The sequence below is a fragment of the Rhodococcus sp. 14-2483-1-2 genome (genome assembly GCF_002259405.1).
Classification (GTDB): Bacteria; Actinomycetota; Actinomycetes; order Mycobacteriales; family Mycobacteriaceae; genus Rhodococcoides.
Genome location: NZ_NPFW01000017.1, coordinates 285,135 through 325,850 on the forward strand (window position 1 = coordinate 285,135; position 40,716 = coordinate 325,850).

Here is a 40,716-nt window from a genome sequence, read left to right on the forward strand (position 1 = left end):
TTGGCTTGCAGCAGTGGCGTTCGCCCGGCCGGGTGAACGTGAAACGGTAGGTCCGATCGTGAGCGAGAGTTCGATGAAGTCTCGGATGGCCGAGTACCCACGTCCCCATCACTGCTTGCTGCATGTGAGCGACACGCATCTCGTCGACGGCGGAGGTCGGTTGTATGGCGGCGTGGACAGCCAATTGCGGCTCGAGCAGGTGATGACCGACGTACGCAACTCCGGTGTGCGGCCCGACGCATTGGTGTTCACGGGGGATCTGACCGACAAGGGTGAGCCGGGCGCGTACGAGAAGCTGCGGGCGTTGGTCGAGCCGGTGGCCGAGGAACTCGGCGCACAGATCGTCTGGGCGATAGGCAATCATGACGACCGGGCGACGTTCCGTCAGAAGCTTCTCGACGCAGAGCCGAGTGGCCAGTCCATCGATCGCGTGCACGACGTCGATGGCCTCCGTGTCGTCACGCTCGACACGACGGTCCCGGGAAGGCACCACGGCGAGCTCGGCGACGAGCAATTGGCCTGGCTGGCCGACACACTCGCGACGCCCGCCGAGTTCGGTACGATCCTGGCGATGCATCATCCGCCGGTGCCGACGGTGCTCGATCTCGCAGTGCTGGTGGAGCTGATCGATCAGCCGCGGCTGGCGGACGTGCTACGCGGAACCGATGTGCGGTCCATTCTTGCTGGGCACCTGCACTATTCGACGACGGCAACCTTCGCGGGTATACCCGTCTCGGTGGCGTCGGCCACGTGCTACACCCAGGATCTCAATGTGCCCGCGGGCGGATTACGCGGACGCGACGGTGCCCAGGGATACAATCTCGTCCACGTCTACGAAAACACCGTAGTCCATTCGGTGGTGCCCACAGGGTCGTACGACACTGTGGGAGAACCGGTCTCGGCGGAGGAGACCGCACGCAGGCTGAGTGCAGCGGGAGTCACCATCGCAGACAGTGCTCGCCGGAAGACGTTCAGCGACGCCTAGCGCTGTTCGCGTTCCCACGGCGCGACGATGGGGAAGTACTTGTCCAGGAACTGAGTCACGGTCCTGGTGCGCAGATCCAGGTCGACTTCCGGGAAGCTGCCGTCGTTGAGGCAGAAGAAGTCGACCGATCGCTTGGGGAGCAGCTTCTCCATCAAGTCGAGACCTGCCACGGACGTGGTGTCGATGTACCGAACCTTCGCGTCCTTCTGCACCACCGCGCGCCCGCTCATCAACGCGTAGTAGTGGTACAGCGAGTTCGTCACCGAGATGTTGGTACTCGCTCGGAATGCGCTCGCCGCAGTCGAGGCGAACTCGTCCGGAAACTCGTTTTCCATCTGCTGCATCACGCTGCGGCGCAACGGAGTTGCTGCATGTTCGAGATGCCGGGTTGTGGTCATCCCGAATCGGTCCTGCAGGATCCGACGGTTCACCCGCGCCGCGTTCTCGAAGCCGCTGCGGTCGGCGTCGCTGTAGCCCAACCCGATTCGCGTTGTCGCTTCGATGAACATACTGATTCCGCCGGGGGAGAAGAACATCGACGGGCTGACCGGTCGGCCGAAGAACATGTCGTCGTTCGAGTACAGGAAGTGCTCGGACAATCCGGGGATGTGGTGCAGCTGGCTTTCGACGGCCTGCGAATTGTGGGTCGGCAGAACGGAGGTGTCGACGAAGAAGGCCTCGCTCGGCACAAAGGTCACCTTGGGATGGTCGGCCAGCCACGCCGGCCTCGCCGAGTCGGTGGCCACGAAGATGCGCCTGATCCACGGTGCGTACATGTGAATCGACCGCAGCGCGTACTTCAGTTCGTCGATCTGCCGGTATCGGGCAGCCGAATCGTCGCCCTCACCGACGACGTAGTTCGCCATCCGCCGCGCACGCTGAGCCTGGAACTCTGCCGACGAGCCGTCGACCCAGGAGAACACGATGTCGATGTCGAAATTGATGTCCGACGCGTGGTCGGCGAACATGTTCTCGATGGTCGGCCAGGTTCGTCCGAAGCGTTCGACCGTGCCGCGGACGGCCTCGTCGGGCCGGATGTTGCGTCGGGTCAGCGAGTTCTCGATCGGCAGCACGATCTCGGCCGGGGAGAACGACCACAGCTCGATCTGCACCGCCGTCGACGCGCCGTAGTACAAGCCGCTGAACGGCTCGACGCGCGGTCGGTACAGGCGCACGATCCGTGCGTTCGCGGACGGCGAGAGTGTGCCGTCGGCGACCAGTACTGCTTTCCCGCGGGCGTCGACGGTCTTGGAGTAGAACGGCTCGGCGCGGCAGGCGTGTACCAGTGCGGTGGTGAGCGCGTCTCGGGCAGCCAACTCGATGGCAATGACCGGGCGTTCGTCGTTGCCGCGAACGAGTAGGTACTTGATTCGCGCGGAGTCGAGCACGGCGCGGACGAACAGTAGATCCTCGACCATCGCCTGGTGTGGGGTGGTGGAGGTGATCGTCAGGGCGTAGCGGCCGTCGTGGCTGACCACGTCGGATCGTTCGCTCAGGCGTGCTGCGGATGCTGCTGATTCTCTGGTGACGGCATCGTTGGTCTCGTGCTCCGGTGGAACGAGGTAGATATCGTGCGGGGCAGAAGACGAGGTGATGGCGTTCCTTCCGGAGTGAACTCGCTGGCCGAGGAAACCCGGTGCAGAATCAGTCTAGTGCAGGTCCGCGGCTTTCCTGACGCGCTGCGGTAGAACCCGGCTCGCCGCGGCCAAGCCCACTGCGACGCCGAGTGCGTCGGCCAGAGCGTCGGCGACCGATCCGGAGCGTCCCAGAGGCAGGATCGCCTGCAGGACCTCCGAGATCGCCGCGAATGCCAGTACCCACAGCGCGGTCCTGACCCAGTCGATTCCGGCCAGTCGCGACGTATACGCGAGGGCCGCGAACAGTACGAAGTGGATGATCTTGTCGCTGTGCTGAAATCCCGAGGGCACCCCGGACGCGGGGGTGAACAGTACGATCAGCGCCACTACGAACGTGACGGCCAGTGGAATTCGATACGTCGACGGTGAGAACACCGCCCGAGTTTACCGGCGCTGCAGCACCACGACCGTGTCGATTCGCTCGTCGCCGTCGGGCGTGATGCGGGTGCGGTGTTCGGCGTGGATCACCTCGAACCCATCGCCGGCCGCAGCGACGACCGGTTCCGGTGCGAACAGTCGGTGCTTGGCCGGATGCTGTGAGGCGTGGCTGTCGCTGGGGCTGTGGCCGACGATCAACAGGCGTCCCTCCGGTGCGACCGCCGCTGCGAACCTGCGGGTGGTCAACTCGAGTTCGTCCGGTGGCACCTGGAGGAAGTGCACCGACACCAGATCGAACGCTGCGGCCGGGGGAGTCCAGTCCAGAACGTCTTCCTGACGCCAATCCACCGCGAGTGTCTGCGGCTCGAGGGCCTGGTGTGCCGCGCGAGCGCGGCCGAGGGCGATGTCGGAGATGTCGACGCCGGTCACATGCCAGCCTTTACCGGCCAGCCACAGTGAGTCGGCACCTTCCCCGCAACCGATGTCCAGGGCGCGGCCCGGAGTCAGTGCGGACGCCTCCTGTACCAACACGGCGTTGGGATTTCCGCTCCAGATGGTGGTGCGCTGGTTGTAGAGGTCGTCCCAGAATGCTTCGTCGAAGGCACCGTTCTCGAAATCCGGCTCTGCGTGGGTCCGGTCGGTGGGATGAGTGTGAGCATGTGTGTGGTCGGCCATGGTTCGAGACTGCCCGTTTGCGATTACTAACGCAAACAAATTTGCTGACCCGGCAAAATCGCTTTGGGTAGAGTGACGACTCATGACCGAACCGGAACGTGAAGTGCTGACGTGGGCGACGTTCGGGGACGCGTCGCGCGACCTGACAAAGAAGATCGTCGACGACGGATTCGTTCCGGACATCGTCATCGCGATCGCTCGCGGTGGGCTCATTCCCGCGGGTGCGATCTCCTACGCGATGGGCGTCAAGGCTGCCGGCACCCTCAATGTCGAGTTCTACTCCGACATCGAGGAGACCCTGCCCGATCCTGTTGTCCTCGAACCGCTTTTGGACACCGACGCAATCGTCGGCAAGAAGCTGCTCGTCGTCGACGACGTGGCCGACTCCGGCCGCACGCTGGCTCTGGTCATCGACCTACTGAAGGCGCATACCGCCGACGTGCGGTCGGCAGTCATCTACACCAAGCCGAGAACTATTGTGCAGCCGGACTATTCGTGGCGCGAGACCGACAAGTGGATCAATTTTCCATGGTCCACGTTGCCGGTCATCACCTGAGCTGCCGGTCTGGACGACTGCGCCGTCGGGCCGGGGTGGTCGACGTGATCGATCGTGTCGGCCGGAGTTCGAAAGATCATCGGCGCACCGTGTTCGACTGCTACGTGTAGCCCCAGGTGTGGAATCTGGTGGCCGAGCAGTCTGGGCAATACTGCTCGTCGTCACCCATGGTCCAGCCAGGTTCGGGCGCGATCATCGCAGCAACTCGGCGGCCGTCGTAGACGACCAGACCGCACCCGCTGCAGCCTTCGGTGCTGTGCTGGACGCCTTCTGTGCGGCCGGCGCGAGCTACGACCGTTCTGGCCAGAACGGTCACCGTGGCCGGAACGAGAAGGAAGGTCGCTGCGCAGCCTGCCGCTCTCAGCAACTGAGCACGCCTGCTGTGGGAATGATCGGCCTCGACGCTGCCGAATTCAGGGGTCGTGTCACCGTTGAAGCTGCCTCTCGAACTCGCACAGTGCATGCCCGCGGGCATCGCGGTACGACAGATAGTACATACGGTGCGTGGAGGGTGCCGCCTCGGATCCGCGGCAAACAGCAGTTCTGTGAAGCGCCCGTCGAGTGGCTCGAAACCGACTCGCTGGGGAAGCGCGGCTTCGGACATTGCAGAGCGTGCCCTCTACTGCGCCAGAGTTGCTGGAAATTTCCATTCTCTATGGGTCGTCACCATTCTGTGACTGTGAGGTGCGTCACTGGTGTGATGCGGTGAACCGCCTGGTCGTGCGTGTCCTGGGGTGTTTCTGTCACGTCCGGGTGGGGGTGTCGCCGGCGTGGTTCGGGTGTCGAGGGTCTGTCGTGGATGTGTGGGGTGTTGTACCGTCCCGGGCAGATCCTCAGTTATCTTTCAGCAATTATTGTGGTCGATGGAATCACCGAATCGTGTACGGAGACTCGCTCATGGAAACGATGGCACGCGCTAGTACTGGTTCGACGGTGCGGGGGCATGGCGTATCGAGGGCTATGGCTGGTTGTGTGGTGGTGTCGGCGGCAGTGATGGTGGGTTCGCTTGCGTTCGCGGGCAGTGCGTCGGCGACGCCGACGCCGTTGGCCGACAAGTTCGCGAGCACGGTCACCGATGACGGCTGGACGTTGGATCTCACTGCCAGCAACTTGTCGGTGAACCCGGTTCCGAACGTGGCGACGACGGCGTTCACGCGGGAGGGGTTCGTCTCGGCGAAGGTCACCGGCACCATCACCGGTGCCGGTGGCACGGCGGTGAAAACCGGATACATCGAACAGGGCCTGCAGATCGGGTGTCAGATCGATGTCTCCTCCGGACTCGGTGTGGGGCTCGGGTTCTCGTTCGGTCCATCGGTCGGTGTGTCCATCTCGGGGGTTCCCTCGGCGAATATCGGTGTCAACGCGTCGGTGAACCCGAGTATTCAGGCCACCATCGCGCCGGGAACGATCACCACGATTCCGCTCGGCATCAAGGATCTCGAATCATCGAAGGCCTCGATCACGGCGGAGAACGTGCATGTGAAGGTCGATGCGTGCATGGGTCCGGTCACGGTCCGCTCCTATGCGCAGTTCGCGGTGTCGACGGCGACCTCGGACAACAGTGTGTTCGTGTACTCCGACCCGACTTGGCTCTGACACAGCCCTGCGGCCCGGTCGGCTATCTGACTCCGGCCACGGACAGTGATCGTTCGATTGACACCCACCGTGTTCGTCGACCGAGAAGTTCGACCCCACCGTGTTCGGTCCGGAAGCTCCATCTGCTCCGCCGCCCACCCCGGTAGACAAGCACCTCGTGTCCCGCATGCCGGTTGGCGGGGAAAGGAATTGAGGAATACTCCGATGACCACCACACCGCACGACCCGATGACCCCACCGACCCGCCACCACGGTGCAGCAGGCAACGAAACCTCGACGGCGGTGATCGCGACAGTGTTCGGGCTCGGGTTGCTGATTGTGGCGTTCGCGGTGATCGGACGCCTCGCCGGATGGGCCGGCGATCACGGGACGATCCTGGTGTATCTGGCGTTCTTTCTGTGGATGTCGATCGCAGGGCGGGTGTTCTGGTGGGGCACGGACACACTCGTCGCCGAAGTCCGGAAGAAGTAGCGAGAATGATGCTGCGTAGGTCGGTGGCGGGAGTCCTCGCTGCCGGGGCATTGTTGGCCGGGACTGCTGCAGTGATCGGTGCCGCGATCGTGCTCACAGCAGGACCCGCCTCGGCGGGACCGGCGGAGGATTGTGCGGCGGTGCGGGCGCGGGATCATCAGATCTACCTGAACTTGATCGCCTCTCTACCGCCGGGCTCTCCGATCCCGCCCGAGTACATCAACCCGTGCCTGACCGCACCGTCGACGACCACGACTGCTCCGCCGACGAGCACCGCGGGACTGTCGGGCGCGCAAGCATCCGGCGGTGGCCCGAACGTCGGAGCGAACGCTCCGACGAACTTCCCCACCTACAACGGCACCCCCATCGTCCGCGCCCCCGGCCCTGCCCCTGTGCCGGGGGTGGTGCAGACCGCGACACCCGGCGCACCAGCGGCCGCGGGTGGTGAGAGTCCTGCAGGAGTCCCGGCTGCGACGGCGACCAGTGGTGGTGCTCCGACATCGCCGCAGCCTGGGGGATCGACTGCACCCACTGCGGTTCCCGATCGGGGGCCGGGACCGATACCCACCGATACCGATTCGAATACCGCAGCAGCGCAACCGGTTCCGGACGCTGGATCCCCGACTGCGGGGGTCGGCCAGGGCGACGGGCGTGAGCGCTATCTCGAACTGGTGTTGGTCGGTGCCGCCGCGTTCACTGCCGGCGGGATCGGTGTGCGTGGGCGTCGTTCCCCGTTCGGTGCCCGGACTCCGGAATCGGTACTGTCCCAAGCGGTCGGCACTGTTGCTTCGCCGTTGATGCAGTACGACAAGGGTGGGCAGTCGAAGATCACCGTCTCCGATCCGGGTGGGGGTCGTCGTACGTTGTTCTTGATCCACGACCGGTCGTCGTCGCACGAATCGGTGATTCCTGTCGACGTGCCGCCCGGGGGGCGCATGTCGGTGGATCCGGATGGTTCGGTGACCGTTGTCGACGCCGATGGAAACCCGGTGTCGACGGTCGCCGCGCCGTGGGCGTACGACGCCGACGGCACACCGATTCCCACGCACTTCGAGATCCGTGACGGATATCTGGTCCAGGTCGTCGACACCGTGGGCATCGAGAACATTCTGTATCCGATCCTGGCCGACCCGCCGTCCGGCGGTGAGAACATCGCTACCGGCAGAGAGATGACGGCGATACCGTTGTACAACGGGCAGGATGCGATCAGTGGTCAACCCGGCGGTATCGCCGTCGTCGGTGATCCCGACCCCGGATACAGCCCCTATCAACCGACCACCGACACCGTCAAGGACGGTACCGACCTCACCGTCGACCAAGGTAACGGGACCACCAACCGCTACACCGGCACCGATTCCGGTCTGCCATACACCACCGAACCCACCACCGACACCTATCAGCAGATGGCCGAAGACCAGGCCGCCGCTGAGCAGGCCGCTGACGATGCTGCGGCGCAGGCCGAGGTCGAACAACAGCTCCCCGCGGCCCCGACGACAAGCGACTCCCTCTCCCGCGCCGCCGGTGCTGTCGCAATCGGCGCAGTGGGGGCCGGCGAGACCGGTATCGGAGTCCCTGCCGCCATCGGACTAGCAGTCCTCGCCGGAGGCTTGTTCATCGCGGGAATGGCACTCGACCGCGGAGACGGACGAGACCTCGGCGGACATTACGCCGACGGCAACGACGGCCGAAGCGGCAAGGAAGCCGAACAAGCCGCACTCGACGAACGTGAAGAGCTAACCGGCGAAACGATCGAACGGCGACAGGTCCGTTCAACTGTCGATGGAGCCAGTAACGGCAGGTACTACGATGGGCTCGCCGAAAACCCAGACGGGACGTACACCGCATATGAAGTCAAAAGCGGAACCGCTCGTAAAACGGCCGGCCAGCGCGCGTTCGACGACCTCGTCACCCCGGAGAACCCCGCAACCGCCACACTGAACGGCAAGACGATCAAAATAGTCGAAGTCCAAGACCTAGCGGGATGATCACTCACTTTTCAGACGGCACTCAACATCCAAGGAGCTCAATGTTTCTGTTCGTGTCCAACGGCGGCAAACAGCAATCCATTGCACATCGAATCGATTTTCCCTGGCAGTTCGGGCAGCTGCTCTCGCGGTTCGATGGAATGCAGCGGTCTGCGTTGACGGTCTCGAAGGTTCCGGAGGGTCGGTACTACGAGGATCTCAGCGACGACGAGAAAACCGCGATGAGCGAAAGCTACATCCAAGCCGCTGGGTCGGCGCAGGCGATGTCGGTCGAACTGAGGTTTCCCATTGACGGCGTTCATCGCCTGTTCGTCGTCGGCCGATCCGGCCCTCGTCAGGGCGAACCCACTGTCGAGATCCCGTTTTTCGGCGGCAAACGCTCCCTCACCGTGTACCCCGAAGAGGTGTTCACCGCCGATGACGCGACGCAGTTGTTCTTCGAGTGGGCCACCACAGGAGAGATCGACCGCACGAAGCATCATCTCCGCGAATTCGACCTCGACGCCTTCTACCGAACCTGAGGCCAGCCTGGTGTGCTTCGATCCGACCGGGCGTGCACCCGACTTGTGGTTGCCCGCATCGACGATTGTGCCGGTCGCGATCTCGAGCGCGATCACCCCGAAGTCGTGGCTTCCGATGTTGCGGTGTCCGTCAGTGCCTTCGTCACCGCGCATTCGGAGAAAGAGAATGCGGCACCGGCCTACAAACGCGGCTTCGGATTTCATCCCCTGCTCGCGTTCGTCGACCACGGCACCGACGGGACCGGTGAACCCGTCGCGGCCGTGCTGCGACCGGGCAACGCCGGATCCAACACAGCGGACGATCACATCGAGGTGACACGGAAAGCACTGGCACAGTTGCCGAACGGAAAGATTTTTGGATGACGCGACAAACAACGACCTCGGACCGAGCGGTATCGATTTCGCCTGCCGCGGCCTGAAAGGTTGGCAACCATGTTCTGGAAATACGTGGTGTGGATCGTCAAATGCGTCGGCTATTGGATCGGCGCATTCATCGCCGGTTGTGCGTCCGGTGTGGGTGACCTAGGTCCCGCGCCCAAGCGGCCCCGGAGACAACGCACCTACCCCTACGACAAGACCTCCGACCCCAGGAAGGGACAGCACAAATGACGACCGCACGTCCGTCTAGCCCACGCTGGCCCGCCATGCTGCTGTTAGTTATGTGGATAGGGTTCGTCCTGCTGGTCGGTATCGGCTGGGCGCTCAGCATGCCGGCTGGTATCCGAATCGTGCTCGGTGCCACAGCGATCGTGATCGGCACACCATTGCTCATCGCTACCGCCGAGTCGGCTCGGATTGCATTTCAGCAGCGTGACTCGAAACGCTGTGAGCAGTGTGGCAACCGGTCCGTTTAGGGTACGGATCGACACCCCGACCGTGCCACCATCGAGGCCGCGACCGGCCCATGGTCTGGCAACGTGCGGAAACCGGACTCGATTACCGGTCGGACCGGCATCTCCATCCCCACCGGCGGCAGGGGCCGGCCCGGTGTGGTGAGGCATTCGTTGAATCCGCCGTACGACAAAGATTTTCGCTATTTTCTCGACGAGGAGCCGAGTGCATGGCTCGAAGGCGGCAGGGTGGTTGCGACGTTGTCGCATGGTTTGGGTATGTCGGTTGCGGCGTTCATTGCGGTGATCGTCGCGCATCCGAAGGTGACTGCCAAGGATGCGACGGCATGGCCGAAGCCGTTGCGTTCCTGACCTTCTCGACCCGTATCGATGGCGGCGCGCCCGCGGTTCGACATCCGATGTCAGGAGTGAACTCGAGCAGGAACCCTCTCCGCGAGGCGGAAGAGATTAGCTTCGAGGACGACCTCGAGCAGATCGACGTACTGTCAGTTGCCGACTGGCTCGAAAGGATCCGACGATGATCGATCTGCACGCTCCGACGGTGATCGGTTTCTGGCGTGATCGCTCGCAGAGCGTCGACGAGCTTGCCGCCACCACCCGGGCGTTCCTCGATACCCTAGCCGCGATCGATCCCGCTCTCGTGCCGGAGCTGTTGCTGCTCGGGGAACACCAGAGCGGTCACCCGGCGGATCTGAGTGTCGAGGGACTCCGCCGGATCTATCAACGCAGAAAACGAGACGATTCACCCTCGGGGTCCTACGTCTCCGGCTACTCGGTCGACCTCGTGCACCCCGACCACCGGCAGAGACAGTCACTGCACCTGATCGTCGGAAAGACTGGACGGACCCCGAACGTCGTCAACGTGACCCTTCCCCGACCGGAGCACGCCGTCGGGGACGCATCCGAACTGCTCACCGCCCGCGTCGGGGACGCGGTACTCAAAGCGATCCTCGATCACTGGAACGCCGAGCGTGGACGCTGGAGCGTCAGCAAATATGCCCGACCACAGGAAGAACTGGTCCTCGGTAAAGCATCGAGCACATCATGGACAGAGCGACGCGAGGCGAGGAAACGATGGGCGAAGGAACTTCAGATCGGGTGGGAAACTCTCATCCCACCGCAGGTGCGTCTCGACCGCACTCTGTTGCCTGCTGTCGCCGATATCGAGACCGTGCCGGCCGGTACTTTGGTTCGGCTCGGTGACGCGCCACTCGATGTCGACTTCGAGGACATTCTCGATCTCCGCCGCGCCCTGGGCTACCCGACCTGACCCGCGTTGGCTCCCGGATCCTCGCTCGGCTCGCTCGGCCGGTCACCCCTGCCCGACTGTCTGGGCGCAGTGTCTCGACGCCCGTCGTTCGCCCCGTCTGGCGGGTACACCTCAGGTGTGGACGTCGCCGTACCGGCGATGAGTCGACACCACCGCCTCAGAAGGGAGCCTGATGTTTCTGTTCGTATCCAACGGCGGCAAGCAAAAAATGATCGAGCATCGGATCGACGCTCCCTGGCAGTTCGGTCAGCTGCTCTCGCGGTTCGATGGAATACAGCGATCCGCGTTGACGGTCTCGGAGGTTCCGGAGGGTCGGTACTACGAGGATCTCAGCGACGACGAAAAAACCGCGATGAGCGAAAGCTACATCCAAGCAGCTGGGTCAGCGCAGGCGATGTCGGTCGAGATGCGGTTTCCCATCGACGGTGTTCATCGCCTGTTCGTCGTCGGCCGACCCGGCCCTCGTCATGGCGAACCCACCGTCGGAATCCCCTTCTTCAGCGGCAAACGCTCCCTCACCGTGTACCCCGAAGAGGTGTTCACCGCTGACGATGCGACGCAGTTGTTCTTCGATTGGGCCACCACCGGAGAGATCGACCGCACGAAACATCATCTCCGCGAATTCGACCTCGACGCTTTCTACCGAACCTGAGACCAGCCTGGTGTGCTTCGATCCGACCGGGCGTGCACCCGACTTGTGGTTGCCTGCATCGACGATTGTGCCGGTCGCGATCACCCCGAAGTCGCAGCCTCCGATGTTGGGGCGTTTGTCAGCGCCTGCCGATCTCAGAATCGTTGAGCAGCAGTACTACTGGCAGCGTATGGCCGGCAGGTGGATCGTTTTCCCGTGGTCCACGTTGCCGGTCATCACCTGACTTATTCGCTGGAGACGTCGATCAGCACCTTGCCGACGGTTCCGTTCTCGACGGCGTCGTGCGCTGCGGCGGTCTCGCTCAGCGAGAAGCGGTGCAGCGGTAGACCGGTGGCCTCGCCCACCTCCAGCACACCTGCCGCTGCCGCAGCACTGACGTCCGCCTCGGCGTTGCGAAGAGCCTCGTCGCCCACGGTGTACAGGAGGACGAACTGGTAGCGAGTGTTGAGCACCATGTTGGGTCGAACGTCGAGGGTCACGGTGTCGCCACCGTTGTTGGCGTACACCGCTATCGAGGCGCGGTTCGCTCCCACGGCCGCGTTGAGTGCGGCGTTCTGTGCGGGAGCAACCTCGACGATGAGATCGATTCCGGCAGGGACCAATTCACGAATTTCGACGGCGGCGTCGCCGGCCTTGTAGTTCACCACGTGGTGCGCGCCCGCCGCGGTCGCCAGCGCGCCCTTCTCCGGTCCGCTGACCGTCGTCACCACGGTCGCGCCCGCCCAGCGGGCCAATTGGATCGCGGCATGGCCGACGGCACCGGCACCACCGGCGACGAGTACCGACTTACCCTCGAGTGCGCCCGGGTGCAGCCGGGTGGGTCCGTCCTCGGAGACGGTCAGCGCGCGGTGCGCCGTCATCGCGGGCACTCCGAGGCTTGCGCCCACGTCGAATCCGACGCCGTCGGGCAGAGGTACCACCCGGGAGGCGGGCAGGATTGCGAAAGACTGTGCTGTTCCGGTCGGACGCTGATGCTGGGCCAGGTATACCCAGACCCGATCTCCAACGGAGACGCCGTCGACGTCGGGGCCCACGGCGTCGATCACTCCGGCACCGTCCTGGTTCGGAACCACCTCGTCGAATGCCAGCTTCTCACCCGGTCCGGAACCGGTTCTGTTCTTCCAGTCCGTCGGATTCACTCCCGAGACCACGATGCGCACGCGGACTTCGCCTGCGGCCGGCTCGGTCACCTCGCGATCCTTCAGTTCGAGGACGGACGAGTCGCCGGTGCGGGTGTACACAATTGCTGGAGCAGTCATATCCGGTCTAACGCGCTCGGGCCGCCCCGATGTTCCCTGCGAGGCAATCGGGGTATGCATGACTAGTTATCAGTGCTCGACGAAAGAGGCGTAATCAATGAACCACAACGACCTGCTCACCGACGCGTTCGGCCGCATCAAGGAACTCGTCCACTCGGTACTGGACGACATCCCTGCGGCCGCGCTGACGTATCGACCCGATTCCGACGCCAACAGCATCGCGTGGTTGCTGTGGCACCTGACGCGGGTGCAGGACGATCACATCGCGGGCGTGGCCGGGAGTGAGCAGGTCTGGACGTCGGACTCGTGGTTCGAGCGTTTCGGACTATCGTTCGACAAGTCGGACATCGGGTACGGCCAGTCGTCCTCGGACGTCGCTCAGGTCACCTCGAGCGCCGAGCTGCTGCGTGAGTACCACGATGCCGTGTACTCGAAAACCGTTGCCTACCTGAGCAGTATCTCGACCGACGATCTGGACCGGATCGTCGACGAGAACTGGGATCCGCCGGTCACGCTGGGCGCGCGGCTGGTGTCGGTGGTGTCCGACGACCTTCAGCATGCCGGGCAGGCGTCCTACGTTCTCGGCCTGTACACCCGGCAGGCTCGAGATCAGGCGTAGACCTTCTGCAGGTTCTCCAGCGTCTTGCGAATGTTGCGACGCTGGAACTGCGGGAACGTCTTACCGCTGGTGACGATCTTGTCGAACACGAAAGCCAGCGCGTCGGGCCACTTCGTCCGGTCGTCGGTCCAGGTCTCGGTCACTTTCGTGCCACCTGCGACCGGTTCGAAGTCGTAACGCCAGGTTGCGTTCGCGCCTGTGATCTTCGGAGCGCTCTTGCCGATGGCGTGGACGCGGAACTCGAAGGTCTTGCCAGGCTCGGCCGCGGTGACGGTGCAGCGAGTGACCCACTTCGCTCGGCCGCGCTTGTTGGTTCCGTCGAACACCATTCCCACGTAGGCACTCTCGCGGGGTTCGTGGACGGTGGCACCTCTGTTTTCCGGGCTCCACTCACCCATCCGCGTAGGGTCGCTGATCGCGGCGTACAGCGTGTTCGGATCGGCAGCGACGACGATGCTGTCCGAGACGGTGAGTTCGCGGCTCATGACGAGGCTCCCTTGCGGGCGTTCTTGCCCAGGCCGGGGTGAATGCGAGTGAGCATGGGCACCAACACCGTTCGCGGGGTGATCTGCGCGAAGATGGACCCGATGCGGTTGGCCGCTCCCGGAATCGACACCATGCGCCCCTTGGCCATGTCGTCGACGGCAGTCCTGGCCACCGTTTCCGCGTCCACCCACATGATCGGTGGAAGTGCTTTCTCGGCATCGTCTTTCGCGAATCCTGCGGCCTCGCCGAATCCGGTGTGTACCGGTCCGGGGCACAGTGCGGTGGCGGTGACGCCGGTTCCGCGCAGTTCACCGGTCAGAGACTGCGTGTACGAGAGCACGAATGCCTTGCACGCGCCGTAGCCGGCCTGACCGGGCAGAGGTTGAAAGGCGGCGGTCGAGGCGACGTTCAGCAGTGCGCCGCGTCCTCGCTGAGTCATGCCGGGGAGAAATCGGGTGCAGAGGTCTGCAACTGCGACCACGTCGACCTCGATCATGTTCATTTCCGCATCCGGATCCGATTCTGCGACCGGTCCGAGCGTGGACAGTCCGGCGTTGTTGATCAGGATGTCCGGGATGAGGCCGAGCTCGGTGATGCGGTCCAGTAGTTCGGCGCGAGCGCTGCGATCGGACAGGTCTGCTGCGAGCACGTCGGCTCGGACTCCCCGAGCGCGGATTTCCTGTGCCAAGTCTTCGAGCTTGTCGGCACGCCGGGCGACGAGGGTGACGCCATGGCCTCGGGACGCGAGCACGCGCGCGATCGCGGCTCCGATTCCCGAGGACGCTCCGGTCACGACGGCTGTCCGATCAGGGGCGGGACGAGGAAGGCTCATGGCTCCCACCGTAGCGAACGCCCAATGTGCAGTGCATTCGAACGGCTCTTATAGGTTAGCCTTGACTTACTTTCAACCCGCTAGTCTGTCGAGAGGTTTCCATGTTCTCTGCTTCAACGGCCGGTCGACGTTTCACTCGCCGCGCGTCCCTCCTGTCCGCGCTCGCGGTGTCGGCCCTGGTGGCCGGTGCGTGTTCGAGCACCGATACTGCCGAGTCGGAACAGGGCGACTCCGGAGACTTCGCCACCGTCACCATCGACTCGGCCTTGGGCCAGGCTGTCATCACCGAGAAGCCGAAGCGCATCGTCACGCTCGGCCAGGGCTCGGCCGAAACGGCGATCGCGCTGGGCACCGTTCCCGTCGGCGTCGAGGAGTATTCGTGGGGTGCCGACGACACCGGGTATCTGCCGTGGGTTCACGACGCGGTGACCGAGCTGGGTGCCGAACTTCCCCAACAGTTCACCGGTGGAACCGAACTGAACATCGAAGCCGTGGCTGCCCTCGAACCCGATCTGATTCTGGCCCCGTGGTCCGGCGTTACGCAGGATCAGTTCGACAAGCTGAGCGCATTCGCACCGGTGGTCGCGTACGAGGAGCAGCCGTGGACGATCACCTGGGAAGACCAGATCACCGTCATCGGCAAGGCCATGGGGGAGGAGCAGAAGGCGGCGGAAGAGATCGAGAAGATCAATGGCCGCTTCGCCGACGCCACCACCGAGCATCCCGAATACGCGGGGGTGAGTTTCTCGTACATCTACAACACAGGGCCGGGGACACTCGGAGTGTTTCTTGCCGACGAGCAACGCGTTGCGATGGTGCGAGCACTCGGGTTGCAGGTCGATCCGGTGGTGAACACGCTCGACGAGACGGAGGGCACCGACTCGTCGGTCATCGGGTTGGAGAACGCGAATCTGTTGAACGACTCGGATCTGATCTTCACCTTCTACTCGGATCCGCAGAACCGCACCGACACCGAGAATCAGCCTGCCTACAAGCAGATCCCGGCCGTGTCCCGCGGTTCGGTCGTGGCACCGACGGATCAGTCGTTCGTCACCGGCTCGTCCATCATCAATCCGCTGACTGTGCCCTGGGCACTCGAGCGATATGTGCCGATGATCGACGAGGCTGTCGCGAAGCTCGACGCCCGCACGTCATAGCTTGATCGAGCGGAGCGGAGAAGCCACGCGACTCGTGTTCGAGGTGATGTGCCACTTCCGCGATGACTTATCCCTGATTCGATCCTATCGATTTGTAAGACAATCGCTTCCAGCCCCGCACCGTTGTTTCGGTGCGGGGCTGGTGTCGTCTGTGGGCTTGTGTGATGTGCGTGTCAGGCGATGTGGGGGCCGGCTCGGGCGTGCGATGGTCGGGGTTGTCGATACGGGTCGACGGTGGCCGGTGGTACGAACCAGGGCTGATTGTCGGTGCCGATGAACACTTCCCAATCGGAGTGGTGCATGAGGCGGTGGTGGAATCCGCACAGCAGAACCAGATTGTTCATGTCGGTGGGGCCGCCGTCGCCCCAGTGCCAGATGTGGTGTCCTTCGGTCCAGGCGGCGGGTTTACCGCAGCCGGGGAACGCGCAACCGTGATCACGGGCGATGAGGGCTCTGCGTTGTTTGGCGGTGACGGTGCGGGCGGTGCGGGCGAGATTCAACGGGTTGCCGTTCTCGTCCATCACGATCGCGGTGAGGACACAATCACACGCCAACTGACGGGAAGTGTTGCGGGACAGCGGTCCCATCCAGGGGAGCCACCCGACCGATGTGCCGTCGCCGAACAAGTCGCGATACGCGCCACGATCCGCTGCACAGCCTTCGCTGCCGTTTTCGTGGCCCAGCTCGGTTGCGGTGTCAGGGGTGACGGGGTTTCCGGTGTTGATATCGACCGGATCGACGGTGTCGGTGTCGGATTCTGTTGCTGCGCGTGAGGTTTCGTCGTCGGTGATGTCGTCGGCGTCGCCGCGGTTCTGGAGGTCGGTGAGGTCTTGCAACCGGATGTGCAGGTTGACGTGCGGTCGTTCTCCGCCTTCGATGGGGCGATCGCTCGAGGCGAGGATGTGGCCGAAGGCGTCGGCTCTGCGTTTGGCGGGGCTGCGATCGTCTCCGGTTTTGGATGTCTGGCTGCCGTCGACTGCGGGGTGGGGTTCGGTCAACGGTGAGAGTGCGGTGAGCAGCTTTTCTCCGGTGATCGCATCGAAGTCTCCTTTGAGTACCAGCCGCCCGTTCAGGGTTGTGGAGGCGAAGAGTTCGTTGCGGTCGGTGTTCTCGGCGGGTGGTTTCTTGGTGCCGAAGCTGTCTTCGAGTCTGGTGATCGCTGCACGGATCCGGCCGGTACGAGCGTCGGGCCCGGTCGCAGCCTTGATCAAGGCGGCGCGGGCCATATCGCGACCCTCTTCCGGCAGGTTCTCCGGTGGGGTTTCGGCGAAGGTGAGGATCAACGCGGCGTGATCGACGGACATCACGCCGGTGTTCACGGCGTCGGCGATGTCGGAGAAGTTCTCCAACCCGCGGGCGAGGGCGACGATCTTGGTGGCCTTGGACGGTGAGAGAGGGGTGGTGGAGGTCAGCCATCCGGCGGGCCCGGGGAAGCCGAGCTTCTCCCGCGAGACGCGGGTATCGATCTCGGCGACGAGAGCAATCCGCCGGGCTTCGAGCAGCTGGATTTGGTGGGAGACCGCGGCGGCATCGGCGAGGAGTTCACTCTCGCTCAGTTGCCAGATCTCCGTGGTCATGCGAGCAGGTGTATCGAACAAGCATTCGACTGACAACCATAGTGCAATCGAAAACTATTGCTGTGCATAATGATTCGCGAATCGGAACCTGTCAGTACGTCGTGGTATAGGACCGGCGGCACCCGAAGATCGCGCGTCTCGGCCACTTTGCTGTGACGAATGCACCCGAACATCGGTGCATTTCCTGATGCGTCAGTACACCTCGCGTTGCCGTTCCTGTTCCAACACCTGCTCGAGGTCGCTCAATCGGTTCATCGACGACACCTGACGCGCCGTCCGGTGATTGAGCGCCAACATCTCGCGGTGCCGGTGGACGAAGGCCCAGTAGCCGGCGGTGAACGGGCACGCGTCGTCGCCCAGTCGCTTCTTCGGGTTGAACTCGCACGGCTTGCAGTAGTCGGTCATGCGGTTCAGGTACGCCCCGCCCGAGGCGTAGGGCTTGGTGGCGATCACTCCGCCGTCCGCGTGTTGACTCATGCCGATCACGTTCACCGGCATCACCCAGGCGAACCCGTCGACGAAAGCCGTTGCGAACCAATCGGTCAACGCTCGCGGATCCCACGCATGTTGCAGCGCAAAGTTTCCCAGGATCATCAGTCGGGGAATGTGGTGCACCCAGCCGCGGTCGCGCACGCCGTCCACCGTCGACGACAGGCACTTCGCCACCACGGCGTCGCCGTCCAACTCCGTCAGCCAATTCGGCAGTGGCTCACGCGCTTCGAGCTTGTTGCGCTCGAGGTACTCCGGCCCCAGATGCCAGTACAGGTGCCACACGTATTCGCGCCAGCCTAGGATCTGCCGCACGAACCCTTCGACGCTCGCCAGCGGGGTGCCGTCTCGGTGTGCGTCCTCGGCAGCGTGCGCCACGTCCAACGGTTGCAGCAGACCGAGGTTCAGCGGCACCGACAGCAACGAGTGCGACATCGTCCAGTCGTCGGCCATCACTGCGTCCTCGTACTTGCCGAAGTCGTCCAGGCGATAGTTCACGAAGTGCGCCAATGCTTCCGACGCCTCAGAAGCAGTCACCGCGAACACGCGAGGTCCGTCGACCCCGACGGTGTCGAGGCCCCAGTCATCGAGGTCGGCGCGCACCTGGTCGTCGATCGCGTCTTCGGTCGGCCACCAGGGTTCCTCGACGCCCAGGGTCAGACGCCCCTTCGGTGGCGGCGACTGGTTCTCGGCGTCGAGGTTCCATTTGCCCGAGACCGGTTCGGATCCCTCCATCAGCACCCCGAACTTCTTACGCTGTTCGCGGTAGAACGTCTCCATCCGAAAGGTGCCGCGCTCGGCTGCCCACTCCGCGAAATCGGCGCGGGGAAGTGCGAACATCGGCGTCGGCAGAATCTCCGAAACCAGGCCCTCCTCGTGCAACGCGGCGACGAACTTCTCCGCCGCGTGTGAGGTGGGCTCGAACACCACCACGGGCTTTCCGTACTCGGCCAACCCTTCCCGATATGTCTCGGTCTGCAGGTAGGTGACGCGATCACCCAGCTCCTCGGCCAGGTGACGCATGCCCGACAACACGAGATGCAGCTTCTGCCGGTGGTATCTCCGACGCCGGAACACGCGCCGGGACTCGATCATCAGCACGTCTCGCTCGGCATGCTCGTCCACCGAGTGAAAGTGCGGGCCGAGCTGATCACCGAACAACCACAGAGCGTCCATTCTCGGAGTGTTCTCCCGCAGCGACGAAGGCAAACCAGTATCCGGCTCATGGCCGGTCGGTGAACACTGTGGCCGACCCAGGCGCGCCTTACTTGACCATCGACCGTCCATCGCATGGACTGACCCGATGCACGCTGAGTCTGCGCTTTCCAGAAGGACGTTTCTTCGCTCGTCGTCGGTGGCGGTCGCAGTGGCCGGAGTGGCCACGACCCTGCCGGCGACTGCCCACGCGCAGGGCAGCGATCGAGGCTTTCTGCACGGGGTGGCGTCGGGAGATCCGTTGCCCGACGCGATCGTCCTGTGGACCCGCATCACCCCCACTCCCGACGCCACCCCGGGCTCCGGCGTCGGCCCGCAGGTATCGGTGACGTGGCGCATGTCCCGTAGTGCGGAGATGGGCGACGTGGTTGCCTCCGGAACCGTCGCAACCGGTCCCGACACCGATCACACCGTCAAGGTCGACGTCGACGGCCTCGCAGCAGACACCACGTACTTCTACGACTTCCGGACGAGCGACGCGGCATCGGCCGTCGGCACCACGCACACCGCCCCGGCCAACGATGCCGATATCGACGCGATGCGATTCGGGGTCGTCTCGTGCTCCAACTGGGAGTCGGGCTACTTCGGGGCCTACCGGCATCTGGCCGCCAGGACGGACTTGGACGCCATCGTCCACCTCGGTGACTACATCTACGAATACGAGACGGGCGGGTTCCCGGGCCGCGACGGGGTGATCCGCCAGCATTCGCCCACGCACGAGATCGTCACGCTCGCCGATTACCGTCAGCGCCACGGTCAGTACAAGTCCGACCCGGATCTGCAGGCCGCCCACGTCGACGTGCCGTGGATCTGCACGTGGGACGACCACGAGTCCGCCAACGACGCCTACGACGGCGGCGCGGAGAACCACACTCCGGCCACTGAGGGCGATTGGTACACGCGCAAGGCCAATTCCGAGCAGGCGTACTACGAGTGGATGCCGGTCCGCGCCGCAGGCACCGCGACCAACCGTCATCTGTACCGCAGGCTCCGGTTCGGCAACTTGCTCGAACTCTCGATGCTGGATCTGCGGACCTACCGCTCGCAGCAGGTGTTGCCGTTCAACGGGCCGGAGGTCGATTCGCCGAACCGAACCATCACCGGTGCCGAGCAGATGCAGTGGCTCACCGACGGCATCGTCTCGTCGCCGACGCAGTGGAAGATCGTCGGCAATCCGGTGATGATCACCCCGACTCTCATCCCGCCGCTCGATCGGGACGCAGCCAGGGCGGTCACCTCCCTACTGGGAATCCCCGAGGGCGGCCTGCCGTACAACGCGGATCCGTGGGACGGGTACACTGCCGACCGCCGCAAGCTGCTCGGTGCCATCGTGGACGCAGGCGTCGACAACACCGTCTTCATCACCGGCGATATCCACTCGGCCTGGGCCTGCGAGGTGCCGCTCGACGCGGCGCACTACGCAACGACGGAGCCTGCTGCCACCGAGCTGGTCGTCACCTCGGTGAGCTCGGCCAACATCGACGACCTGACGCGTACTCCGCCGCACACGCTGGGCCGGGTAGCCGAGGAGGCGTTCAAGGCGCTCAATCACCACGTGAAGTTCGTGGACCTCGACAGTCACGGCTTCGGCGTCTTCGAGGTCACCAAGACGGCGGCTCGGATGGACCACTGGTTCCTCACCGCCAAGGAGGATCCGCAGACCGCGGTCTACTGGGGAGCGGGCTTCACCGTCGACTCCGGCACCCAGCGCGTCCGGGCGGCGGCACCACCTGCCGGGTAACGCGCCATACTGGTCGGCGTGGCTGTACCGAAAATCGTCCTGTTCTACGTCTTCACTCCGCTGCCCGATCCCGAAGCGATCAGGCTGTGGCAGCAGACGCTGGCCGCGTCGAACAATCTGACCGGACGCATCCTCATCTCCGAACACGGCATCAACGCGACCGTGGGCGGCGACGTCGACGACGTCAAACGCTATGTGCGCGGCACCCGTAGCTACCCGGCGTTCAAGTCGGCCGACATCAAGTGGTCCGAGGGGCTCGGAAACGATTTTCCGCGCCTGAGCGTGCGAGTCCGGGACGAGATCGTCACCTTCGGTGCCCCCGGGGAACTGAAGGTCGACGCCGACGGGGTTGTCGGCGGCGGCACTCACCTGAGCCCGGAGCAGGTGCACGAGCTCGTCGATTCCCGCGGGGACGACGTCGTCTTCTTCGACGGCCGCAACGCCTTCGAAGCCGAGATCGGAAAGTTCAGGAACGCGGTGGTGCCCGACGTCGAGACGACGAGGGATTTCGTCTCCCAGCTCGATTCCGGTGCCTACGACCATCTGAAGAAGTCCCCGGTGGTCACGTATTGCACCGGGGGAGTCCGCTGCGAGGTGCTGTCTTCGCTGATGGTGGCCCGTGGTTTCGAGGAGGTGTATCAGCTCGACGGCGGAATCGTTCGGTACGCAGAAACGTTCGGCGACGACGCGCTCTGGGAGGGGTCGTTGTTCGTCTTCGACAAGCGGATGGCGCAGAACTTCTCCGACCACACCGCCGTCATCGGTCGCTGCAGTGCCTGCGGCAATCCGACGTCCCGGTACCAGGACTTCGACGGCGACGCCGGACGTGGTCTGCGGTTGATCTGTCTCGACTGCGCGTAGACAATGCTGCCCTTCCGGGACGGTCTCGCTCCGCTGAGACTGCTGTTGCCGCATGGTGATTCGGCCACGACCATTGTGGAGTATCTCGAACGTGAGATGCCCGACGACGACTGGCGACGGGCCATTCGCGACGCCGAAGTGGTCGACGAGAAGAGCAGGCCGATCTCCGTCGACACGAGGTATCGCGCCGGCAGTCAGGTGTACTTCTATCGTGTTCCAGCGCAGGAGGTTCCGGTGCCGTTCGAGATCGGTATCCTGCACGAGGACGATGATCTGCTGGTGGTCGACAAGCCGCACTTCCTCGCCACCATTCCACGCGGTCGGCACGTCACCGAAACAGCGACCGTGCGCCTACGCAGGCAGTTCGACTGCCCCGACCTGACGCCCGCGCATCGACTCGATCGCGCGACAGCCGGGGTGTTGCTCTTCACCAAGACCAAGCATGCCCGACGGCCGTATCAGGAGCTCTTCTCCTCGCGCAACGCCACCAAAGAGTACGAGGCCGTTGCGGGATTCGATGCAGCACTGGATTTTCCGCGCGTGGTGCGAAGCCGAATCCTCAAAGAGCATGGGGTCATGACGGCATACGAGGAGCCGGGGGAGCCGAACAGTGAGACCCTGATCGAACTGATCGAACTGATCGAACTGGTCGACACGGTGGGCACATCCGCCCGATATCGACTCTTCCCCAAGACGGGCAAGACGCATCAGCTGCGAATCCATCTGTCGTCGTTGGGAATTCCGATCGCGAACGACCCGTACTATCCGGTGTTCTCTTCCGTCCCGGCCGATGACTTCACCCGGCCGTTGCAACTCCTCGCCCGGGCTCTGAACTTCACGGATCCGCTCACCGGCGAGCCCAGGCGCTTCGTCAGTGCCCGAACCCTCGAGCTCTGACGGCCGGCCATCGTTCGTTCGGACGATTGTGACAATTGGGACGCGAGGTTAGCGTGTCGAGCGAACCATGTCCGATGGAAGAGAAGAGGAGAACAGCGTGAAGCGTCGTATTGCTGTTGTGTTGGGAGCCGCAGTCATCGCTATCGCGTCGCCGGCAGTCGCGGTGGCCGATACCGGCAGCGCGAGCACCGGAAGCTCGAGCGGTGCGTTGGGTGGTTTCGAGATGCTGTCGCGGCTCTGGGATGCCTGCGCGGTGACCATCTTCACCGGTCAATGCACCGGTGTCGTCGCAACGGACGTGACCTACTGGTAACGCGCGCCCTGAATCGACCCCCCGAAACGACAAACGCGCGCGCATTCGCCAGATGCTCGCGGAACAGGTAGCCATTCCGCGAGCATCCAGCAAACGCGCGCGCGTGTGCGTGGAGCCAGAGCCCTACTTCGCCAAAGACCGCGCCATTCCGCGTTCGATTGCGGCGACCAGTTGCGGGCGCAGTTCGGCGGCGGGGACGATGTGGTGCACCGATCCGACGTTCTGTGCTCGCTGGATGTTGTGGATGGCCTCGAATTCGGCTGCCACTTCACCCAGTTTGGCGTTGCGTGCGTTCGCTCGCACGGCGGCCAGCTCGACACGCAGGGCCGAGCGGGTGGCGTCGTCCTCGGCGGTGTTCAGCGCCGTCTCGAGTTCCTTGACGGTCGGGTCCGCTGCGGTGCGGGCGTTGACGTCGCGGGTGAACACCACTGCTGCGGCCGGGGCTCCACCGAGCACGGAGGCGAAGGAGCCCTCCACTGCGAGGACCTCCATGTTGTCGTTGAGCGCTCCGGAGAACACCACGAAAGCGCCTCCGTGGTAGCGCGAGACGACACAGAACACGACCGGTCCGTCGAAGTTGACGATGGCGCGGCCGATCTCGGCACCGTATTCGAGCTGGATGTTGCGCAGCGATTCCGGTGATCCGTCGAAGCCGGAGAGGTTGGCCAGCACCACGATCGGCCGGCTTCCGCTGGCGGCGTTGATGGCGCGGGCCGTCTTCTTCGACGAGTTCGGGAACAGGGTGCCCGAGGTCCACTGATCGGGGCCGTCGGACGGGAACCAGCCCTTACGAGGGATGGCTCGCGATTCGATACCGATGACGGACACCGGGATTCCGGCGAGGTGGGCGTCGAACACCACGGAGGTGTCGGCGTCGGCCATGTCGGCCCAACGCTCGAGTACCGAGTGGTCCTGGTCCACCACGGCACGCATCACGGTGCGAATGTCGAACGGCTTCTTGCGGTCCGGGTTGGTGACCGAGGAGAAGATGTCGCCGACGGTGGTGAAGTCGCTCGACGGGTGCACGTGCGGGTAGGTACGCACGTCGCGCTCGGTCGGGTCCGCGGTGGCAGCGCGGCGTGGGAAGCGTTCTCCCGGTGCGGCATACGCGTGGTCGTAGTGCGCGAACAGGATGTCGCACGCGGCCCGCAGGTTCGGTGCCCAGTACTGCGCCTGGCCGTTGGGGCCCATGACGCGGTCGTAGCCGCCGATGCCGAAGTTGTCCTCGGCCGAGACGCCACCGGAGTAGTCCAGGGACTGCTTTCCGGTGAGCACCATCGCACTGTCGGGGGTCATCACCAGGATGCCCTTGGTGTGGGTGAGCATGGTGGCTTCGGCGTTCCAGTACGGCTGCGCGCCGACGTTGATGCCCGCGACGACGATGTTGATCTCACCGCCTGCCTGGGTGAAGGTGATGATGCGACGCAAGCCGCGCGAGACCCAGTCCATGTTCTCGGTGCCCGATTCCATGGAAATGGTTGCACCGGAGGACAATGCGAACCATTCGACGGGTGCGCCGAGTTGCTCGGCGAGGTCGATGGCCGCGACGATTCGCGAGCACTCGGCCTCGGCGACGGTGCCGAGTGCCTTGGTCGGGTCGCCGAACAGCGCGACGCGAGTGATGCCCTCGGGGTACTTGGCCGTCGGTGTGGTGGCCACGCCGACGATGACGCCTGCGGAGTTGCGGCCGTAGGGACGGTCGACCGGTGCAAGCACACCGTCGGCGTCGAAGTCGTACTCGGTGAACGTGCCGCCGTTGCTGCTCAGCAACGGAATCAACTCGTACGGGTACACGGTGCCGCGTGCCTGGGACCGCTGCACCTTCTGGGTGTACTCGTCGAGCGGACGCATCGGCTCGGTCGGCGGCGGCGTCACCTTGGCGACGATGCCTGCACCGGATCGGTACGACAGGCGCAGTGCCACTTCGCGCGGGGTTGCGCCGGGCTTCTCGGCCAGGCGCGCGATGAGGGTGATCTCCTCGAGTCCTGCACCGATCGTCAGCGGCGCGATGTGCCGGGCGATGGTGGCGATGCGGTCGGCGGGCACGTTCAGTACCGGCCAGACGTAGAGCACGACGCGGTTGGCGTCGAGTCGCTTCTTGCCGCGTCCGGCCTGAGCGCGGCGGATGCCGTCGAGGCAGGCAGCGACGGTGCGCTCGATCTCGGGTACCGCGACGATGTTTCCGGCGTCGTCCAACTGTGTTGTGACGCCACGGATCTCGGCGAGTGCGACGAGTCGCTCGTCGGAGGGGTTGGCCTTGGACGTCAGGTGGAACAGGTACGTCCCTGCGCTGGCGGGCAGACGAACTCCGTCGAAGTTCTTCAGTCGCCACAGGTCGAGTCGCTGACCGGTCAGTGGGTGCATGTCCCGGATGATCGTGTCCTCGGCGAGGGGTTCGGATCCCTCGACCGTGGTGCGGCGGTAGGTCATCTTTCGGGTGGCGGAACCGAAGGCGGTCACGGTGACTCGACGCCAGCGGCCGGTGCTCGGGTGCGCGGCCAGTGCAGCCTGGAGTTGTTCCGAGAGGGCGTCGCCGTCCGTCGACGCGTCCGGCCAGGACAGGTAGAGGTCCACGGCCAGGTGCTCCGGTGACGGACCGGCGATGTCCTCGACAGCGTCGAGAGTAGCTGCGAGAGAATCGAAGTCGGTAGCCGTGGAGACGAGGTGCAGTCGTTCGCCCGAGAGCTCGAAGTTGCCGGTGACGAAGTGCTTGCCGTCGCGGTCGAAGGCCTTGACGTCTTCGAGGGTTCGGATCTCGTAGTACTGGCGGGTGATCACTTCGAGCAGGGCGCCGGGATCGGTGATCCGTTGTGCCAGCAGCTCGATCAGCGGTTCCGGGGTGGCGACGAGCGCCGCGATGCGGGCCGAGTAATCGGCCGCGTCGGGGTTCTCGGCGAGGTACTGCAGGCTGCCACGGACGCCGTCGTAGATCTTCTCGCGTGCACTGCGGATCTGCGGCTCGTCGAACAGCCGGAAGCGCAGGTTGCGAGCGACGTCGCCGATGACGGGGTAGCGGGCCTGGGTGGCACCGATGAGGCGCTCGAGGACCTCGGCCATGGCCGGGGTGGCTTCGGGTTGCGCCGAGCAGTCGCTGAGCCAGTGGCCGAGCAGGGCCGCGATGACCGGAACCTGGTTCTCCATGCGCTGCAGAGCGAGGAAGACGCGGTAGACGGCTTCTTCGAGTTCGGGGGTTCGGCCTTCGTCGATGGCGGCATCGTAGTGCGCGAGTGCGCGAGTGAGCTTGGCGCGGAACGAATCCGGCAGCCCCTGCACGTCTGCGTCGAGCGAGTGCAGGAACGAGTGGAAGTGCTCGCGAGGGGAGTGGACGCGCTCGTCGTTGCTCTCCTCGTCCATCGTGGGACGGTTGCGGGAGAGTTCGCAGATGTCTGCGAACGTGTTGAGCAGATCCAGCTCGGCGGAGACCACTCCCGAATCGTTGCGAGGAACGTCGGCACGCAGAGTTTCGTAGGTGGACAACAGGTTTCGCGCGCGGGCTCCGCTGACGTCGAAGCCGGTGATGAGGGCGGCGAGTTCGTCGAGTCGGTCCAGTGCCCGGCGCTGCGGTGAACGCTGTGCGGCGTCGTCGATACCGCGGAACTGCACGCGCGGTGCCTGCTCGGAGACCTTCTGCTCACCGGCCTGATCGACGCGCAGCAGTGCCGCTCCTGCGTCGACCTGTCCGTTGACCGAGGCCAGTACCTCACGCACGGTGCCCGCGTAGGGAGACCGGACGGCGGTTTCCATCTTCATCGATTCGAGGACGACGAGGGTCTGTCCCGCTTCGACCTCGTCGCCGACGGCGACCGGGACGGCCACGACGACGGCGGGTGCCGGTGCGCGGACCAACCCGGCCTCGTCCTGCGAGATCTGATGGCTGATGCCGTCGACCTCGACGAGGAAGTGCGCGGCTCCGGCGACGGTGACCACCTGGTAGCGACGGTCGCCGATGACCAGACGGCTCTCGTACGTGCCGAGTCGCTCGACGTCGACCTGCAGATCGCCGATGCCGTCACCGTCGATGCTGTAGCGGTGCGTGCCGGTCTGGCCGACCTCGAGCTTGTAGGCCTGACCCTGGTAGTTCAGTTCGACGGTGCGGCCGATGGCATGGGTGGCGCGTGGCCGGCCGCCGCGTGCGGAGCTGAGGAACGCGGTGCGCTCGCGGCCTTCCTCGGCGTCGTAGGCGTCGATGGCCGCGGCGATGATCGCGATGTCGGCGACGGCGGTCGGGCCCACCTGAGAGCCGGCCTCGGTGCGGTCGAGCCAGCCGGTGTCGGCGGAGGCGGAGATGACTTCCTCGCGGTCGAGCAGGCTCAGCAGGAACGACTTGGTGGTGGTGCCGCCGTCGATGACGACGGTGGTCTCCCGCAGCGCGTTGCGCAAGCGAGCCAACGCTTCGCTGCGGTCGCGACCCCAGGCGATGACCTTGGCGACCATCGAGTCGTAGTCGGGCGGAATGACGTCACCCTGCGCGATACCGGTGTCGACGCGGATGCCGGTGCCGAGGGGGAACTTGAGCAGCTCGACGGTGCCGGGAGCCGGTGCGAAGCCGTTGTCCGCGTCCTCGGCGTTGAGGCGAGCCTCGACTGCGTGACCGAACTCGGTGGGGCACTCGCCGGGCAGTGCCTGGCCGTCGGCCACGAGGATCTGCAGCTTCACCAGGTCGATGCCGGTGGTGTATTCGGTGATGGGGTGCTCGACCTGAAGGCGGGTGTTGACCTCGAGGAAGGTGAAGATCTTCTGCTCGGGCTGGTACAGGTACTCGACGGTGCCTGCGCCCTGGTAGCCGGCGGCCTTGACGAGTTCGGCGGACGCGGTGCGCAGCTGGTCGGCCTGCTCCTTGGTCAGCAGCGGTGAGCTGGACTCCTCGATGACCTTCTGGTTGCGGCGCTGGATGGAGCAGTCGCGCACGCCCGGGGCCCAGACATTGCCGTGGCTGTCGGCGATCACCTGAACCTCGACGTGGCGGGCATCGGTGACGAGCCGTTCGAGGAACACGACGGGGTCACCGAACGAGCGCTCGGCCTCACCCTGGGTGCGTTCGAGGGAAAGTTCGAGTTCGTCCTCGTGGAAGACCTTGCGGATACCGCGGCCGCCGCCGCCGGAGCGGGCCTTGATGATCAGCGGGTAGCCGATCGCCGCTGCATGACGCCTGGCGTCGGCGCGGGTCTCGACGGGGCCGCCGGACCACGGTGCGACGGGGACGCCGACCTTCTCGGCGAGGATCTTGGCCTCGACCTTGTCGCCGAGCAGGCGCATCGCGTCGGCGGAGGGGCCGATGAAGGTGATGTTCAGGCGGGCGACGAGATCGGCGAACGTGGGGTCCTCGGCGACGAAGCCCCAGCCGACCCACACTGCGTCGGCACCGGACTCGACCAGGGCGGCCTCGAGGACGCCGTAGTCGAGGTAGGCCGAGCCGGTGGCGGGCTTGCGCAGCGTGACCGCCTCGTCGGCCTGGCGGACGAACATGGCCCGCTTCTCCGCTTCGGTGTGCAGCGCTACGGTGCGGATGCCGTAATCGTGTTCGGCGTTGAGCTCTCGGACGGCTCGGATCAGGCGTACTGCTGCCTCGCCTCGGTTGACTACTGCAATCCGCTTGAACAACGTATCTCTCTTCGCTCGGTGTGGGCGCACCGCGTCGGTGCACTCGATGGAACGTGGATTGGTGCCGGGCATGTCGATTTCCTGTTCATCATGCGGCACTCCGATCGGCTCATTCTAACGGTAACGAGGCCCTGTGCATCGCCAACGGCGTTCGGCGTGAGTGTGATTGATCACCAACAAGTGAATCATATTCTGTTACAAGCACTTTGGCTGAGAACGGGCTGTCGGGGCCTGTTCACCTCGCTAACGTACTCGCGAGTAGCGTTGGCGCGAGGCGTAATTCGCCATTCGGTGACTTACGTTGCTACCGGCGGGTACATTACCGACGGGTACAACTCGAGCCGATCGGCTCGAGTTGCCTCGCTCGTCGCCGAGTGCGGTCTCCCTCACCTGTCACCCTCGCTCGCCCGCGGCAGTCGCAGCGCGTTGACCCACAGTCTCGTCGCGGTCGCAAGCAGATCCTCGGAGTCCGCGGGCGAGTGGCCGTCCGCGGCGTCGACGACGAAGTGATTGAACGCGAGCCGGCTGATCATCGAGGACAGTGCGCGCGAAGCGAGCAGGGGATCGAGTTCCGCATCGGCCAGACCGCGGCTCTGCAGGCTCTCGATGCTGCGGGCGTTGCGCCTGACGAAGGCATCGGCGCGTTCACGGCGGAGGCGTCGGAACTCGGGATCGATGTTGGAGACCTGCTCGAGCAGTGCCATCAGCTTCGCGTTGCGTCGGTAGGCCTCGAAGTACGCACGGTTGCTCGCGGCGATCACGGCAACCGGGTCGTCGTGCGGGTTCACTCGCTCGGTCCCGGGATGCAGCATGTCGTCCCGTGCCTGCTCGAGCACGGCGGCCAGGATCTCTTCCTTGCTGGTGAAGTAGGTGTAGAAGGTTCCTGCGGAGCATCGAGCGGCGCGGGTGATGTCGATCAGACGTGAGTCGAGGTAGCCGCTGTCCTCGAACACTCGACGGGCGGCCGCCACGAGCGAGGATCGGGTTCGCAGTCCGCGCGGGGTGGTCGGCAGCTCCCGATTCGGCAGCTCACGGTCTGGCTCCGGCGCGGCAGGCATTCAGTCTTTATACGTCATCGTTCGCGCGCATCCCGGCGGATGAACCGGGTGAAACTCACCCCGCTGTCGAACTGGCGTGATTCGAGGTGCTCGAACTGCTGCGCGGGGAACGGATCGGGACCGATCCCGGACGAGAACAGGCCGATGCCCCTGCCGAGAACGACGGGATTGACCTTGAGGAACAGCTCGTCGATCTCGGGCAGCAGTTGACCCGCCAGGTTTCCGCCTCCGCAGATCCAGACGTCGAGCTCGGACTCCTCGGCTACGAGGCTCCTGACGAGTCCGATCGGATCTTGGTTCACGACGGTGAGAGTCGGGTCGTTCGACGGGGCGAGAGTGCGAGAGAAGACGTACTGGCGTAGGTGGGGATAGGGGCTGGCGATGCCGACGTCGAGCGCAGGTTGCAACGTCTCGCGGCCCATGACGAGGGTGTCGAATCGCGCGGGCGGACCGTCCAGGCCGAACGCTGCACGCACGTGGACCGGCAATGTCTCGGGCAGCTCGGCCACGATGGCGTCGAGGTGATCGCCCTCGGGAACGAAACAGTCGTAGTTGCCGTCCGGTGCAGCGATGAAGCCGTCGAGGGAGACGGCGACGTAGTAGACCAGTTTGCGCATGGGGCTCCTGTCGTGGTCGACGGGTGAGAACCCGAGGGTCGGCCGGTGGGTCCGCTGTGGGGGATCCAGCGACCGAAGTGGGTCTTTGTGACCCAGCACTAGAACGTATTTTGTGTGCTCAGGACGCGATGAACAACTGGTTTTCAGCGGCTAGTGTGGCCCGGGTGTGCAAACACCGTCCCTGGATCGGACGACCATTCGAGTATTTGTGGGGAAACTGTGACGGCTGCAGCGGCTACCGGTCGTGAACACGACGACGAGCTCAAGAGCAGGGTTCAGCGCCTGCTGCGTTTTCTTCGCGAGATCGTCGAGGCGCGTTCGAACCCGGTGCTGCGTTTCGACGACCACGTTCAGGTCGAGTGGGTGCACGCCGGGGACGTACCCATGCAGCTCGACCCACGGGCCAAGCAAGGTGGCGTGGTCCTGCGCGCGCCGCGCATCGCGGTCGACGAGCCGCCCGAGCCGCCTGCGCTGCTGTCGGGTTGGCTCGATCCCCAGATCGTTGCAGACAGTCGCTATCGCGAACTCGAGCTGGCCGACGCATCCTCGGTGACGTCCCGCCGTCGAGCGGAGGCGCAGGAGTCCGATGCCGACTTCGACATCCGCAAGGCCTACGAGATCAAGCAGGCCTTCGAGGAGTACTCGGAATCGTGGAAGGAATGGGCGCAGGAGGATCGGGATCGGCGCCCGCAGGCTGCTCTGTACCAGGCTCTGCAGCTGATGATGCAGGAGCTCGCCTCGCGGCCCGAGTCGATCGAACTGGTGGTGGCCTCGGGTCTGCTGACGTCGAGCAACACCGATCCGCAGCGCAGCGTTCGCACTCACCTGATCACGCAGTCGGCCAGCATCGAACGGGACGTGCGCACCGGTGACCTGTTGGTTCGCCTCGCCGCGAGCACAACCCCGCGCCTCGAGGACGGCCAGCTGCTGACCGGCTCGGACGATTTCGACACCTCCGGCTCGGTGGCTCTGGCTCGAGAATTGCACGACACCGTCACCTCACCCATCGGAGCCGGCGTCGAACAGTTCCTGAGGAACTGGGCGGCGAAGGTGCCGCGGCAGGAGATCGAGGTGCTCGATCGTCTCGGGCCGCCCGGGGCTCTCGCCTACATCGACGACGACCGCACCCTGACCGTCTCACCAGCCCTCGTTCTCCGCGTTCGAGACTCGTTCGCACTGGTCGAGTACTACGAGCAGATGATCGCCGATCTCGAGTTCGCCGACTCTCCGGTACCGCTGGGGCTCGCGCAACTCGTCGACGCCATCGAACCGGCAGATCGGATGGCCTGGCTCGAACGCACTGGGGCGGGGGAGTCGGCGGCACTGGCGGAGGATCCGCTGTTTCCGCTGCCGGCCAACGCCGAGCAGTCGCAGATCATCGAACGGCTCGGGCGTGACAGCGGCGTCGTGGTCGAGGGACCACCAGGAACGGGCAAGACCCATACGATCGCCAACCTCATGTCCGGGCTGTTGGCGCGCGGTCAACGGGTTCTGGTCACTAGTGAAAAGTCACAAGCTTTGCGCGTGCTGCGGGACAAGCTCCCGCCGGAGCTGCAGGAGCTCTGTGTGTCCATCACCGACCTCTCTCGCGGTGGTTCGGACGAGCTGAACCGCAGCGTGGCGAAGATCGCCGAGCGCAAGACCTCGTTCGACGAGGCCAGCGAGGTGCAGAAGATCGAGGCGCTGACGACGCAGCGCGCCTCGGCTCTTGCCCGACGGGCCGAGCTGCTCGATCGTGTCAGCGCGCTTCGCGAGTCGGAAACCGTTGTGCACGAATATGTTTCCGATGGATACGACGGCACGGTCTCGTCCATCGTACGTAAGGTCAAAGCGGCCGAAGGCGCCCACGAGTGGCTGCCCGGCCCACTGCTCGCCGATCGACCGCCCCTCGACGGTGTCCAGGTCGATCAGCTTCGCAAGCTCATCGCCGGCTCCGACGGCACTCGTGAACTCCGCTCGCGTCAGGTGCTGCCGCGTCCGGAGACGATACTGCCGAATTCGGCCGAACTCACCTCGCTCTGTCGGCGCGCAAGTGCACAGATCGATGATCTCTCGCCCCAGGCGGCGGACCTCGTGGCGTTGCTCGACGGCGTGGAACCCGCTGTGTCCTCGGAGATCGAGCAACTGTGCGAGGAGCTCGCTGCTCGCGTGCGAGCGGTCGTCGAACTCGACGGCTCCTACCCACGCCTGACCGATTCCGTGCTGTCCGGAGAGGCCGCCCACCTGTGGTCTCGGGTCAGTGGAATCGACGCGATGGTCGAGACGGCAGCTGCGTCCGATCGCTACGTCGGTGGGCACGATGTGCAGTGCTCGTCGAGTTCGCCGGCGGCACTCACGGCCATGGATGCGTTCGCCGGTGCGTTGGAATCGGGTATCGAGTGGAAGCCCCGATTCCGTCGCAGCGAGGAGCAGAAGGCCGTCGAAGCTCTCGATATCGTCGCTACCGTCGACGGGCAACCCGCGACGACGGCGATGGCCGCGCGTCTGGTGGCCGAACACATTCGTGCGCTCGAGACCGTGCAGACCGCAGCGGTGCTCCTGGCCGACCTCGCGATCGTCGTTCCACTCGACGGCACGCGTTCGATTCGCGTCAACAACGTGGCGCGGATCGCCGACCGGCTGGGGCTGGTGTCCGCAGTCGTCGCGGCCCGTGACGCCCTGGTGCACCGGCTGTACACCATTTCGCCTGCAGCACCGTGGATTCGGAGCCTCGCCGACGCTCAGGAGGTCGCCGGGGCCGCCGACGCCATTGCCGCGCGCATCGACATCGATGCCGCACGAGCCGAGCTCGACGCCCTGCAGTTCGCGGTCGCCACTCGCATCGATGCCGGGCCGTCGCCCGAGGGCTCGAATCTGGTGAGCGCGTTGAGCACTGCGGATCCGTTGGAATTGGCTGCCGCCGTTGCTGCGTACTCGCAGGCGTGTTCCGAACAGGAGGATCAGCTTCTGCTGGAATCGATGTCTGCGTCGTTGTCCGAGGTCGCACCCGCATTGTTCGACCTGGTCGAGAGCACCGCTGGTGATGTCGAATGGGACGAACTGAGCTGGCAGATGTCGAAGGCCTGGGCGTGGCGTCGAGCACGCGAGTGGGTCGGTGAGCAGCACCACGGCGGTCTCGAGCAGCAACTGGAAGCGGATCTGGCCGCTGCGGATACCGACATCGCCTACCTCACAACACGTCTCGCCGCCGCCAGTGCCTGGCGCAACAGTCTCGAACGAATGACTGCCGTCGAGGTGCGTGCGCTGCAGACCTACCGCGAGCACATCTCCAGCATCGGCTCGGGGGCCGGCAAGTACGCCGAAACCTACCGCAGTGCAGCACGATCGGCGATGCGTGAGGCGCAGAGTGCGGTGCCCGCGTGGGTCATGCCTCTCTCTCAGGTGCTGGCATCGATTCCGCCGGTGCCGGGAAGTTTCGACGTCGTCATCGTCGACGAGGCGAGTCAGGCCGACATCACCAGTCTCTTCCTGCTGTACCTCGCACCCCGCGTCATCGTCGTGGGTGACGACAGGCAGTGCGCACCGGCCGATGTCCCGCAGACCGGAACGCTCGAGGACGTGTTCGATCGGTTGGACGTCTATCTGCCCGATCTACCCGAGCATGTGCGTGCGACGCTGACCCCGAGGTCGAGCCTGTTCTCCATGCTGCGCACCAGGTTCGGTCAGGTGGTGCGGTTGCGTGAGCACTTCCGCTCGATGCCCGAGATCATCAACTGGTCGAGTCAGCAGTTCTACGGAGACTCTCCGCTCGTTCCCGTGCGGCAGTTCGGTGCGGATCGCCTACCGCCGTTGCGGCACACGTACGTTCGCGGAGCGACGGTGACCGGAAAGAACGCCTCACTGGTCAACCGTACCGAGGCCATCGCGATCGCCGAACAGATCGCACATTGCCTCGAGGACTCCGCGTACGACAATCGGACCTTCGGAGTGGTTGTGCTGCAGGGCCAATCGCAGGTCGACGAGATCCGCAACGAGTTGATCAAGCGGATCGGCATCGAACAGTGGGAACAGCGTCGGCTTCGCGTCGGTACGCCGCCGGACTTCCAGGGCGACGAACGCAACGTCGTCTTTCTGTCGATGGTGGTGGCACCCGATCAGAACTTCGCCACCCTCACCGCCAATCAGTACAAGAGGCGGTTCAACGTGGCGGCGTCGCGGGCACAGGATCAGCTGTGGCTCTTCCACTCGGTGACTGTCGATCGGCTCAAGCGAGCGGACCTGCGCAACTCGTTGCTGAGCTACGTCACCTCCGTCTCGCCCGCTCCTGCCGATCCCATGCCGGTCGACGTCTCGCGCGAGATCCGGAAGGCGCCATTCGAGACGTTGCTCGAGCAGCAGTTGTGGAACGACCTCGTCGAGCGAGGTTTTCACGTCAATCCCGGCGTCGAGGTGAACAACAGACGTCTCGCCCTGGTCGTGACCGGCGACTCCTCGCGTCTCGCCGTCGAGTGCGACGGCGACACGTTCCTGTCGACGCCGGCTCAGCGGTTGGCGGACCTGCAGCGTGAGCAGGAGCTCAAGCGGTGCGGCTGGACCTTCTGGCGGGTGCGCGAATCCGAGTACTACCTGGACCGCGACGCGGCGCTGGAAAGCCTCTGGGCCACATTGGCCCGTTTGGGAATCAAGCCCAACAGCGTTGTCGTGGAAGGTCTCGAGAGCTCGGACGAGGCCTGGACCCCGGTCCCGCTCGAGTCCTCGCAGTTCGACGATTCCGGCGTCTTCGAAACGTCCACGCATGCAGACTCGTCCACACGCCACGAGTCGGTGTTGTCTCTGTGGACGATGCCGCGCATCGAAATCCCCACCGGGGAGCCGCCCGAATCGGACGCTCGCGGAGGTGACCGCGCAGGATCGGCACCGTCGACGACCAACGGTTCCGGAATGACCAACGGAACCGGAGTCGAGAACGGGTCGGGCACCACGAACGGTTCTCGACCGACCAACGGCTCGGGAACGTCGAACGGTGCAGCCGCCACCAACGGTGCCACCCACGGATCCGGGACCGGGGAGTCGGGCGGTTCCCGTGGCACTGCTCGGCCGATCGCGTCGTCGGCATCGAGCCGCCCAGCGATGACCAACGGCTCCACACCTGCACAGGACGCAGAGAGCGATGCGTCGGCGCGGGTGCGCGACTCCGCGGCGAGCAGCGAGTCGGCAGCCGACTCGTCCACCGAGTTCGGCGGAACCGCGAACAGCACGACAGCGGCCACGGACCGGGTCGGGGACGCCGACGAGACGGTCGCATCGGACGAGGCCGCGGACAGCGTCGAGGCTGCCGAGCTCGATGGATCCGATCCGGCCGACACACAGGGTGATTCCACGGAAGCGACGACGGCCGATGTCGAGCCGAGCGGCGGCCTGGAGGCACCCGAGGACGAGGGCATCGCCGAACACGAGTTGCCGCTCAACGGACTTCGCGGATACACCACCCGCCGTCGGCCGTAACTCCGGCTCCTGACCGGCGGGCTCAGCGCCCGGGCCGAGGCAGCGAAGGCGACGTAGTCTTGGCCTCGGATTTCGCGCACGTACGAGTGAAGAGGGTTCGACGCCGATGACAGATCGACAGACACAGCGCCCGGAACAGTCGGTCTCACCGGACGGGTCGACGCGATCGCGATCTCGGCGAGTTGTCGTGCCGACCATCGTTGTTGTGGTCTGCGCGGTGCTTGTCGGCCTGCCGGCCTGGACCGTCGTGTTCGCGGGCGCGCAGTGGCCGGCGATTGCACAGTCGATCGGCTCTGCGGTTGCGATCGGCGTATTGGTGGCACTGCCTGCAGCGATGTACCTGGGTCACCGGCCGAGTGCAGAGGGGGTCTCCAAGGACGCGTGGGCGCGCGTCGGAGACGTGTTGTTGGGCATGGCCTGGATCGCGTTCGTGTGGTCGGCACTTTCGCTGCTGCTGCGGCTCGGTCTGTGGATGGCTGGGGTCGACGACCCTCTGCGGTCGCGGATCGTGTCGGTGACAACCGTCGTCGTCGTAGTCGTCCTCGCAGTGTGGGGTCATTACGAGGCGATGCGAACTCCCCGCGTGCGACACACGACGGTCAGGATCGACCGGCTCGGGGCTCGATTCGACGGTCTACGAGTGGTTCTCGTGACCGACACGCATTTCGGCCCGCTCGATCGAACGACGTGGTCGCACCGATTGACCGATGCCGTCAATGCACTCGAACCGGACGTGTTGGCCCACGTCGGCGATATCGCCGACGGCTCGGTCGATCGGCGTCGAGCGCAGGCCGCACCGTTGGAGGCAATGCTCGCGAGTGCGGCGCGCGTGTACGTCACCGGCAATCACGAGTACTTCGGCGAGGCGCAGGAGTGGCTCGATCACATGCAGGACCTCGGCTGGAATTCCCTGCACAATCGGCACGTGGTGCTGCATCGTGGTGAGGACGCGCTGATCATCGCCGGCGTCGACGACGCCACCGCCGCAGGCTCGGGTGCGCCCGGTCACGGTGCGGATCTCGCTCGCGCACTTGCCGGAACCGATCCGTCGATGCCTGTGCTGTTGCTGGCACACCAACCGAAACAGATCGGTGACGCCGTGGACGCCGGCGTCGACCTGCAGGTCTCCGGCCATACGCACGGCGGTCAGATCTGGCCGTTCTCGGCCTTGGTTCGGCTCGACCAACCGGTGGTGCACGGGCTGAGCAGACACGGCGCGCGAACTCAGCTCTACACCAGCCGCGGATCGGGATTCTGGGGTCCGCCTTTCCGGGTGTTCGCGCCCAGTGAGATTTCCGTTCTGACGTTGGTCTCCGGCTGAGAGATCGGCACCTGGCAGTATCGGTGGGGTGAAGAGAACCGAAGAGGTCGTCGTTGTCGCAACCGATCTCGACGGCACCCTGTTGCGTTCGGACCGAACTGTGTCTGCTCGAACGGCCGCTGCGATGGCTGCGGCAGACGCAGCCGGAATCAGGGTGGTGTGGGCCACTGCTCGCGCGCGCCACTCGATCGACGAACTCGCTGCGTCCTGCGGATTTCGCGGGACGGCCATCGGTGCCAACGGGGCTGTTGTCCTCGACCTGGCCGACGGATACCCGGCCATCGTCGGCACCACGTCGGTACCGGCCGAGACGGTGGCCTCGGCCAAGTCGATCGTGCGCTCGCTCGTCCCCGGCGTGGCCTTTGCGACGGTCGGTGCCACGCGATTCGTGGCCGAGCCTCGGTACGCCGAGCTGTGCGTATTCGCGGACCATCACCGGCAGCCGCACGAGATGGAACTCTCGGAGCACGGCCTGTCGGTCGACGTCGAGCCAACGGTCAAAATCGTTGCCCGGCACAGTGATACGCCGAGTGAAGAGTTGTACGAGCTCGTCGCTGCTGTCGGGGTCGACGGAGTGGAGTTGACGCATTCAGGCGCCCCGTACATCGAGATGTCCGCAGCGGGAGTCTCGAAGGCCAGTGCGCTGCAGGAGTTGTGCGAGCGGTGGGGGATTTCTCCTGGTTCGGTTGCGGCAGTGGGGGATGCGCGCAACGATCTGCCGATGCTGAGTTGGGCGGGTACGGCGTTGTGCCCGTCGAATGCTGCCGAGCCCGTGCGATCCGTTGTCGATCGCGTCCTCGAATCCAACGACGACGATGCGGTCGCGCGCTATCTGGAGGAACTCACCGCGCGCAGAGCGAGACCGTAACGTCCGGCCCGTTCGTCACGACCCTGTGGGGTCGCTCGGAGATTCCACGGCCGCAGGTGCAGCAGTCGAGTCGGTTCTGCGCTGAATTCAGTGCATTCGGACAGACCGAGTGGTCGATGCAGGATCAGGCGACGTTCGCGGCGGGCCTGTCGTGCATTCCGGACACTGCACCGGTGGTCGAGATGACGAACAGTGTTGCACCCGGGGTAGCGATTGTGGCGCAAGCGAATTCGGGTTCGTTCATCGACGCAACTGCCATGCTCGACGCGGTCGGCGCATGGTTGGAGTCGCACAGCACTCAGGTACCCGCCGGTCACTGCCTCCAGGATCCGATGACGAGCGGACCGGCGCGGGTAGCCTCTGGCGTGTCAGTGAATCGTCCACCACGAAAGGCCCTGCTGTGAACGACGCCCTGTCGACGGAATCGTCCGAGCCCACCACGATCGCCGAGTACCTGAACGCACACGCGTTGCGGGTGTCGCCGCTCGACGGGCCCGCGGCGGCCGAGCTCGGCATCACCGTGCCGATTCCTGCGGGATGGCAGACGCTCGATCCCGCGCAGTTTCCCGGGGCGACTCAGGTGATCGTGGAACCGAACCTCGTGGAGAACGGATTCGCGCCGAACGCGGTGCTTCTGGTCGGTGCGTTGTCGCGCACGATCGACCCGGAAGCGTTGATGGCACTGGGTTTCGGCGACGGACGTGCGATGCCAGGATGGGTGGAGCGCGAGGCGAGCACGGCATCGTGGCTCGGCTGGCCGTCTCGATTCATTCGGGGGACGTACGTCGCGCAGCAACTCGAGGCCGCCGTGACGACGCGGTATGTGGTGGTGGGCGTCGATACCCAGTACCTGGTGCAGTTGACGGTGACCACGTTGGCATCGCAGCTCGATGCGTTGGCCTTCGACGTCACCGCGATCAACGACGGTTTGACCACTGGCACGTAGAAGCCGCGAGCCCCTGTGTCCGACGCACTGCTCCGACTAGGGTCCATTCCATGTCGATGAGAACCGGTCGCGTCCGGCACCTGTCGGTGGTGCCGAGTTTGTCCGACACCGACGAGCCGGCCGACGCCAGCGCGACCGAAGCCACGCGGCGGGGCCTGGCGAACCTGGTGCTTCGGGTGACCGTGGATCACACCCGTCCGCAGATTTGGCGTCGGGTGCGGGTGCGCTCGGACCTGCTGCTGTCCGAACTGCATGCAGTGCTGCAGAAGACTCTCGGTTGGGAGGACCGGCATCTGCATGCGTTCAGCGTGAGGACTGCCGGTGCCACGCGTCGATTCGAGATGGAAGAGACGCTCGACGACGGACCGGACGACGAGGCGTCGAGTGAGGAGCGAGTGCGGATCGACGACGTACTCACGGCACCGGGATCCACCATGACGTACGAGTACGACTTCGGTGACGGATGGACGCACACGATCTTCTTGGAGCAGATCGATTCCGATATAGACGACCTCCGATCGGTCTGCCTCGACGGGGCGCGCGCATGCCCACCCGAGGAATCCGGCGGACCTTCGCGGTACGCGCAGGCGCTGGAGATCGCAGCCGACCCGTCCGATCCCGAACACGCAGCCCTTCTCACGAGGTGGGGTGCGGCCTTCGACCCCGCTCTGTTCGACGCCGATGTCGTCAACACAGTGCTGCACTCGTTGGACGTGGGGCGTTCGGTGCTCGCCGAAGCAGTGGCAGCGGCACCGGCCATCGGAAAGCTGTTCGATCGGGTGCGTCCTGCGGAGGTGCCGTCACTCATGGCGTTGCTTCCACGATGCGAACTCACCATCGAGAGCTCCGTCGACCTACCCGTCGCCGAGATTGCGATGGCCAAGTTGACGTGGTTTCTGCACAGAATCGGCGACGAGGGAGCCGACCTGACCGGTGCCGGCTACCTCAAGCCGGCATTCGTAGCGGCAATTCGCGAGGAGCTCGATTGGGGTCTCGGGTGGGTGGGGCCGAGCAATCGCGAGATCGACCATCATCAGGTGACCGATCTGCGCGAGGCGGCGCGGCACCTCGGGTTGACCCGCACATCGAAGGGCAGGTTGCTGCGCACCAAGCTCGGAGCAGCGTTGGCCGACGACCCGGTAGGCATGTGGCGACATGCGGCCTCGCGACTTCCGCTGGGTAAGGAGACGTACGAGACCGACGCGGCGACTCTGTTCCTGATCTCCCTCGCCGCCTCGGCATCCGCGACGCACCGCAACGAGATGCTGATAGAGACAGTCGCCGAATTGGGTTGGGCCAGCGAGGATTCCGGTGTTTTCGACGCTCAGTTCGCAGCGCAGGCCACGGTGAGCTTCCTCGATCTCATCGGGGCCCATGGTCCGCGGTTCTACTTCCGGCAAGGGGTGGCGGACTCGCCGAGCTGGTCTCGCAGGTTCGCACGGGACGCATTGCTGAGCTGAGTCGCAGAGATGCGGTCCCACGACTGCCCACACAGGGCTCGGGCCGCGCACGACCGCCGCTGAGCAGGCGATTTGCGTTGGTGTGGTTGGTGGCGTAACTTTTGTCGAGTCAGAGCGACGGGCACCGACCCGGTCTTCACGGACTGGGTGAACGAGGTTGGACGTGTGGCTCGGCAGGTTTTATCCCCCAAGAGTCGGGCCTTGTGTCCGAGACCAAGCTGGGATAGGCTGGAACAGTTGCCCTTGAGGCCGACGGACTGTGTGTTCGTGGGGTGAGAGTGTGTGCGTGTTCTTTGAGAACTCAACAGTGTGTCGATGAATGTCAGTGCCGAATTTATTTGGTGAAAGCATTCGATGTATCAGCCATCCGCTTGTGG

General features: G+C 64.8%; 32 protein-coding genes and 2 pseudogenes. 22 read left to right on the plus strand and 12 right to left on the minus strand.

What is annotated here, in order from left to right; translation table 11 throughout:
• Positions 1–73 precede the first annotated feature (73 nt).
• A complete protein-coding gene (locus tag CH295_RS16765; RefSeq protein WP_094633970.1) occupies positions 74–985 on the plus strand; it encodes a phosphodiesterase in 912 nt (303 codons plus the stop codon).
• Here the strand turns inward: CH295_RS16765 and CH295_RS16770 are convergent.
• From CH295_RS16770 to CH295_RS16780, 3 genes are all read right to left on the minus strand, one after another.
• Positions 982–2,481, minus strand: coding sequence for a stealth family protein (locus CH295_RS16770; protein WP_170945947.1), 1,500 nt, complete (start codon positions 2,479–2,481; stop codon positions 982–984). The two genes, CH295_RS16765 and CH295_RS16770, sit on opposite strands and share 4 nt — an antisense overlap.
• A gap of 153 nt (positions 2,482–2,634) precedes the next feature.
• Positions 2,635–2,997: a VanZ family protein gene (locus tag CH295_RS16775; protein WP_094633827.1), complete on the minus strand. Its 363-nt coding sequence runs from the start codon at positions 2,995–2,997 to the stop codon at positions 2,635–2,637.
• A 9-nt stretch (positions 2,998–3,006) separates the two neighbouring features.
• On the minus strand, positions 3,007–3,675 hold the full coding sequence (locus tag CH295_RS16780) for a class I SAM-dependent methyltransferase (RefSeq protein ID WP_094633826.1): 669 nt from the start codon (positions 3,673–3,675) through the stop codon (positions 3,007–3,009).
• 82 nt (positions 3,676–3,757) lie between these two features.
• On the opposite strand from CH295_RS16780, the gene CH295_RS16785 reads away from it, so the two are divergent.
• Positions 3,758–4,231 carry a phosphoribosyltransferase gene (locus tag CH295_RS16785; RefSeq protein WP_094741330.1) on the plus strand — a complete coding sequence of 158 codons (474 nt, stop codon included), beginning with the start codon at positions 3,758–3,760 and terminating at the stop codon, positions 4,229–4,231.
• 100 nt (positions 4,232–4,331) lie between these two features.
• Here the strand turns inward: CH295_RS16785 and CH295_RS16790 are convergent, their stop codons facing one another.
• On the minus strand, positions 4,332–4,706 hold the full coding sequence (locus tag CH295_RS16790; protein ID WP_141217041.1) for a hypothetical protein: 375 nt from the start codon (positions 4,704–4,706) through the stop codon (positions 4,332–4,334).
• Positions 4,707–5,191: 485 nt separating this feature from the next.
• On the opposite strand from CH295_RS16790, the gene CH295_RS16795 reads away from it, so the two are divergent.
• The 9 genes and pseudogenes from CH295_RS16795 to CH295_RS16840 all read left to right on the plus strand — a co-directional run bounded on the left by CH295_RS16795 (position 5,192) and on the right by CH295_RS16840 (position 11,577).
• A complete protein-coding gene (locus CH295_RS16795; RefSeq protein WP_094741332.1) occupies positions 5,192–5,827 on the plus strand; it encodes an MspA family porin in 636 nt (211 codons plus the stop codon).
• 204 nt (positions 5,828–6,031) lie between these two features.
• Positions 6,032–6,298, plus strand: coding sequence for a hypothetical protein (locus CH295_RS16800; protein ID WP_252342071.1), 267 nt, complete (start codon positions 6,032–6,034; stop codon positions 6,296–6,298).
• A gap of 5 nt (positions 6,299–6,303) precedes the next feature.
• Positions 6,304–8,283 (plus strand): hypothetical protein, encoded by a 1,980-nt coding sequence (locus tag CH295_RS28250; protein ID WP_252342072.1) that lies wholly within the window; start codon positions 6,304–6,306, stop codon positions 8,281–8,283.
• 41 nt (positions 8,284–8,324) lie between these two features.
• Entirely contained in the window at positions 8,325–8,804 is a 480-nt protein-coding gene (locus CH295_RS16810; RefSeq protein ID WP_094741333.1) for a hypothetical protein, read from the plus strand.
• A gap of 135 nt (positions 8,805–8,939) precedes the next feature.
• A pseudogene (locus tag CH295_RS16815) lies at positions 8,940–9,146 on the plus strand (transposase); the annotation flags it as partial.
• Positions 9,147–9,236: 90 nt separating this feature from the next.
• The gene (locus CH295_RS27850; RefSeq protein WP_170945941.1) at positions 9,237–9,413 is read left to right on the plus strand and encodes a hypothetical protein; all 177 of its coding nucleotides are present in this window, start codon (positions 9,237–9,239) and stop codon (positions 9,411–9,413) included.
• Between the two features lie 395 nt (positions 9,414–9,808).
• Positions 9,809–10,006: a hypothetical protein gene (locus CH295_RS16825; protein WP_141217042.1), complete on the plus strand. Its 198-nt coding sequence runs from the start codon at positions 9,809–9,811 to the stop codon at positions 10,004–10,006.
• A gap of 166 nt (positions 10,007–10,172) precedes the next feature.
• The gene (locus CH295_RS16835; protein ID WP_094741337.1) at positions 10,173–10,925 is read left to right on the plus strand and encodes a hypothetical protein; all 753 of its coding nucleotides are present in this window, start codon (positions 10,173–10,175) and stop codon (positions 10,923–10,925) included.
• 172 nt (positions 10,926–11,097) lie between these two features.
• The gene (locus CH295_RS16840; RefSeq protein WP_094741338.1) at positions 11,098–11,577 is read left to right on the plus strand and encodes a hypothetical protein; all 480 of its coding nucleotides are present in this window, start codon (positions 11,098–11,100) and stop codon (positions 11,575–11,577) included.
• A 224-nt stretch (positions 11,578–11,801) separates the two neighbouring features.
• On the opposite strand, the gene CH295_RS16850 is transcribed toward CH295_RS16840, so the two are convergent.
• Positions 11,802–12,836, minus strand: coding sequence for an NADPH:quinone reductase (locus CH295_RS16850; RefSeq protein WP_094741340.1), 1,035 nt, complete (start codon positions 12,834–12,836; stop codon positions 11,802–11,804).
• 97 nt (positions 12,837–12,933) lie between these two features.
• On the opposite strand from CH295_RS16850, the gene CH295_RS16855 reads away from it, so the two are divergent.
• Positions 12,934–13,455 (plus strand): mycothiol transferase, encoded by a 522-nt coding sequence (locus CH295_RS16855; RefSeq protein WP_094741341.1) that lies wholly within the window; start codon positions 12,934–12,936, stop codon positions 13,453–13,455.
• On the opposite strand, the gene CH295_RS16860 is transcribed toward CH295_RS16855, so the two are convergent.
• Together CH295_RS16860 and CH295_RS16865 are read right to left on the minus strand one after the other, a co-directional pair.
• Entirely contained in the window at positions 13,446–13,940 is a 495-nt protein-coding gene (locus CH295_RS16860; protein WP_094741342.1) for an SRPBCC family protein, read from the minus strand. The two genes, CH295_RS16855 and CH295_RS16860, sit on opposite strands and share 10 nt — an antisense overlap.
• On the minus strand, positions 13,937–14,773 hold the full coding sequence (locus tag CH295_RS16865) for an SDR family NAD(P)-dependent oxidoreductase (RefSeq protein WP_094741373.1): 837 nt from the start codon (positions 14,771–14,773) through the stop codon (positions 13,937–13,939). The genes CH295_RS16860 and CH295_RS16865 overlap by 4 nt, the downstream gene beginning before the upstream one ends.
• Positions 14,774–14,874: 101 nt before the next feature.
• On the opposite strand from CH295_RS16865, the gene CH295_RS16870 reads away from it, so the two are divergent.
• The gene (locus CH295_RS16870) at positions 14,875–15,930 is read left to right on the plus strand and encodes an iron-siderophore ABC transporter substrate-binding protein (RefSeq protein ID WP_094741343.1); all 1,056 of its coding nucleotides are present in this window, start codon (positions 14,875–14,877) and stop codon (positions 15,928–15,930) included.
• Positions 15,931–16,103: 173 nt separating this feature from the next.
• Here CH295_RS16870 and CH295_RS16875 read toward each other — a convergent pair whose 3' ends face one another.
• Both CH295_RS16875 and CH295_RS16880 read right to left on the minus strand, forming a co-directional pair.
• Positions 16,104–17,507: an HNH endonuclease signature motif containing protein gene (locus tag CH295_RS16875; RefSeq protein WP_094741344.1), complete on the minus strand. Its 1,404-nt coding sequence runs from the start codon at positions 17,505–17,507 to the stop codon at positions 16,104–16,106.
• Positions 17,508–17,699: 192 nt separating this feature from the next.
• Positions 17,700–19,172, minus strand: a complete 1,473-nt coding sequence (locus CH295_RS16880; RefSeq protein WP_094741345.1) for a cryptochrome/photolyase family protein — start codon at positions 19,170–19,172, stop codon at positions 17,700–17,702.
• 127 nt (positions 19,173–19,299) lie between these two features.
• Here CH295_RS16880 and CH295_RS16885 point away from each other — a divergent pair, with 127 nt between their 5' ends.
• The 4 genes from CH295_RS16885 to CH295_RS16900 all read left to right on the plus strand — a co-directional run bounded on the left by CH295_RS16885 (position 19,300) and on the right by CH295_RS16900 (position 23,023).
• Positions 19,300–20,952, plus strand: a complete 1,653-nt coding sequence (locus CH295_RS16885) for an alkaline phosphatase D family protein (protein WP_094741346.1) — start codon at positions 19,300–19,302, stop codon at positions 20,950–20,952.
• Positions 20,953–20,970: 18 nt separating this feature from the next.
• On the plus strand, positions 20,971–21,813 hold the full coding sequence (trhO, locus tag CH295_RS16890; protein ID WP_094741347.1) for an oxygen-dependent tRNA uridine(34) hydroxylase TrhO: 843 nt from the start codon (positions 20,971–20,973) through the stop codon (positions 21,811–21,813).
• Between the two features lie 3 nt (positions 21,814–21,816).
• Positions 21,817–22,710, plus strand: coding sequence for a pseudouridine synthase (locus CH295_RS16895; RefSeq protein WP_094741348.1), 894 nt, complete (start codon positions 21,817–21,819; stop codon positions 22,708–22,710).
• Positions 22,711–22,807: 97 nt separating this feature from the next.
• Positions 22,808–23,023, plus strand: coding sequence for a hypothetical protein (locus CH295_RS16900; protein WP_141217043.1), 216 nt, complete (start codon positions 22,808–22,810; stop codon positions 23,021–23,023).
• Between the two features lie 123 nt (positions 23,024–23,146).
• Here the strand turns inward: CH295_RS16900 and CH295_RS16905 are convergent, their stop codons facing one another.
• The 3 genes from CH295_RS16905 to CH295_RS16915 form a co-directional block, all read right to left on the minus strand.
• Entirely contained in the window at positions 23,147–28,624 is a 5,478-nt protein-coding gene (locus CH295_RS16905) for an ATP-binding protein (RefSeq protein WP_094741374.1), read from the minus strand.
• Positions 28,625–29,010: 386 nt separating this feature from the next.
• Positions 29,011–29,682 carry a TetR/AcrR family transcriptional regulator gene (locus CH295_RS16910; protein ID WP_037191525.1) on the minus strand — a complete coding sequence of 224 codons (672 nt, stop codon included), beginning with the start codon at positions 29,680–29,682 and terminating at the stop codon, positions 29,011–29,013.
• Positions 29,683–29,696: 14 nt separating this feature from the next.
• Entirely contained in the window at positions 29,697–30,299 is a 603-nt protein-coding gene (locus tag CH295_RS16915) for a dihydrofolate reductase family protein (RefSeq protein ID WP_094741350.1), read from the minus strand.
• Between the two features lie 219 nt (positions 30,300–30,518).
• Here CH295_RS16915 and CH295_RS16920 point away from each other — a divergent pair.
• The 5 genes and pseudogenes from CH295_RS16920 to CH295_RS16945 form a co-directional block, all read left to right on the plus strand.
• Positions 30,519–34,937: pseudogene (locus CH295_RS16920) on the plus strand (PDDEXK-like endonuclease domain-containing protein); the annotation flags it as partial.
• 913 nt (positions 34,938–35,850) lie between these two features.
• Positions 35,851–37,065, plus strand: a complete 1,215-nt coding sequence (locus CH295_RS16925; RefSeq protein ID WP_094633559.1) for a metallophosphoesterase — start codon at positions 35,851–35,853, stop codon at positions 37,063–37,065.
• Positions 37,066–37,093: 28 nt separating this feature from the next.
• A complete protein-coding gene (locus CH295_RS16930) occupies positions 37,094–37,933 on the plus strand; it encodes an HAD family hydrolase (protein ID WP_037191519.1) in 840 nt (279 codons plus the stop codon).
• A 400-nt stretch (positions 37,934–38,333) separates the two neighbouring features.
• Complete coding sequence (locus CH295_RS16940) at positions 38,334–38,879, plus strand: LpqN/LpqT family lipoprotein (protein WP_094633562.1); 546 nt, start codon at positions 38,334–38,336, stop codon at positions 38,877–38,879.
• A 50-nt stretch (positions 38,880–38,929) separates the two neighbouring features.
• Positions 38,930–40,339, plus strand: a complete 1,410-nt coding sequence (locus CH295_RS16945) for a plasmid pRiA4b ORF-3 family protein (protein WP_037191516.1) — start codon at positions 38,930–38,932, stop codon at positions 40,337–40,339.
• Positions 40,340–40,716 lie beyond the last annotated feature (377 nt).

Bases quoted from the DNA above. Each gene is read 5' to 3' on its own strand.
- CH295_RS16765 (WP_094633970.1), top strand. From the start codon at position 74: ATGAAGTCTCGGATGGCCGAGTACCCACGTCCCCATCACTGCTTGCTG.
- CH295_RS16780 (WP_094633826.1), bottom strand. From the start codon at position 3,675: ATGGCCGACCACACACATGCTCACACTCATCCCACCGACCGGACCCAC.
- CH295_RS16785 (WP_094741330.1), top strand. From the start codon at position 3,758: ATGACCGAACCGGAACGTGAAGTGCTGACGTGGGCGACGTTCGGGGAC.
- CH295_RS16790 (WP_141217041.1), bottom strand. From the start codon at position 4,706: ATGCCCGCGGGCATGCACTGTGCGAGTTCGAGAGGCAGCTTCAACGGT.
- CH295_RS16795 (WP_094741332.1), top strand. From the start codon at position 5,192: ATGGCTGGTTGTGTGGTGGTGTCGGCGGCAGTGATGGTGGGTTCGCTT.
- CH295_RS16800 (WP_252342071.1), top strand. From the start codon at position 6,032: ATGACCACCACACCGCACGACCCGATGACCCCACCGACCCGCCACCAC.
- CH295_RS28250 (WP_252342072.1), top strand. From the start codon at position 6,304: ATGATGCTGCGTAGGTCGGTGGCGGGAGTCCTCGCTGCCGGGGCATTG.
- CH295_RS16810 (WP_094741333.1), top strand. From the start codon at position 8,325: ATGTTTCTGTTCGTGTCCAACGGCGGCAAACAGCAATCCATTGCACAT.
- CH295_RS27850 (WP_170945941.1), top strand. From the start codon at position 9,237: ATGTTCTGGAAATACGTGGTGTGGATCGTCAAATGCGTCGGCTATTGG.
- CH295_RS16835 (WP_094741337.1), top strand. From the start codon at position 10,173: ATGATCGATCTGCACGCTCCGACGGTGATCGGTTTCTGGCGTGATCGC.
- CH295_RS16840 (WP_094741338.1), top strand. From the start codon at position 11,098: ATGTTTCTGTTCGTATCCAACGGCGGCAAGCAAAAAATGATCGAGCAT.
- CH295_RS16850 (WP_094741340.1), bottom strand. From the start codon at position 12,836: ATGACTGCTCCAGCAATTGTGTACACCCGCACCGGCGACTCGTCCGTC.
- CH295_RS16855 (WP_094741341.1), top strand. From the start codon at position 12,934: ATGAACCACAACGACCTGCTCACCGACGCGTTCGGCCGCATCAAGGAA.
- CH295_RS16860 (WP_094741342.1), bottom strand. From the start codon at position 13,940: ATGAGCCGCGAACTCACCGTCTCGGACAGCATCGTCGTCGCTGCCGAT.
- CH295_RS16865 (WP_094741373.1), bottom strand. From the start codon at position 14,773: ATGAGCCTTCCTCGTCCCGCCCCTGATCGGACAGCCGTCGTGACCGGA.
- CH295_RS16870 (WP_094741343.1), top strand. From the start codon at position 14,875: ATGTTCTCTGCTTCAACGGCCGGTCGACGTTTCACTCGCCGCGCGTCC.
- CH295_RS16875 (WP_094741344.1), bottom strand. From the start codon at position 17,507: ATGACCACGGAGATCTGGCAACTGAGCGAGAGTGAACTCCTCGCCGAT.
- CH295_RS16880 (WP_094741345.1), bottom strand. From the start codon at position 19,172: ATGGACGCTCTGTGGTTGTTCGGTGATCAGCTCGGCCCGCACTTTCAC.
- CH295_RS16885 (WP_094741346.1), top strand. From the start codon at position 19,300: ATGCACGCTGAGTCTGCGCTTTCCAGAAGGACGTTTCTTCGCTCGTCG.
- CH295_RS16895 (WP_094741348.1), top strand. From the start codon at position 21,817: ATGCTGCCCTTCCGGGACGGTCTCGCTCCGCTGAGACTGCTGTTGCCG.
- CH295_RS16910 (WP_037191525.1), bottom strand. From the start codon at position 29,682: ATGCCTGCCGCGCCGGAGCCAGACCGTGAGCTGCCGAATCGGGAGCTG.
- CH295_RS16915 (WP_094741350.1), bottom strand. From the start codon at position 30,299: ATGCGCAAACTGGTCTACTACGTCGCCGTCTCCCTCGACGGCTTCATC.
- CH295_RS16925 (WP_094633559.1), top strand. From the start codon at position 35,851: ATGACAGATCGACAGACACAGCGCCCGGAACAGTCGGTCTCACCGGAC.
- CH295_RS16945 (WP_037191516.1), top strand. From the start codon at position 38,930: ATGTCGATGAGAACCGGTCGCGTCCGGCACCTGTCGGTGGTGCCGAGT.